This window comes from Rhodanobacter sp. L36, assembly GCF_009765755.1.
GTDB lineage: Bacteria > Pseudomonadota > Gammaproteobacteria > Xanthomonadales > Rhodanobacteraceae > Rhodanobacter.
The window spans coordinates 1-50220 of the sequence record NZ_LMUV01000006.1; the positions used below are offsets into that span (position 1 = coordinate 1).

At 61.9% G+C, this 50220-nt stretch carries 50 protein-coding genes, 1 pseudogene and 1 riboswitch; of the genes and pseudogenes, 15 read left to right on the forward strand and 36 right to left on the reverse strand.

Features of this window, described 5'->3' with window-relative positions:
- The 21 genes from GSQ73_RS08300 to glyA form a co-directional block, all read right to left on the reverse strand.
- Positions 1–1010 (reverse strand): ABC transporter permease (locus GSQ73_RS08300; protein WP_158882953.1); only part of this gene is annotated, 1010 nt, incomplete at its 3' end.
- A 13-nt stretch (positions 1011–1023) separates the two neighbouring features.
- Positions 1024–2337 (reverse strand): ABC transporter permease, encoded by a 1314-nt coding sequence (locus tag GSQ73_RS08305; RefSeq protein ID WP_158882955.1) that lies wholly within the window; start codon positions 2335–2337, stop codon positions 1024–1026.
- Positions 2338–2378: 41 nt separating this feature from the next.
- Entirely contained in the window at positions 2379–3731 is a 1353-nt protein-coding gene (locus tag GSQ73_RS08310; protein WP_158882957.1) for a TolC family outer membrane protein, read from the reverse strand.
- A gap of 45 nt (positions 3732–3776) precedes the next feature.
- On the reverse strand, positions 3777–4499 hold the full coding sequence (locus GSQ73_RS08315; protein ID WP_158882959.1) for an ABC transporter ATP-binding protein: 723 nt from the start codon (positions 4497–4499) through the stop codon (positions 3777–3779).
- Between the two features lie 48 nt (positions 4500–4547).
- A complete protein-coding gene (locus GSQ73_RS08320) occupies positions 4548–5819 on the reverse strand; it encodes an efflux RND transporter periplasmic adaptor subunit (RefSeq protein WP_158882961.1) in 1272 nt (423 codons plus the stop codon).
- Positions 5820–5993: 174 nt separating this feature from the next.
- Positions 5994–6566, reverse strand: a complete 573-nt coding sequence (locus GSQ73_RS08325; protein WP_158882963.1) for a hypothetical protein — start codon at positions 6564–6566, stop codon at positions 5994–5996.
- A gap of 99 nt (positions 6567–6665) precedes the next feature.
- Positions 6666–6887 (reverse strand): hemin uptake protein HemP, encoded by a 222-nt coding sequence (locus tag GSQ73_RS08330; RefSeq protein WP_158882965.1) that lies wholly within the window; start codon positions 6885–6887, stop codon positions 6666–6668.
- A 92-nt stretch (positions 6888–6979) separates the two neighbouring features.
- Positions 6980–7954 carry an aldo/keto reductase gene (locus tag GSQ73_RS08335; RefSeq protein WP_158882967.1) on the reverse strand — a complete coding sequence of 325 codons (975 nt, stop codon included), beginning with the start codon at positions 7952–7954 and terminating at the stop codon, positions 6980–6982.
- A 73-nt stretch (positions 7955–8027) separates the two neighbouring features.
- On the reverse strand, positions 8028–8918 hold the full coding sequence (locus GSQ73_RS08340) for an alpha/beta hydrolase (protein ID WP_216844748.1): 891 nt from the start codon (positions 8916–8918) through the stop codon (positions 8028–8030).
- Between the two features lie 23 nt (positions 8919–8941).
- On the reverse strand, positions 8942–9466 hold the full coding sequence (locus tag GSQ73_RS08345) for a phosphatidylglycerophosphatase A (protein ID WP_158883384.1): 525 nt from the start codon (positions 9464–9466) through the stop codon (positions 8942–8944).
- A gap of 11 nt (positions 9467–9477) precedes the next feature.
- Positions 9478–10446, reverse strand: coding sequence for a thiamine-phosphate kinase (gene thiL / locus GSQ73_RS08350; RefSeq protein ID WP_158882969.1), 969 nt, complete (start codon positions 10444–10446; stop codon positions 9478–9480).
- Between the two features lie 78 nt (positions 10447–10524).
- Positions 10525–10977 carry a transcription antitermination factor NusB gene (gene nusB / locus GSQ73_RS08355; RefSeq protein WP_158882971.1) on the reverse strand — a complete coding sequence of 151 codons (453 nt, stop codon included), beginning with the start codon at positions 10975–10977 and terminating at the stop codon, positions 10525–10527.
- On the reverse strand, positions 10977–11438 hold the full coding sequence (ribE, locus tag GSQ73_RS08360; protein WP_158882973.1) for a 6,7-dimethyl-8-ribityllumazine synthase: 462 nt from the start codon (positions 11436–11438) through the stop codon (positions 10977–10979). The genes nusB and ribE overlap by 1 nt, the downstream gene beginning before the upstream one ends.
- A gap of 44 nt (positions 11439–11482) precedes the next feature.
- A complete protein-coding gene (ldcA, locus tag GSQ73_RS08365) occupies positions 11483–12445 on the reverse strand; it encodes a muramoyltetrapeptide carboxypeptidase (protein ID WP_158882975.1) in 963 nt (320 codons plus the stop codon).
- A 158-nt stretch (positions 12446–12603) separates the two neighbouring features.
- Entirely contained in the window at positions 12604–13695 is a 1092-nt protein-coding gene (gene ribBA, locus GSQ73_RS08370) for a bifunctional 3,4-dihydroxy-2-butanone-4-phosphate synthase/GTP cyclohydrolase II (RefSeq protein WP_158882977.1), read from the reverse strand.
- A 65-nt stretch (positions 13696–13760) separates the two neighbouring features.
- Positions 13761–14402: a riboflavin synthase gene (locus tag GSQ73_RS08375; protein WP_158882978.1), complete on the reverse strand. Its 642-nt coding sequence runs from the start codon at positions 14400–14402 to the stop codon at positions 13761–13763.
- Between the two features lie 126 nt (positions 14403–14528).
- Positions 14529–14718: riboswitch (FMN riboswitch) on the reverse strand.
- Between the two features lie 99 nt (positions 14719–14817).
- On the reverse strand, positions 14818–15825 hold the full coding sequence (locus GSQ73_RS08380; protein WP_254063341.1) for a Gfo/Idh/MocA family oxidoreductase: 1008 nt from the start codon (positions 15823–15825) through the stop codon (positions 14818–14820).
- 36 nt (positions 15826–15861) lie between these two features.
- The gene (gene ribD, locus GSQ73_RS08385) at positions 15862–16926 is read right to left on the reverse strand and encodes a bifunctional diaminohydroxyphosphoribosylaminopyrimidine deaminase/5-amino-6-(5-phosphoribosylamino)uracil reductase RibD (RefSeq protein ID WP_158883385.1); all 1065 of its coding nucleotides are present in this window, start codon (positions 16924–16926) and stop codon (positions 15862–15864) included.
- A 29-nt stretch (positions 16927–16955) separates the two neighbouring features.
- Positions 16956–17291, reverse strand: coding sequence for a hypothetical protein (locus GSQ73_RS08390; RefSeq protein ID WP_158882982.1), 336 nt, complete (start codon positions 17289–17291; stop codon positions 16956–16958).
- 13 nt (positions 17292–17304) lie between these two features.
- The gene (gene nrdR / locus GSQ73_RS08395; RefSeq protein ID WP_158882984.1) at positions 17305–17826 is read right to left on the reverse strand and encodes a transcriptional regulator NrdR; all 522 of its coding nucleotides are present in this window, start codon (positions 17824–17826) and stop codon (positions 17305–17307) included.
- A gap of 105 nt (positions 17827–17931) precedes the next feature.
- Complete coding sequence (glyA, locus tag GSQ73_RS08400) at positions 17932–19185, reverse strand: serine hydroxymethyltransferase (protein ID WP_158882986.1); 1254 nt, start codon at positions 19183–19185, stop codon at positions 17932–17934.
- Between the two features lie 139 nt (positions 19186–19324).
- Here glyA and GSQ73_RS08405 point away from each other — a divergent pair, with 139 nt between their 5' ends.
- Positions 19325–20401 carry a hypothetical protein gene (locus tag GSQ73_RS08405; RefSeq protein ID WP_158882988.1) on the forward strand — a complete coding sequence of 359 codons (1077 nt, stop codon included), beginning with the start codon at positions 19325–19327 and terminating at the stop codon, positions 20399–20401.
- Between the two features lie 6 nt (positions 20402–20407).
- Positions 20408–21016 (forward strand): TetR/AcrR family transcriptional regulator, encoded by a 609-nt coding sequence (locus GSQ73_RS08410; RefSeq protein ID WP_158882990.1) that lies wholly within the window; start codon positions 20408–20410, stop codon positions 21014–21016.
- Here the strand turns inward: GSQ73_RS08410 and GSQ73_RS08415 are convergent.
- Complete coding sequence (locus GSQ73_RS08415; protein WP_158882991.1) at positions 21013–21876, reverse strand: DUF817 domain-containing protein; 864 nt, start codon at positions 21874–21876, stop codon at positions 21013–21015. The genes GSQ73_RS08410 and GSQ73_RS08415 overlap by 4 nt on opposite strands.
- A gap of 173 nt (positions 21877–22049) precedes the next feature.
- On the opposite strand from GSQ73_RS08415, the gene GSQ73_RS08420 reads away from it, so the two are divergent.
- The 5 genes from GSQ73_RS08420 (at position 22050) to pyrF (ending at position 27368) form a co-directional block, all read left to right on the forward strand.
- Positions 22050–23054 carry an aldo/keto reductase gene (locus GSQ73_RS08420; RefSeq protein WP_158882993.1) on the forward strand — a complete coding sequence of 335 codons (1005 nt, stop codon included), beginning with the start codon at positions 22050–22052 and terminating at the stop codon, positions 23052–23054.
- Positions 23055–23088: 34 nt separating this feature from the next.
- A complete protein-coding gene (locus GSQ73_RS08425; protein ID WP_158882995.1) occupies positions 23089–23997 on the forward strand; it encodes an NmrA family NAD(P)-binding protein in 909 nt (302 codons plus the stop codon).
- Complete coding sequence (locus tag GSQ73_RS08430; RefSeq protein WP_158882997.1) at positions 23994–24596, forward strand: TetR family transcriptional regulator; 603 nt, start codon at positions 23994–23996, stop codon at positions 24594–24596. Before GSQ73_RS08425 ends, GSQ73_RS08430 begins: the two co-directional genes overlap by 4 nt.
- Positions 24597–24718: 122 nt before the next feature.
- Positions 24719–26380 carry an energy-dependent translational throttle protein EttA gene (gene ettA / locus GSQ73_RS08435; RefSeq protein ID WP_158882999.1) on the forward strand — a complete coding sequence of 554 codons (1662 nt, stop codon included), beginning with the start codon at positions 24719–24721 and terminating at the stop codon, positions 26378–26380.
- 154 nt (positions 26381–26534) lie between these two features.
- Positions 26535–27368 carry an orotidine-5'-phosphate decarboxylase gene (gene pyrF, locus GSQ73_RS08440; RefSeq protein ID WP_158883001.1) on the forward strand — a complete coding sequence of 278 codons (834 nt, stop codon included), beginning with the start codon at positions 26535–26537 and terminating at the stop codon, positions 27366–27368.
- Between the two features lie 28 nt (positions 27369–27396).
- Here the strand turns inward: pyrF and GSQ73_RS08445 are convergent, their stop codons facing one another.
- The 3 genes from GSQ73_RS08445 to GSQ73_RS08455 form a co-directional block, all read right to left on the reverse strand.
- Positions 27397–27636, reverse strand: a complete 240-nt coding sequence (locus GSQ73_RS08445; RefSeq protein WP_158883003.1) for a hypothetical protein — start codon at positions 27634–27636, stop codon at positions 27397–27399.
- Between the two features lie 118 nt (positions 27637–27754).
- A complete protein-coding gene (locus tag GSQ73_RS08450) occupies positions 27755–28909 on the reverse strand; it encodes an acyltransferase (RefSeq protein WP_158883005.1) in 1155 nt (384 codons plus the stop codon).
- Entirely contained in the window at positions 28906–29769 is an 864-nt protein-coding gene (locus tag GSQ73_RS08455) for a LysR family transcriptional regulator (protein ID WP_254063342.1), read from the reverse strand. Before GSQ73_RS08455 ends, GSQ73_RS08450 begins: the two co-directional genes overlap by 4 nt.
- A 131-nt stretch (positions 29770–29900) precedes the next feature.
- On the opposite strand from GSQ73_RS08455, the gene GSQ73_RS08460 reads away from it, so the two are divergent.
- Entirely contained in the window at positions 29901–30878 is a 978-nt protein-coding gene (locus tag GSQ73_RS08460; protein ID WP_158883387.1) for an SMP-30/gluconolactonase/LRE family protein, read from the forward strand.
- A gap of 7 nt (positions 30879–30885) precedes the next feature.
- Here GSQ73_RS08460 and GSQ73_RS08465 read toward each other — a convergent pair whose 3' ends face one another.
- The 3 genes from GSQ73_RS08465 to GSQ73_RS08475 all read right to left on the reverse strand — a co-directional run bounded on the left by GSQ73_RS08465 (position 30886) and on the right by GSQ73_RS08475 (position 32629).
- Positions 30886–31164, reverse strand: coding sequence for a DUF427 domain-containing protein (locus GSQ73_RS08465; protein ID WP_158883009.1), 279 nt, complete (start codon positions 31162–31164; stop codon positions 30886–30888).
- Positions 31164–31700 (reverse strand): peptide deformylase, encoded by a 537-nt coding sequence (def, locus tag GSQ73_RS08470; RefSeq protein ID WP_158883011.1) that lies wholly within the window; start codon positions 31698–31700, stop codon positions 31164–31166. Before def ends, GSQ73_RS08465 begins: the two co-directional genes overlap by 1 nt.
- Positions 31701–31840: 140 nt before the next feature.
- The gene (locus GSQ73_RS08475) at positions 31841–32629 is read right to left on the reverse strand and encodes a DUF4197 domain-containing protein (RefSeq protein ID WP_158883013.1); all 789 of its coding nucleotides are present in this window, start codon (positions 32627–32629) and stop codon (positions 31841–31843) included.
- 117 nt (positions 32630–32746) lie between these two features.
- On the opposite strand from GSQ73_RS08475, the gene GSQ73_RS08480 reads away from it, so the two are divergent.
- From GSQ73_RS08480 to GSQ73_RS08490, 3 genes are all read left to right on the forward strand, one after another.
- On the forward strand, positions 32747–34828 hold the full coding sequence (locus GSQ73_RS08480) for a carbon starvation CstA family protein (protein ID WP_158883015.1): 2082 nt from the start codon (positions 32747–32749) through the stop codon (positions 34826–34828).
- Positions 34825–35040 carry a YbdD/YjiX family protein gene (locus tag GSQ73_RS08485; protein WP_216844749.1) on the forward strand — a complete coding sequence of 72 codons (216 nt, stop codon included), beginning with the start codon at positions 34825–34827 and terminating at the stop codon, positions 35038–35040. Before GSQ73_RS08480 ends, GSQ73_RS08485 begins: the two co-directional genes overlap by 4 nt.
- A gap of 92 nt (positions 35041–35132) precedes the next feature.
- The gene (locus tag GSQ73_RS08490) at positions 35133–35633 is read left to right on the forward strand and encodes a DUF2127 domain-containing protein (protein WP_158883017.1); all 501 of its coding nucleotides are present in this window, start codon (positions 35133–35135) and stop codon (positions 35631–35633) included.
- Positions 35634–35708: 75 nt separating this feature from the next.
- Here GSQ73_RS08490 and GSQ73_RS08495 read toward each other — a convergent pair whose 3' ends face one another.
- The gene (locus tag GSQ73_RS08495) at positions 35709–35975 is read right to left on the reverse strand and encodes a hypothetical protein (protein WP_254063344.1); all 267 of its coding nucleotides are present in this window, start codon (positions 35973–35975) and stop codon (positions 35709–35711) included.
- A 72-nt stretch (positions 35976–36047) separates the two neighbouring features.
- Here GSQ73_RS08495 and GSQ73_RS08500 point away from each other — a divergent pair, with 72 nt between their 5' ends.
- The gene (locus tag GSQ73_RS08500) at positions 36048–36674 is read left to right on the forward strand and encodes an IS30 family transposase (protein ID WP_254063360.1); all 627 of its coding nucleotides are present in this window, start codon (positions 36048–36050) and stop codon (positions 36672–36674) included.
- A gap of 49 nt (positions 36675–36723) precedes the next feature.
- On the opposite strand, the gene GSQ73_RS08505 is transcribed toward GSQ73_RS08500, so the two are convergent.
- The 7 genes from GSQ73_RS08505 to iadA form a co-directional block, all read right to left on the reverse strand.
- Positions 36724–36909 carry a hypothetical protein gene (locus GSQ73_RS08505; protein WP_158883019.1) on the reverse strand — a complete coding sequence of 62 codons (186 nt, stop codon included), beginning with the start codon at positions 36907–36909 and terminating at the stop codon, positions 36724–36726.
- A gap of 543 nt (positions 36910–37452) precedes the next feature.
- Positions 37453–39621, reverse strand: coding sequence for a peptidase domain-containing ABC transporter (locus GSQ73_RS08510; protein WP_158883021.1), 2169 nt, complete (start codon positions 39619–39621; stop codon positions 37453–37455).
- The gene (locus GSQ73_RS08515) at positions 39614–40897 is read right to left on the reverse strand and encodes an HlyD family efflux transporter periplasmic adaptor subunit (RefSeq protein WP_174236080.1); all 1284 of its coding nucleotides are present in this window, start codon (positions 40895–40897) and stop codon (positions 39614–39616) included. Before GSQ73_RS08515 ends, GSQ73_RS08510 begins: the two co-directional genes overlap by 8 nt.
- Before the next feature lie 455 nt (positions 40898–41352).
- Positions 41353–43131 (reverse strand): Mur ligase family protein, encoded by a 1779-nt coding sequence (locus GSQ73_RS08520; RefSeq protein WP_158883023.1) that lies wholly within the window; start codon positions 43129–43131, stop codon positions 41353–41355.
- A 5-nt stretch (positions 43132–43136) separates the two neighbouring features.
- Positions 43137–45935: a cyanophycin synthetase gene (gene cphA / locus GSQ73_RS08525; protein WP_158883025.1), complete on the reverse strand. Its 2799-nt coding sequence runs from the start codon at positions 45933–45935 to the stop codon at positions 43137–43139.
- Between the two features lie 42 nt (positions 45936–45977).
- Positions 45978–46826, reverse strand: a complete 849-nt coding sequence (locus GSQ73_RS08530) for a cyanophycinase (protein WP_158883027.1) — start codon at positions 46824–46826, stop codon at positions 45978–45980.
- 97 nt (positions 46827–46923) lie between these two features.
- The gene (gene iadA / locus GSQ73_RS08535) at positions 46924–48096 is read right to left on the reverse strand and encodes a beta-aspartyl-peptidase (protein WP_158883029.1); all 1173 of its coding nucleotides are present in this window, start codon (positions 48094–48096) and stop codon (positions 46924–46926) included.
- A 472-nt stretch (positions 48097–48568) separates the two neighbouring features.
- Here iadA and GSQ73_RS08540 point away from each other — a divergent pair, with 472 nt between their 5' ends.
- The 3 genes and pseudogenes from GSQ73_RS08540 to GSQ73_RS08550 form a co-directional block, all read left to right on the forward strand.
- Positions 48569–49420 carry an ankyrin repeat domain-containing protein gene (locus GSQ73_RS08540; protein WP_158883393.1) on the forward strand — a complete coding sequence of 284 codons (852 nt, stop codon included), beginning with the start codon at positions 48569–48571 and terminating at the stop codon, positions 49418–49420.
- Between the two features lie 24 nt (positions 49421–49444).
- The gene (locus GSQ73_RS08545; protein WP_158883031.1) at positions 49445–49585 is read left to right on the forward strand and encodes a hypothetical protein; all 141 of its coding nucleotides are present in this window, start codon (positions 49445–49447) and stop codon (positions 49583–49585) included.
- A 54-nt stretch (positions 49586–49639) separates the two neighbouring features.
- Positions 49640–50220, forward strand: a pseudogene (locus tag GSQ73_RS08550) (ankyrin repeat domain-containing protein); the annotation flags it as partial.

Consider the following 50220-nt stretch of genomic DNA (forward strand, 5'->3'; position numbering starts at 1 on the left):
GTGAGGAAATAACTCAGGATGTCGCCGCGCGTGGCGCCAAGCGCGCGACGCACGCCGATCTGCTTGCGACGCTGGCCGACCCAGAAACTGGTGAGCCCGACGATGCCCGCGGCGGTGATCGCCAGCAGCACGACGCTGATGATGCCCATCAGGATCGCCATGCCGAGATCGCCTTTGTAGTAACGCGCGCGCACCTCGTCGAACGTCAGGATGCCATCCTTCGGATTGATGATGCGCATGCGGCTTTGTTGGTACAACGCCTTGGGCGCTTCCTGCATCGCGGCAGCAAGCTGACCGGGCCTGGCACGCACCAGGTAGAACGTGCTGTCGTCGAGCAGTCGCGCCGGAATGAGCACCGCGTTGTATGCATAGTCCTTGGCCCAGGCGCGCATGTGCGCCTGCAACGTGTCGGTGATGCCGATGACAGTCGACGGCGTCTTGTTGGATGACACATAGATCGTCTTGCCGAGCGCGGAACCATCCGGAAACAGCCGCGTCGCCAGATCCTTGCTGATGATGACCTGCGCCGAATACAACGCGTCGCGCGGTTTCTGGCTGCCGATTTCACTGGCGGTGAAGTTGCGGCCCGCGATCATTTTTGCGCCGAGCGCCGATAGCGTGTGGTCGTCGGAAAAGAAGATCGCCGCGTCGGTGGTCATCTTCACTTGGTCCGGCGTCAGCTTGACGTAGTTGTCCCAGCCGGTGCCATGCAACGGAAAGCTGTTGGCGGGCGCGACATCCTGCACGCTGCCAAGCTGGCGCAACGCAATCAGGTCGGCCTTCATCTGCACGTCGGTGCGCTGCGGATCGGACTTGTCGGCCCAGTCGTTCTGGATGACGAAGAGATTCGATTCGTCCACGCCACTGGGCCGCGCGATGCGTGCCGTGCGCTGCTGGATGATGAAGAGCGCGTTGCACACGATGGCCAGCGTGAGCGCGATCTGCAGCGCGATCAGTACAGTGCCGGCCTTGTGATGGCGCATGGCGGCGAGGATCGGCTGGATCTGCATGGTCGTCGCCTCCTCAGTTCGACTTCAGTTGCCAGGCCGGCTGCACCTGCGAGGCGCGCCAGGTCGGATAGAAAGCAGCGAGCACAGTGGCGATCACCGCGACGATCAACGTCAGCGCGACCAGCGAAACATCCAGATGCGCGAGTCGTGCGATTTCCGGATCGAACAGCAGGCCGACACCGAGCATGCCGGCAGCGGTGAGCACGAGCCCGAGCACACCGCCGGCCAGACCCACGGTGCCGGCTTCGATCAGGAACTGCCCGTAGATGTCGCGGCGCGGCGCGCCGAGTGCGCGACGCACGCCGATCTCCGGTGCGCGCCGCATGAACTTGGCCAGCAACAGACCGATCGTGTTGACCAGACAGATCACGAAAAAGCCCAGCGCCACCATCAACGAGATGCGGCTCTCCGGCGGCACCACTTGCTTGTAGTCGAGCCAGTTGGTGACATCGCGCAGACGCACGTTGGGAGCCCAGTGGAAACGCCCGGCATGTTGCTGCTCGGAGGCGTAGGCGGTGAGGAATTCGCGGTAGTGATCGGCGTCTGCCCTGGTCGGCAATTCCACCCATACCGGCACCCAGACGCATTCACCATGCAGCCAGCCATCGCGCCCGACTCCGTAGTCGGCGATGCCGCCGCAATTGTTGCGACCGGCAGTATCCAGTTGCGCGTCAACGGCGCGATTGAACGGCACGTAGAGCTGCACGGGATCGCCAAATTCATTGCCGCTGAAGGCATCGTAGAAACGTGGCTTCGGATCCCAGTGTTCGGTGACGCCGACGACGCGATAGATGTGCCTGTCCAGCGTGACTTCGCGACCGACGCTGTTGGCACCGCCGAACAACTGCTGGTTGAGCTCGTGACTGAGCACCACGACCGCGGCGCGGCCACGGTCGTCGCTGTCGCGCCACGCACCGCCGTACTGGAACGGCACGTCGAACATGGCGAAGAAATCCGCGTTGGTCGCATAGCCGTCCGAAGTGAACGGAAGGCTGTTGTTGCCTTCGGGCAACACGGACGGCGCGATCTCGTACAGCAGGGTTTGATGCAGCGCCTTGTGCGCGTTGATCAGAGCCGTTGCATCGACATAGTTGAGCGCCTCGGGCGGCTCGCCCTTGTCGTTGAATTGCGGACCGCGGTTGTCGATGAGCGACGTGTAGAGCTGCGAGGACTTTTCCGGAATCGGATTGCCCGACACCGCGCGAAACACCGACCACGTGATCATCGACGCAGCCACACCGAAACCGATCGCCATGACCATCAGCGCGGTAAGAACGGGATTGCGCCGTAGGCTGCGCAAACCGAGCTTGAAGTAGTAGGAAAACATCGAAACGCGCTCCTTGAATCAGCGACGTGGAAAGGGAGGAATTACTGCAGCAACCCGTTGACGTCCTCCAGATCGTGGACGTTGATGGTGCCGGCGGATTGCTTGAGCAGCAGCTTGTTGAGCACGAACTGGTAGCGCTGCTGCGCGTAGGTGCTACGCGACTCGGCCAGGATTTCGATCGCCTGCACCACTGCATACAGCGGTTGCGTGCCGATCTCGTAACCGGCCTTGAATGAAGTCAGCGACTTCTCGGCCGCGCCGACCGAATCCTGTGCCGCTTTCAAGGCCTCGACGCCATCCACGACCTGATTGAAATAGTTGTAGACGTCGCGAATTGCCTGACGACGCTGGCCCTCGAGCGTGTCGCTGTCCGCATCGCGCTGATAAATCGCCTGACGTACTTGTGACTGCGTATATCCGCCGCTGAACACCGGAATGGTGAGCGTGAGACCCACGGTAGTGGTGCCTCTCTGGTACGCGCCCGTGCCGGCCACGTGGTCCTGCCAGTTGCCGTCTTTGCTGTAGGTCACACCCGCGGAAAGGTTCGGCAGATGACCTGCGCGTGCCGCCGTTATCTTGTGCTCGTCGGCTTTCACCGTGTAGCGCGCAGACAGAACCGTCGGGTTGGTGCCTTCGGCCAGATCGGCCCACGCTTTCGGATCATTCGGCATGGGCAGCGACAACGGCATGTCGTCGCGCAGCCGCTTCAACGTGCCGCAGGGTTTGCCGGTGATCTGTTCAAGCGCGCGACGGGCGTCCTTGAGCTGGTCCTGGGAGGCGATTCTCTGCGTCTTGATGAATTGATAGAACGCCTGCGCCTGATTCATGTCGGCAGACATCGCCAGTCCATTCTTGAAACGCGCGCTGGTCTGGTCGAACTCCTGCTTGTAACCGTCTTCGTAAGCCTTGTTGATATCCAGCTGATCTTCGGCATTCAGCACGTTGAAGTACGCCTGAGTCACGCGCACATAGAGATTCTGCAAGGCCGCCTGATAGGTCTCCTGTTGCGCGTCGTCGATCGAATGCGCTGCCCGCAGATCCGCGATGCTCGACAGATTGAAAATCGATTGCGACAGCTGGCCACTGAGATTGCGATCACGCGATGCATTGCCGCCACTGGTCGGCAGAATGTTGCCGTTCGAATCGATGGTGGTACCACCATTGGCGGGGCCGCCGTGAGCCTGCACGAGGCTCAAAGTTCCGTTGACCTGAGGCAGCAGGGCCGAGCGTGCCTGCGGCACGCCTTCGGCCACTGCCAACCGCGTGGCATCGGAATTGGCCAGCACCGGATCATTGGCGATCGCCTGACGGAACGAATCCATCAGGTCTTCGCCGTGGCTTGGCAACGGCGCCAGACCCATACAAAGCAACAGTGGCAGCAACTTCAATCGCATGGACGGTTCTCGCAATCGTCAGGGGTTTCAGTACGGTGCAACGCATCAGCTCGATTGGGCTTCGTTGCGTCCCTGGGTACCGGCGTGAAAGCGCGGGTCTTCCGAGAGATCCACCACCTGTCCATCGATGATGTGCACGTTGCGCTGCGCGCGTGCGGCCAGTTCGGGATCATGGGTGACCATCACGATGGTGGCGCCTTCGCGATGGATGTCCTCGAGCAGTTCGAGCACGCTGCGCGCCATCTGCGTATCCAGGTTGCCGGTCGGTTCATCCGCCAGCAGCAGGCGAGGCGAACCGGCGAGTGCACGGGCGATGGCGACGCGCTGCTGCTGACCACCGGACAGCTCGGCCGGATAGTGCTTGGCGCGCGATGCCAGGCCGACACGCTCGAGCGAATCCATGATGCGCTGCTTGCGTTCGACGGCTTTCATGCCGCGATAGCGCAGCGGCACTTCGATGTTGTCGAACACGTTGAGATCGGGGATCAGGTTGAACGCCTGGAAGATGAAGCCGATCTTCTCGTTGCGTATTTTCGAACGCGCGTTGTCGTTGAGGTTGCTGACCTCGATGCCGTCGAGGTGGTACTCGCCGCCACTGAAAGTTTCGAGCAGGCCGGCGATGGTCAGAAAAGTTGTCTTGCCCGAACCGGACGGACCGGTGACGGCGACAAACTCGCCTTCTTTCACGTCGATGTTGAAATCGCGCAGTGCATAAGTTTCCACCACTTCAGTGCGGTAGACCTTGGCCAGGTGGGTCATCTTCAGCATGGTTGTTCCTCGGTGGTGGTCGTGATTTGGTGTGTGTGCGTGTGTAAATCAGTTGCTGATTGCGACGGTGGTCGCGTTCTTGAAGCTGTCGGTGCCGGAAATCACGATGCGGTCGCCCTCTTTCAGGCCGCCCAGGATCTCCACCTTGTCGATGCTGCTGGTGCCGACGCGGATCGGTGTCTTGGTGGCGATGCCGTCGTGCACGACATAGGCATAGCTGCCGCCGGATTCGTCCACGAACGAGCCGCGTTGCACGGTGAGCACGTTGTCGCGTTTGTCGAGCAACACGCGAACCGAGAGGCGCTGGTTCTGGCGCAACTGCTTCGGCGTTTCGCCCGCGAAGCGCAAGCGGGCGGAGACTTCGCCATTGACGACCTCGGGCGAGATCGCGCTGACGATGCCCTTCCACGTATTGCCGTTGCCGCTGATCTCGCCGGTCATGCCGATGCCGAGCTCGCGCGCAAAACTTTCCGGCACCTGCATTTCCACCTGCAGCGCGGAGAGATCGATCACGCTGAGCAGCTTGGCGTCCTTGGCCACGGTGGCGCGTTCGGCAATGAACAGCTGGCCGACCTGGCCGTCCACCGGCGACTTCACGTTGAGGTCGTCGACCTGGCGCTGCAGGTCCTGCACCACCAGCATCTGGTTGTCGTGCGCGAGCTTCTTGGCCTGTATGTTGAATTTGGAACTGTCGTTGTTCATGCCCATGTCGGACTTGGCATGCGCAAAGGTGATGCGGGCTTTTTCCAGTGCGTCCTTCGCCTGATCCACTTCCACGCCGGTGGCTGCACCGGCGGCGGCGGCTTTCTGTTCGCGCGACAGATTCGTCTCCGCGCTCTTCTGGTCGATCTGCGCGTTGTCGTAGGCTTTTTGCAGATTGCTGGACTTGGTGCGCGAGTCCACGCCTGCCTGCAGGAAATCCACCTGCATGCCGTCGGCCTTGGATTGTTCCTGCGCAAGCTTGTTGCGCAGTTCCGGGCTGTCGACGACGGCGAGTACCTGGTTTTTCTTCACCGTGTCGCCCGCGTGGACCTGCAGCGTGACCGCGCCGCCATAGGTGGCATACATGGTCGGGCTGACGGCGGCGACAACGTTGCCTTCGGCAGCGATGTCGTTGACGAACGGCCCGCGTTCGACATTGGCAAAAGCCAGTCGCGAACTGCTGACGGACGACGAGGCCGAGAACAACCGGCCAATGCCGGGTGCCAGCCAGACCACGAGGCCCAGCACGACGACGCCACCACCGATGAGGATCATCCGGCGTTTGCGGTTGGGTTTGACTTCGACCAGGCGGTCTTGTGCGGAAGTGTCGCGAATCATCTTGGCGTTCCTGACCGCGTGCAGTGCGGTTGCGCAGAGATGATTGCAATCCGTGTGCCACGTCAGGCGCCGGACAAATCCACTTTCATGTCAACAACTTGCACCGGACCTCGAGTGCATGCGCGCTGTCCGCGGACACTTCACGGACAACCGGACGAACATCATCGAGCGCGCTCAATGGTTGATTTCGGACGGCCACGGAAACGCTTCGGTGCGGGCGATCCGCGCGACCAGCTGCGCACTGAGCGGCGAGTCCGGTGTCGCAGAGGTGGCGCTGAACACTTCAAGCCCGGCCATGCGGCGATGCCTGAAACACACCAGCTGCGCGCTCGCCGGTCGCGGCCGGCGCCAGCGACGTGCAGGTATCGATGCAGGTTCGCCGCTGGCGAGCAGCGCATCCCAGGCGAGGTAATCCGTATCGGGGAGCAGATACAAGCGCGCGCAAACGTGGCCATCGCGATCAATGCCGTCGATCCATTCGCGCGGCCCATCCACGGTGATCACGCTGGCCGCGACCAGCCAGCGAATCTGCAGCAACGGTGCCAGCTGCATCGCTTCAAGTAAAAGGCCGCGCGGCACGATCCACGAGGTCGATGCATGCGGATGCATCGGCACGTAGAGAAGATTGCCAAGCGCGGGCAGTGAACGAGCCAGCGTGGCGGGCGCCATCTGCACGCAGCAGCGCGTGTCGGACGTGGCCACATGCGGACTGAATTCGCGCAAGCGGTGAAGCAGTGGGCTGTACATCGACATCTCCGATGGAGCTGCCCAGCTGGCAACACCGGTTGCTCTGGCGACAGGCATGGCGATCAACGCGTTGGCGAACACGCCACGCGGGAACGTTCGTTATTTGGTCAGGATCAGCTTGTCGTTACGGGTGAGGCGCAAGTGGTATTCGCCGCCCTGATGCTGGATCACCAGTTCTCGCGCGCCATCCAGCAGCGCGTGACTGGCAACATGCCGCGGTTCGCGAGCGAGCGTGGAAACCAGCGTTGGCCGGTGAACTGCGCGCTCCGGCAACAGCGACGGCTGCGGAAGCGAAGGAAGAGACAGAACGGACGTCGACATGATGAGGCTCCGGTTTCGGTGGCGCCTCAAATAATAATGATTCTCATTTGACTGTCAATGACTTTCGCTTTCACGCCTATCCATTCGCGCGCTCAACCTGCCTCGACGATCGCCCGCATGCGCTGCGCGATACCGGCATCCAGCTTTGGAAGCACGTCCAGCGCGGTCAGGTTCTGCTCGAGCTGTTCGCGACGGCTTGCGCCCAGCATCACGGTGGACACGTGCGGATTGAGCAGGCACCAGGCGAGCGACAGTTGCGCGAGGCTCGCCCCGAGTTCGTCGGCGATCGGTTGCAACGCGCGAACCTTGCCGAGGCGTTCGTCACCCTTGCCTAGCACGCTGTCGCGCAGCCACTCGTAGCCCGGCTGGGTGATTCGCGAATCGGCCGGCACGCCGTTGTTGTACTTGCCGGTCAGCAAACCCGATGCCAGCGGCGACCAAATCGTGGTGCCCATGCCGAAGTCTTCGTACAGCGACGCGTATTCCACCTCCACTCGCTCGCGATGCAGCAGGTTGTATTCGGGTTGTTCCATCACCGGCGCGTAGAAATGATTTTCGCGCGCGACGCGATGCGCCTCGCGGATCGAATCCGCCGGCCACTCGCTGGTTCCCCAGTACAGCACCTTGCCCTGGCGAATCAGCGTGTCCATCGCCGCGACCGTTTCCTCGATCGGCGTCTCCGCGTCGGGCCGATGGCAGAAATACAGATCGAGATAATCAACGCGCAACCGCTGCATGGCCTGATGACACGCTTCCGTCACGTGTTTGCGCGACAGCCCGCGCTGCGTCGGCAACGGGTTCTCGGCGGAACCGAAGAACACCTTGCTCGACACGCAGAAACTGTCGCGAGGAAAACGCAGGTCAGCCAGCACGTCGCCCATCACCTGCTCGGCCACGCCCTTGTTGTACGTCTCGGCATTGTCGAAAAAATTCACGCCACGATCGTGCGCGAGCGCCAGCATGTCGCGCGCCTCCGAGCGCCCCACCTGCTTGCCGAACGTGACCCACGCGCCGAACGAAAACGCGGAAAGCTGCAGGCCGGATGTGCCGAGGCGACGATAGAGCATGGTGATGGTCCTTGAGCGAATAGATCGACAGCATGCCGACAGTGCGTGCATGTCGTCCAACTATTGCGCTGGTTCATTCCATGGCGCGTGAAGGCTGACGCAGCCACTTGTTGAAAAAATCGAGAACCCGCGCTTCGTATGCGCCACCGGCGAAGCGGTAGAGATCAAGATGCTGCGCGCCACTCACCACCCACAACTCCTTGGGCGACGCAGCCTGTTCGAACATGGCGAGTGATTCCGTGATGGGCGTGTGCTGGTCCGCTGCACCCACCACGAAAAGTTTTGGCGCATGAACTTGTCCGACCCGGTCGATCGGGCGCATCTGATCTCCATCGAAACCAAGATGCGGCTTGACGGTTCGCAGCAGTAACGGCGCCAGCCATCGACCGGGCGCGCCCGCGTGAAGTTGCATGCGATCGACAACGGCCTGCGACAACGTCGGATACACCTGTTCCAGAACCATCGCGTCCACTTGCAGCGATGGCTCGGCAAGCAAGGTCGCGGCGCCGCCCATCGACGTACCGATGATGCCGGTCTTCTCTCCCGGAGCCAGTGTTTTCAGTTCGGTCAGCGCCGCAGCCGCATCGCGCGATTCGAGATGGCCGAAGGTGATCGCGTCGCCGCTGCTCTCACCCGAAGCCTGGAAGTCGATCAGCAAAACCGAGTAACCCGCCGCGTGCAGAAATCTTGCGCGATCGAGCATGCTCAGACGATTGGCGCGTACACCGTGCAACAGCAGGATTGCACCTCGCCCTTTCCCGGCGGCGAACCAGCCATGGATGCGGGCACCGGATGCACTGTCGAAAACCACCACTCGCGCAGGAAAATCGGATGGCGGCGCACCAATGGTCGCGGGCGCTGGATGAATCAGCATGTCGCCCGCGGCCCATACGACTGCGAAGAGCAGAGTCACAGCCGTCAACAGCCCGATGATCGCATTGCGCGCAAACCGACGAGCCCTCATCCGAGTCACTCCGTGCCGCAAAATCAATGCAGTGCAAGAAGCCCGAGCGCCAGAACGATGGCCGCGAAAATTCCCGCCACCACGTCGTCGACCATCACGCCCGTGCCGTCTTTCATGTGACGATCGAGCCAGCTGATCGGCCAGGGTTTCCATACGTCGAACAGACGGAACAACGCGAAACCGGTACCGACCATCCACCAGGCGAAACCGCTGGCAGGCAGAAACGCGGGAATCAGCAATGGCAACAATGCGATCCATTGTCCGATGAATTCGTCCCACACCACGCTGCGGTGATCAGCCACGCCGATGGCGCGGCCGGCGACGTTGCATGCCCACACACCCACGACATAGCCGACGATCAGCACGGCCACATAGATCGGCAAAGACAGTTGGCGCAGCCACAACCATGGAATCAACGCGGCCATCGAACCGGATGTGCCTTGCGCCACCGGCGTGAGTCCGGAGCCGAATCCGCAGGCGAGCCAACCTGCAGGCGTTGCGAGCAAGGCGCGGCGCTGTTCGGCGCTCAGGCTTTTCTTGAGCTTCATGGTTTCGGCATTCACGCGAAGTGCTCCCATCCCTGTGGTTCATCAACGAGCCACTCGCCGTCCGCACCGCGCACGCGCACGCCGCTGCCCTCCACAATGCGGCCAATGCGCGTCACGCCGCAGCCGATGCGCGACAGATCGGACTGCACGTCGGACAACTTCTTGCCCGGGACGGTGAAACACAGTTCGTAGTCGTCACCGCCAGCGAGTGCAAAGCGCAGCGCACTCGCATCATCGTAGAGCGACATCAATGCGGAGGATCGTGGCAGCAACGCGGCATCGATTTCCGCGCCGACGCCGCTCGCGTTGCAGATATGTCCGAGGTCGGCGACGAGGCCATCGGAAATGTCGATGCATGCGCTCGCCTGCCCGCGCAACGCAGCGCCGGCAGCGAGTCGTGGCGTTGGCAGATTGAGGCGTTCGATCAGAAATTCGCGCAAGGCAGCGCGACTGTCGTCGACGGCCAGCGGACGCTGCAATGCATGCAATCCGGCCGCTGCATCACCGAGCGTGCCGGTGACCAGAATCGCATCGCCGACTTGCGCACGATCCCGTGTGAGTGCCTTGCCCGGCGGCACGAATCCGTGCACGGCCACGCTGATGCTCAACGGTCCGCGCGTCGTGTCGCCACCCACCAGGGCAAGCCGATGCGATTGCGCCAACCTTGCAAAACCCGCCGCGAATCCATCAACGAAATCGGCGTCGGCGTCCGGCAATGTCAACGCCAGCAGCGCCCATGCCGGACTCGCGCCCATTGCCGCCAGATCGGAGAGATTCACCGCCAGCGATTTCCATCCAATATCCGCGGCCGCGGTGCCATGCGGAAAATGCACGCCGTCGACCAGCGTATCGATGGCGGCGACGAGCTCCTGCCCGACGGGCACGGCCAAAATTGCGGCGTCGTCGCCGATGCCGAGGCGCACATCGTCGCGCGGTTGCGCGGTCAATTCACGGATGCGCTCGATCAGTCGGAATTCCATCGAACCGCCTTTGCCTAGATACGAGCGACGAAGGGAAATCGCAGGAAGAAGTCGCGCGAAGCAAACGCGCGAAAGTGCTCAGCCCCGATGATTCTTTTCGACAACACGCAGCTCGCCCGCCAGCTTGTCGAGCACGCCATTGACGTAGCTGTGGCCATGATCGGCGCCGAAGCGCTTGGTGACTTCGATCGCTTCGTTGATCACGACGCGATACGGCACGTCGGGACGGAATTTCAATTCGTACGCGGCCAGGCGCAACGCGGCGCGTTCGATCGGATCGACCTGCGCAACCTCGCGATCGATGTGCGGACGAAGCGCTTCATCCAGCGCGTCGACATTTTTTTCCACGCCATGCAGCAGATCCTCGAAGTATTCGAGGTCGGCGATTTCCATGTCCTGCTCGTGGCGGAACTGTTCGATCACCGCGTTCATGTGGCTGCCGCTCATCTGCCACGCGTACAGCGCCTGCAACGCGCGGCGACGCGCGCGCGAACGCGCGGCCATATCGAGACCCTGCGGATGCTGGGCCATTACAACTTCCCGTAGAGATTGACCATCTCGAGCACGGCGATCGCTGCATCGGCGCCCTTGTTCCCGGCCTTGGTACCGGAGCGTTCGATCGCCTGCTCGATGCTGTCGGTGGTCAGCACGCCGAAGCTTACCGGTACGCCGGAATCCAGCGCAGCTTTCGCCAGGCCTTTTGCGCATTCGCCAGCGACGAAATCGAAGTGAGGCGTCGAACCGCGAATCACGGCACCCAGCGCGATCACCGCCACATACTTGCCCGAGGCGGCGAGCTTGTGCGCGACCAGTGCGATTTCCCAGGCGCCGGGCACGCGCACCAGTTCGATCGCGTCGTCTTTCACGCCGTGGCGCACCAGCGCGTCGCGCGCACCGGCAACCAGCGGCTCGACGACGAAGCCGTTGAAACGTCCGGCGACGATGGCGAAGCGGCCTTTCGGCGTGGCGAAATCGCCTTCGATGATCTTCATTGCGTCATTCCTCGGTGGGCGCGAGCCCTTGCAGACCAGCCATTTTACGGGTTTGCAGATGGTCCTGCTCGCTCTTTGCCATCGGCAGGCGCGTGCAGGTGCGGATAGTTGCTGAAACTTAATTCGGCTTCGCCGGCTGCGACATGCAGGCGCGCAGGCGCACCGAACGGCAAGGTCAGCTGCACGTCGCCATGGCCGTGCGGCAGTCCGTCGATCACCGGTATGCCCGCGACCGAGTGAATCTGCGCGAATGCCGCTTCGAGGTCGTAGCCGTTGTCGCGATGCCCCGGTTTGCAGGCGCTGAAACTTCCAAGCACGAGCGCGCGTTGCCTGCGAAGCACGCCTGAAAGATGCAATTGGTAGAGCAGCCGTTCGATGCGAAACGGCGGTTCGCCGATGTCCTCGACAAACAGGATGCCGTCATCGATGACGGGGAAATACGGCGTGCCGATCAGGCTGCACAACACGGCAAGGTTGCCGCCCCACAGCGGACCTTGCACGTCGGTGTCGACGTCGCTCGCCGTTTGCCAATGGACCGAAGAAGCCGACGACGTCGCCGTGTTCCACAAACTCTTCCAGGTCAGATCACCAGGCGATTCCGCGCCAAGGTCCGCGAGCAACGGGCCACTGAAAGTGATCAGGCCGCTCTTCGCATGCAGCGCCATTTGCAACGCTGTGAAATCGCTGTGCCCGACGAGCAAGGTGGATGCGTCGGCCAGACGTTCGCGCAACGCGCCGTAATTGAGGTGCGGCAGCAGTCGCGTGGCGCCGTAGCCGCCACGCGTCACGAGCGCGATATCCGGCAGGTCGACCCTCGTCGCCAGCGCATTGATGTCCGATGCGCGTTCGCTGTCGCTACCGGCGAAACGCAGTTCGGTGCGATCGAGTACTTCGAGCCCTTCCACTTCGCAACCGGCATCACGAAGTCGCGCCACGCCACGCAACATCGCCGCGCGGTCGTGCGGATAACCGGAAGGAGCGATCAGTCGGACGCGAATGGCTGGCATGAGAGTGTTCGATGGAAGAAGGTCGGATTATGCGGCGAAGGTGCAGCAACTGCAGGGCAAATCAATGACCGGGAACCGCACATTACCCGGCAGGAGCGCACCCTGTGCGCGCTGCTCTCCATCAACTCAGGAAGAGCAATCGCGCACAGGCTGCGCTCCTACACGTATTCCACGACCTCAAGCCCGAACCCGGCCAGGCCGACGAGTTTGCGCGGCGTGCCGAGCAAGCGCAGGCGACGCACGCCAAGGTCGGCCAGCATCTGCGCGCCCAGGCCAAGCTGTCGCCATTCCTGTTGCTGCACTTCTTCCGGCGCCTGCGTGCTGGGTTGACGACCGAGTCGTGCGAGCAAGGCTTCTGGCGTGTCTTCGCCGGACAGCACCAGCAATACGCCGCGGTCCTCGTCGGCGATGCGGCGCAATGCCGAGGTCACGGTGAGGCCGAGATCATCGCGCTGCAGATGCAACACGTCGGACAAGGTGTTGCGCACATGCACACGCGACAGCACCGGCGCGCCATCGTCGACAGCACCACGCACCAGCGCGAAATGCAGTCCGCGACGGATGACGTCGCGATACGCGAACAGGCGGAACGTGCCGAACTCGGTCTGCACTTTCTCCTCGTGCACGCGCTGCACGGTCTTCTCGGTTTCCAGCCGGTAGCGGATCAGGTCGGCGATCGAGCCGATCTTCAGTCCGTGTTTCTGCGCGAAGATTTCCAGCTCGGGTCGGCGCGCCATCGAACCGTCTTCGTGCAGCACCTCGATCAGCACGGCGGAGGGTTCGAGGCCGGCGAGCGCAGCGAGATCGCAGCCGGCTTCGGTGTGGCCGGCACGCGTCAGTACGCCGCCGGGTTGTGCGGTGAGCGGAAAGATATGGCCCGGCTGCGACAGATCCTGCGGCTTCGCGTCCGCCCTCACCGCCACCTGGATCGTGCGCGCGCGATCGTGCGCGGAGATGCCGGTGGTGACGCCTTCAGCCGCTTCGATCGAGACGGTGAAGTTGGTGTGGTAAGCCGAAGTGTTGTCGCTGACCATCGGCTTCAGGCCGAGCTGCCGCGTGCGCTGCTCGGTCAGCGTGACGCAGACCAGCCCGCGCGCTTCGCGCACCATGAAGTTGATGTCTTCCGCGCGGACTTTTTCGGCGGCCATGATCAGATCACCTTCGTTCTCGCGATCCTCGTCATCGAGGATCACCACCATGCGGCCGGCACGGATGTCTTCGAGGATTTCGGGAATGGTGTTGAAGGGCATGGGCAAAGTCCGGAAGGAGAACAGAAGCGGGGAACGGAAAAATCGTTATTTCAAATCTGAAACGATCACGCGAATCCGTGCTGCTTGAGGAACGCCTCGTCCAGTCGTGGCGCTTCGCCGCTGGAAAGGAGGCGTTCGACGTAGCGTGCGATCACGTCGACTTCAATGTTCACCGCATCGCCGACGCGACGCGCGTTAAACGCGGTGTGCTCGACCGTGTGCGGAATCAGGTTGACGCCGAAGCGCTGCGCCTTCACTTCATTCACCGTGAGGCTGGTGCCATCGATGCACACCGAACCCTTCGCAGCGATGTAACGCGATAGTGTCGCGGGCACTTCAAACGTCCAGCGTTGCGAGCGACCGTCGGGCGTGATGGAGATCACCTTGCCGAGGCCGTCGACATGACCGGATACCAGATGGCCGCCGAGCCGGTCGGCCAGTCGCAAGGCCTTTTCGAGGTTCACCGCATCGCCGGGCTTCAACGCGCCCAGCGAAGTCAGCGACAGAGTTTCGTTGGAGACGTCCGCGCCGAAGCCGCGCGCATCGAGCGTCACCGCCGTGAGGCACACGCCGGAAACGGCGATGGAGTCACCGAGTTGCACATCGGAAAGATCGAGGTCGGCCGTGTCGATGACGAGGCGCACGTCGCCGCCGCGTGGTTCGAGACGCGCGACGCGACCCACGGTCTGGATGATGCCGGTAAACATCAGCGCACTCCCGGGGGGAGCGAGCGACGAAGAATGGATGACTTGGTCATGGCACGTTTCCCGCTGCAAAGCTGCGAAAAACGCCCTCAAGGCGTATGGCACGCGCACGCCATGAAAGCGTGCAAGCACCGTCTTCTTTTATCCGGACTTTGGACGCTGCCGTTGTAATGGCATCGTCTGAACCGTCGGCTCCGGCATCGCACCGGATCTGCTGACCCTTCGTCGTCTCGGCGAAGGCGCTCGCGGGCTCGTGTCGCTCGGATCGAGCGAGACACTTACCGCCGGTGGGGAATCTCACCCCGCCCTGAAGACGTCGTAGTGGTTCATGCCGGCGAGCCGACCGGCGGATTCTAGCATCGCGAGGCCGCATGCCTGTTGTGTGCCAGGAAGAATGCAGCGTTTCCCTCGCGCTGTTTCACGCGGTTCCATGCATGCCGCGCCGGTATTGCATCAGCACCTTATCCATCACGCGACTGGTGCGTGCGCCGCTCTCGGCAGTGGATGGGCATGCGCCGACTTGCCCGCACAACTCGGCGATGATGGTTTCGATCAACGGCTGCTGGATATGCGTCGGATTGTCGACTCGATATTCGCGCGTGCCGTTCGCCGTCTCCAGCCGGATCGGACCATCACCGAACGTGGCGAATGCGAGACGGCCTTCGCTGCCGATCACCTCGATCATGTCATGCCGCGCGAAGCTGCCGAAATTCCACAAGCCGGTGCCGAGCATGCCGCCATCAAATGCGAATGACATCGCCACGCTGTCTTCCGGCGCATACGCACCGAGCTGATTCGAAGCGCGACCGCCGACTTCGGCAATCGGACCAAACAGCCAATCCAGAATATCCAGCGTGTGGCAACCGATATCCATGAACACGCCGCCGCCAGAGATCGCCGCATGCACATGCCACGGCAGATTCTCCGGATCGTGGTAACGCGGTTCGTGCGGCTCGTACAACACCGTGTTCACGATGCGCGGCACGCCGATCACGCGCTCGTCGAACAACAGCGCCCGCACGGTGTGAAAGCGCGGCAGCATGCGTCGGTAGTACGCGACGAACACCGGCACATTGGCCGCGCGACCGGCGCGGATAATCGTGTCGCACTCGGTCGCATCCATCGCCATGGGCTTTTCCACATACACCGGCTTGCCGGCGGCGATGCTCATCAACGCGTATTTCAGATGCGAGGAAGGCGGCGTGGCGATGTAAACGGCGTCCACTTTCGGATCGGCGATCAACGCGGCGGCATCGTCGTACCACGCCGGCACGCCATGGCGGTGCGCATAGTCACGCGCCTTGTCGCCATCGCGGCGCATCACCGCGACCAGCGCGGAATGTCCGGCCTTCTGGAAGGCCGGGCCGCTTTTCACTTCGGTGACATTGCCGCAACCGATGATGCCCCAGCCGATGGTTTCGCCCACGTCATTCATCCTTCATCGGCAAGCATTGCGTGTTGATCAGAGTTTGGCGGGACGCAGACGCAGGCGGATATCGTCGCCGAGCATGCGGCGATCGACGGTGCGCAACTGCCAGCGATCGGCCATGTCGGTGAGTGCGGGAAGACGCAGCAATGGTTGCGCATCGTCGCCGAGGAATAACGGCGCGACGTACAACAACAGCTCGTCGACCAGTCCTGCGGAAAACAGCGCACCGCAGAGCGTGTGGCCAGCCTCGACGTGCACTTCGTTGCAGCCACGATCCGCCAGCAACGTCAGCACTGCGTGCAAGTCCAGCGCCTCGTCCTGCTCCGCCACCGACGCGCATTCGATGCGCTGATGGCGATTATCCGGCGTAACCGTCGGCGCATGCAGCAACAGCGTGGGCGCCGCATCATCGAACACGTGACGGCCGCCCGGTATTTGAAAACGTCGATCGAGTACCACGCGCAACGGCGCAGCTGATGACTCGCCTTCAGGCAAGCGCGCCGTGAGCCGAGGGTCATCCGCCAGCACCGTACCGCTGCCGGCGAGGATCGCCGAGCTGCGTGCGCGCCACCGTTGCACGTCCGCACGCGCAGGCTCGCCGGTGATCCATGTCGACTCACCGTTCCCCAGCGCGGTGCGGCCATCGAGGCTCATCGCCAGCTTCACGCGAACCCACGGTCGGCCACGTTCGATACGATGGAAAAAACCGATATTCAATTCGCGCGCCGCGTCCCGCATCAACCCGACATCGACAACCATCCTGGCCGCGCGAAGCAATTCGATGCCGCGTCCCGCCACCTGCGGAAACGGATCCTGCACGGCGATCACCACACGACGTATGCCCGCATCGATGAGCGCATTCGCGCACGGCGGCGTGCGACCGTGATGCGCACACGGCTCCAGCGTGACGTATGCGGTTGCGCCGCGCGCGCGATCGCCGGCTTCGCGCAGTGCGAACACTTCTGCATGCGGTTCGCCCGCGCGCTGATGCCAGCCTTCACCGAGGACTTGCGCATCACGTGCAATAACGCAACCCACGCGCGGATTCGGTTGTGTCGTGAAAAGGCCGCGCTCGGCCAGGCGCAACGCATGCGCCATGTGCGTGTGATCAATGGCGGAAAAAGTGTTCACGGCTTCGCATCGTCAATGAGTGGACCAATCGGCGCCCACGCATCGATCACCGATTGCAGTTCCTGTGCCGGAAACGAATCGGCGATTGCACGGGTGGCTGCCTCCTGCAACGCGGGATCGGCGTGCTCGCGACGGTATTGCTCGAAAAACTGGTCGCGCGCGTCGATGGACGGCCATCGCGCGATCGCCACCCAGCATCCGTCGCTATCCCTGAAGAGGCTCGAACCGCCGGAACCTGCGGCGAGGCCGAAGTCGGTAATGCGCTGCCAGTTCGCGATGAAATCCTGCTCGAGTCCGGAGTGCAGGCGCCAGCGGTAGATGGCTACGAACACGCGTCGAACTCCGTCAACTCTTCTTGCCGCGCTTCATGTCGCTTTCGCCGAGCAGTGAAAGCTGCAGGCTTTCCAATCCCGGCAGGTCGCGTTCGAGCCGCTCGATTTCCTCGCGAAAGGCCTGCACGTCCTCGAAGCTGCGATAGACCGAGGCGAAGCGAACGTAAGCCACCTGATCGAGATTCTTCAACTCGCGCATTACCAGTTCACCAACCTGCCGCGACGGCACTTCGCGCTCGCCGCTGCGACGCAGGTCGTTGACGATGGCGCGCACCGCAGCATCCACCGCCTCGCTGGTCACCGGACGTTTCTGCAGCGCGCGCTCGAAACTCACGCGCAACTTGCGTTCGTCGAAGGTCTCGCGCCGCTCGCCACTCTTCACCACCGTCGGCAGTTTCAGCTCCGCCGTTTCGAACGTGTTGAAGCGCTCGCCACACTGCTCGCACTCACGCCGACGACGCACGCTGCCGCCGTCATCAGTCAGGCGCGAATCGATGACGCGGGTGTCTTCGTGCTGGCAGAAGGGGCAATGCATTCTTATGCGAATCGGGAATGGAGAGTCGGGAATAGCGAGAAGCACGAGCCTGCACGGAACCGGCTGTTGCCGATTCCCGATTCCCTGTTCCCGATTCCTCGCATTTCAGCCATACACCGGAAATTTCTTGCACTGCGCCGTCACCGCGTCACGCACTTTCGCGATCACGGCCTCGTCCGATGGCGCATCCAACACGTCGCAAATGCCGTTCGTCAGCTCGATGCAATCCGTTTCCAGATAGCCGCGAGTCGTGACGGCCGGCGTGCCGATGCGCAGACCGGAGGTGACGAAGGGTTTGCGTGGATCATTCGGCACGGCGTTCTTGTTGACGGTGATGTGCGCGCGGCCGAGCGCTTCTTCCGCGTCCTTGCCGGTGACGTCCTTGCCAATCATGTCGACCAGCATCAGATGATTTTCGGTGCCTCCGGAAACGATCTTGTAGCCGCGCGACATGAACGTTTTCGCCATCGCCTTGGCGTTCTTCACTACCTGTGCCTGATAAGTCCTGAACTCCGGCTCCAGTGCTTCCTTGAACGCCACGGCCTTGGCCGCGATCACGTGCATCAGCGGGCCGCCCTGAATACCGGGGAACACGATCGACTGCAGCTTCTTCTCGATCTCTTCGCCGGCATCCTTTGCCACAATGATGCCGCCGCGCGGACCGCGCAGCGTCTTGTGCGTGGTCGAGGTGACGACGTGCGCATGCGGCAGCGGGCTCGGATAAACGCCCGCGGCAATCAGGCCCGCAACGTGAGCCATGTCGACGAAGAACAGCGCGCCGACCGAATCGGCGATCTGGCGCATGCGCGCCCAGTCGACCACCTGCGAGTACGCGCTGAAACCGCCGACCAGCATCTTCGGCTTGTGCTCGGTGGCGAGCCGCTGCACTTCGTCGTAGTCGATCAAGCCTTCCGCATCGACGCCGTACTGGACCGCGTTGAACAGCTTGCCGCTGATATTGACCTTGGCGCCGTGCGTGAGGTGGCCGCCGTGGGCGAGACTCATGCCGAGGATGGTGTCGCCCGGCTGCAGCAGCGCGAGGTACACCGCTTGGTTGGCCTGCGAACCCGAGTGCGGCTGCACGTTGGCGTAGGTGGCACCGAACAATTGCTTGAGCCGTTCGATCGCCAGCTTCTCGGCGATATCCACGTACTCGCAGCCGCCGTAATAGCGCTTGCCGGGATAACCCTCGGCGTACTTGTTGGTGAGCTTGGAACCCTGCGCTTCCATCACGCGCGGGCTGGCGTAGTTCTCCGAGGCGATCAGTTCGACGTGATCCTCCTGACGCTGGCCTTCATCGGCGATGGCCTTGGCCAGTTCTTCGTCGTAAGCGGCGATCGTGCAGTCCTTGGGGAACATTCGAACCTCTGGGGTAACAGGCGGGGATGAACGCCGAAGTGTAGCGGCCGCGGGCGATGGCGGCCATCGCCGGGGCTTGCACAGCGCTTTTCGTACGTTGTACCGTACGCCGTACGCAACCAACGTAATGAGGGTTTTCATGCACGCATCCGTATCGACCCGCGCCTTGCGCGCGTGGTGTCTGGCCATCCTGCTGGTTGTCGCATCAGCGTCGAGCGCGTTCGCGCAAAGCGCATCGGGCGTGGGCTTTCACGCCATCACGATTCACGACCCGGTGAATGGCGGCGAGATGCCCGGCTACGTCTTCTATCCGGCGAAGCACGCCACGGGAATGAGCTGGGTCGGCCCGTATCACGTGGCCGGCACCGCCGATGCACCGATGGCGCCGGGCGTGCGCCCGCTGGTGGTGCTTTCGCATGGCAACGGCGGCTCCGATCTCGGCCACCACGACCTTGCGACCTATCTGGCATCGCACGGTTTCATCGTCGCGACACTGGAACATCCGAAGGACAACTTCCACGACCAGAGCGGCGTCGGCCACGCACCCGTGCTGGGTGGCCGACCGATCCAGGTGAAGGCCACGATCAGCTATCTGCTCGACGATCCGAAATGGAAGGCATCGATCGATGTGAATCGCATCGGCGTCGCCGGTTTTTCCGCCGGCGGCTACACGAGCCTGATGGTGGTCGGCGCCAAGCCGAAGTTCCGTCGCTTTATCGATTACTGCCTGCGTTATACGGCGGATTTCATCTGCCTGGATGCAAAGAAGTTCAAGGCCAACGCAGCTGCTGAGGGCCTCACGCTGCAGCAGGTGATGGATCGCACGCAGAAGCAGGCGGCGCAGTGGGGCGACACCGCCGACCCGCGCGTCAAGTCCGCTTTTGTGATGGCACCGCTGAGCCTGATCATCGACGAGGCCGGCGCGGCGTCGATCGATCGCCCGGTGTTCATGTACTACGCGCAGAACGACCACGTACTGCGTCCGTCCGAAAACGCCGAACACCTGATCCCGCTGATGCACACGCTGGTCGCGGTGAAGATGGTGCCAAAGGCCGACCACTGGGTGTTCATTCCGCCCTGCTCGCCCGGCCAGGCGAAAGAGTTGCCGGTGATGTGCAGCGATCCGGCCGGCGTCGATCGCGCGGAAGTGCATGCGCAAATCCAAGTCGACGCGCTGGCGTTCTTCCGCAAGACGCTGCACGTGCCGGCGAACTGACGCGCCATGCCGAAGGCGCTGAGCGATAGCGACATCGAGGCTTTTCGCGCGCGCATCTGCGAAACCGCGGCGACGCTCTATATCGAGCAAGGCCCCGCTGCGGTGACCATGCGCCGCATCGCCGGTGAACTCGGCTGCGGCACCATGACGCCGTATCGGTTTTTCGCGAGCAAGGAAGAAATCATCACCGCCGTGCGCACGCGCGGCCTGCATCGTTTTTCCCTAGCGCTCGAACAGGCGCTGCAGACGCCAGGCGATGCGCGCCAGCGCAGCCGAAACGTGCGCGATGCGTACGTGGCTTTCGCGCGCAGCAACTCAGCCACGTATCGGCTGATGTTCGAATACCCGGAAACCAACCGCAACGATCCGGCGTATCGCGTAGCGCATGCACGCATGCTGAAAACTGTCGCCGAACACGTCGAAGTGCTGATTGCCGAAGGCGCGGTCGAAGCGGACGCACCGATCCTTGGCCATCAGATCTGGGCTGCGCTGCATGGCGCGGTGATGCTTGAAATTGCGGGCCTGTTGCCGCAAGGTTTCGACGCCGCGTCCCTGCACACACGCACCGCCGGCACGCTGTTCGATGCGGCTCGTCCTGCCAACAAAAAGACCTAACGCGCAGTTCTTGCAGGCGACGCATGGTGCACCGCCGACACCATCACGTAGCTGATCACCATCAGCAGCAACCACGCGCCGAGCTTGCCCAGCGGCACCATCTGCCAGCCGTGACGTTGCGCCGGATACAGCCACGCCTTGCTCAGCGTGCCCACGTTTTCCGCGAACCAGATGAACACCGCCACCAGCACGAAGCCCAGCAGCAACGGCATGCGCCGGTGCACGCGTCGCACGCGGAAGTGCACCCAGCACGGGCCGAACACCCAGACCAGCGCCGCGAACAACAGCCAGCGGACATCCGGCAGGTAATGATGCGTGAAGAAATTCGCGTAGATCGCGCAGGCCAACAGCGCCGTGACGACAAACGGCGGATGCCGCGTGAAACGAAAATCGAAAAGCCGCCACACCCGCGCGAGATAGCTGCCGATCGACGCGTACATGAAACCACTGAAAAGCGGCACGCCACCCAGTCGCAGCAACGACGGCTCGGGGTATTCCCATGAACCGACCGACGTCTTGAACAATTCCATCGCCGTGCCGACGACATGGAACAGCAGGATCACCTTCGCTTCCTCGAGGCTTTCCAGTCGCGTGAGCAACAACATCAGCTGCATCGCCAATGCAGCCAGCGTAAGGAAGTCATAGCGCGCCAGCGGCGCATGCGCCGGATACCAGCGCCACGTGGCCAGCAGGAGCGCCACCATCAACCCGCCGAACAAAGAGGCCGAGGCCTGCTTCACGCCGAAGCAGATGAACTCGTGGACGAACACCGCGAAACGCCCGTGCGGACGGATACGGCAGGCAATCCATCGATCAAGAATGCGCAGCCGGCGAGCGAGAATCGCGATGGCGGAAAGCATGCGCCGAAGTCCTTTCGAGAAGTCCACGCACCATCGCCTGACGGCATGGCGCAAAAACACCCAGGAAATGGCCGGCTGCGGCCCATTCGCGGGCAACTAATAAAATAATGACAATATTTGATATTTGTCATTCCAAATGTCATCCTTCGCTCCCACCTCGACGGAACACCTCGATGAACCACCGCACACTTGGCCGCAACGGCCTGAAGGTTTCCTCCATCGGTCTTGGCTGCATGGGCATGTCGGACATGTACGGCAGGGCCGATCGCGGCGAAAGCATCGCCACCGTGCACGCAGCGCTGGATGTCGGCGTCACCCTGCTCGACACCGGCGATTTCTACGGCATGGGCCACAACGAAATGCTGCTCGGCGAAGCGCTGGCGGATCGGCCGCGCGACAGCTATCAGCTCAGCGTGAAGTTCGGCGCGCAGCGCGGACCGGACGGCCAGTGGCTCGGCTACGACGCGCGTCCCTCCGCCGTAAAGACCGCGCTTGCCTACAGCCTCAAGCGCCTGCGCACCGACTACATCGACATCTATCGCCCAGCACGGCTCGATCCCAACATACCGATCGAGGACACCGTCGGCGCGATCGCCGACATGGTGAAGGCCGGCTACGTGCGCCACCTCGGACTTTCCGAAATGGGCGCCGGCACCGTCCGTCGCGCGCATGCGGTGTTGCCGGTGATCGATCTGCAGATCGAATATGCGGTAATCACGCGCGGCATCGAAGACGCCATCCTGCCGGCGTGCCGCGAACTGGGCATCGGCATCACCGCTTACGGCGTGCTGTCGCGCGGCCTCATCAGCGGACACTGGTCGAAGGGTCGCGAGCCTTCAACGCGCGATTTCCGCATGCACAGTCCGCGCTTCCAGGGCGAAAACCTCGATCACAACCTGCAACTGGTCGAGTTGTTGCGCGAACTCGCAAAGGCTCGCGGCTGCAGCGTGGCGCAACTGGCGATCGCCTGGGTGTTGTCGCGCGGCGATGACATCGTGCCGCTGGTCGGCGCACGCACACGCGACCGCCTGACCGAAGCGCTCGGCGCATCGAATGTCGCGCTGAGCGACGACGACATCGCCGCGATCGAACGCGCCGTGCCAGCGGACGCCGCAGCGGGTGATCGCTACGCCAAGGCGCAGATGGCGATGCTCGACAGCGAACGCAGCACGCACTGATTCCACTCCACTTCACGACAGAGAGGTCCATCGCATGTACGCCATCATGGGAATCACCGGTCAGGTCGGCGGCGCCGTCGCCCGTCACCTTCAAAACACCGGCCATCGGGTTCGCGCCATCGTGCGCGATGTAGCGAAAGCGCCGAACTGGCTCGCGCGTGGCTCGGAAGTCGCCGTCGCCGACTGGTCCGACGAGCGCGCGTTGGCGAACGTCCTCAGCGGTGTCGACGGCGTGTTCGCGATGCTGCCGGCCAACTTTGCGCCGAGTCCCGATTTCGCCGAACCACGCGCATTGATCGCGACCTTGGTCGCAGCCTTGCGACAGGCAAGGCCGCCGAAGGTGGTCGCGCTGTCGTCGGTCGGCGCGCAGCAGAACCGCGATCTCGGACTGATCACGCAACTGCATCTGCTGGAAAGCGCGATCGATGCGATGCCGATGCCGCACGCCCACGTGCGCGCCGCGTGGTTCATGGAAAATCTGCGTTGGGACATTGCACGTGCAAGGGACGAGGGACGATTCGCGAGTTATCTGCAACCCCTCGATCGGGCGATCCCGATGATCGCCACCGACGATATCGGCCGCGTCGTCGCTCAGACGCTGACGCAGTCGTGGCAAGGTCATCGCGTGATCGAGCTGGAAGGACCGCAACGCTACAGTCCGCTCGACATGGCGCAGGCTCTGGCGGCAGTGCTCGAATACGACGTCGAGGCGTTCACGGTGCCGCGCAACGAGTGGGCAACGCGCTTCGAAGATGAAGGCACGCCGGCCGATCGTACCGGTCCGCGCATCGCCATGCTTGACGGCTTCAACAGCGGCTGGATCGACTTCGAAGGCGGCGGCACCGAAAACGTAATCGAGCACGTGCTGGGCGACATTCCGCTGGGCTACGTAGCCGACGAACTCGTCAGCGCCTGCCCGGTCGTGCTTGAATCCGCGGCATGAACGAATCCGCGCTGACGCCCGAACGCATTCTTGCCGCCGCCGAAGACGTGCTGCGTCGCTTCGGCCCCGGCAAGGCCACGGTGGTGGACGTGGCGCAGGCGCTCGGGGTCAGCCACGGCAGCGTGTATCGGCATTTCGCCAGCAAAGCCGCGCTGCGCGACGCGGTACTGCGCGTGTGGCTGGAACGCACGATGGCGCCGTTGCAGATCATCGCCAACGGAAAAGCCGCGCCGCCGACGCGACTGCGCCAGTGGCTGGGCGCATTGCGCGAAGCGAAGCGCGACAAGGCGCTGGGCGATCCGGAACTCTTCGCCACCTACGGTGCGCTGGCCGCCGATGCGCGCGAGGTGATCAACGAACATGTCGAGCATTTGCGCGGGCAGATTTCTTCGATCATTGCCGCCGGTGTAGCCAGCGGCGACTTCCGCAAGGTGGATGCGCGTGCAACCGCGTTGACCATATTCGACGCCACCACGCGCTTTCACTATCCCGGCCTCGCGCATTTGTGGGGCAACCCCGGTGAAGACGCGGCGTTCAAGCAGCTGATCGACCTGCTCATCCGTGGACTGGCGGCCGACGGCAAACCCGCCGCACGTTGAAAAGCAGCGCCTTCCGCCTGAGGCGGCGCTGCGGTCAGGACGCAGCCGCTATAATGGAAGTTTGGCGAGTCGCCGCATCGGCGGCAGCACCCTCGCCGCGCACCAGCCTTTCGGAGTCCTGCATGCAATACATCTACACCATGAACGGCGTGAGCAAGATCGTTCCGCCGAAGCGCCAGATCATCAAGGACATCTCGCTCAGTTTTTTCCCCGGCGCCAAGATCGGCCTGCTGGGCGTGAACGGCGCGGGCAAATCCACGGTGCTGAAGATCATGGCCGGCGTGGACACCGATTTTCAGGGCGAGGCACGCGCCAATCCGGGCACCAAGATCGGCTACCTGGCACAGGAGCCGCAGCTCGATCCGGAGAAAACGGTACGCGAAGCGGTCGAGGAAGGCGTGGCAGAAATCCTCGACGCACAGAAACGCCTTGAAGAGGTCTACGCCGCGTACGCCGAGGAAGGTGCGGATTTCGACAAGCTGGCCATCGAGCAGCAGAAGCTGGAAAACCTGCTCGCCGCCAACGACGCGCACGCGCTGGAGCGCCAGCTCGAAGTCGCCGCCGACGCGCTGCGCCTGCCACCGTGGGACGCCAAGATCGGGCCGCTGTCCGGTGGTGAAAAACGTCGCGTCGCGCTGTGCCGATTGCTGCTGTCCAAGCCGGACATGCTGCTGCTCGACGAGCCGACCAACCATCTGGACGCGGAATCGGTCGACTGGCTCGAGCAGTTCCTGCACGACTATCCCGGCACCGTGGTCGCGGTCACGCATGATCGCTATTTCCTCGACAACGCAGCCGAGTGGATTCTCGAACTCGATCGCGGCCGTGGCATTCCGTGGAAGGGCAACTACACCGAATGGCTTGAGCAGAAAGGCGAGCGCCTCGCCCGCGAAGAAGCTTCCGAAAAAGGTCGCCAGAAAGCGCTCGCGCGCGAACTTGAGTGGGTGCGTTCGGCAGCGAAAGGTCGCCAGTCCAAGGGCAAGGCGCGCATCAACCGCTTTGAGGAACTCAACTCGGTCGAGTACCAGAAGCGCAACGAAACCAACGAACTCTATATTCCGCCGGGCGAGCGTCTGGGCCAGGAAGTCATCGAGTTCGTCAACGTCAGCAAGTCGTTCGGCGACAAGCTGCTGATCGACGATGTGTCGTTCAAGGTGCCGCCGGGCGCCATCGTCGGCGTCATCGGCCCGAACGGCGCGGGCAAATCGACCCTGTTCAAATTGATCACCGGCGTCGAGAAACCCGACCAGGGCGAAGTGAAACTCGGTCACACCGTGCAGCTCGCCTACGTCGATCAGTCGCGCGACAACCTCGATGCGAAGAAGAACGTGTGGCAGGAAGTCTCCGGCGGCGCCGACATCATCACCATCGGCCGCTACGAATTGCAGTCGCGCGCATACATCGGCCGCTTCAACTTCAAGGGTACCGACCAGCAGAAGCTGGTGGGTTCGCTTTCCGGCGGTGAGCGTGGTCGTTTGCACCTGGCAAAAACATTGATGCAGGGCGGCAACGTGCTGCTGCTCGATGAGCCGTCCAATGATCTGGACGTTGAAACGCTGCGCGCGCTGGAAGACGCGATGCTCGAGTTCCCCGGCTGCGCGATGGTGATCTCGCATGACCGCTGGTTCCTCGACCGCATCGCCACGCACATCATCGCGTTCGAAGGCGACTCGCACGTCGAGTTCTTCCCCGGCAACTACAATGAATACGAAGCCGACAAGAAGCGCCGCCTCGGCGAGGAAGGCGCCAGGCCGCATCGCGTGAAGTACAAGAAGCTGGCGTAATTCGGCACAAGGCACGAAAACGTCATTTCCACGAATTGCCGTCATTCCGGCGCAGGCCGGAATCCAGTCGAAGCAATGCGCGAAGCAACTTCATTCCTAGTCCATGATCACTGGATTCCGGCTTGCGTCGGAATGACGAAGCAGGAGAAGCCACATGCACTTCATGCAATCCCTGCAATCCGCCTGGAAACGCAACGATTCACTCGTCTGCGTCGGCCTCGATCCGGAACCCGCGAAGTTTCCCGCACATCTTCGCGATGCGCCTGATGCGGTATTCGAGTTTTGCCGCGCCATCGTCGATGTCACAGCCGATCTCGTCTGCGCTTTCAAGCCGCAGATCGCGCACTTCGCCGCGTTGCGCGCGGAGGAATCGCTGGAGCGGTTGATCGCGCACATCCATGCACATCATCCTGGTGTGCCGGTGATCCTCGACGCCAAGCGCGGCGACATCGGCAGCACCGCGCAGCATTACGCGAGCGAGGCGTTCGATCGTTATCAGGCCGACGCGGTCACGTTGAATCCGTATCTTGGGCGCGATTCGGCGCAACCGTTTCTCGATCGCGCGGACAAGGGCGTGATCCTGCTTTGCCACACGTCGAATCCTGGCGCGTCCGATCTGCAGGATCTGCTCGTGCACCAAAAAAATGGCGAAAGCCTGCCGCTGTATCAGCACGTGGCGAAGATCATCGCGCGCGACTGGAATATCCACGGCAATTGCGCCCTCGTCACCGGCGCCACGTGGCCGCAGCAACTGGGTGAAGTGCGCGCGCTGGTGGGCAACATACCGCTGCTGGTACCGGGCATCGGCGCACAAGGCGGCGACGTCGAAGCCGTGGTTCGTCATGGTCGTACGACGGACGGAACCGGATTGCTGATCAGTTCGTCGCGCGCGATTCTCTACGCGGGCAACGACGAACATTTCGCAGCCACCGCCGGTGTCGCTGCGCGTGAACTGCGCGACACCATCAACACCTTTCGACAAGGCTGAGCGCGCTGCGCCAGTCGTGCAGCTTCGTTTAACTCGAAGCAGGAACGGGCTTGGCGGCCTGCAACATCTTCGCCTTCAGATCCAGCGCATCGGCGGCGTCCAACAACGCGCGCGCAAAGCTGCGCACTTCGGCAGGACGCAGCGCGTACCAGTTTCCCTTCTTGGTCGCCTCGGGGATATTCCGGCCGGATCGCGTGACGCAATGTGGGCGGAAAATCACCATGCCGGTCAGTGATTCCGAACTGATGTCCGCGGAAACGATCTGCATGTGTGTTTCGTTTTCTGTCTTCACCGAACTCTCCCGGGCAGAAGCTCCACCCATGACGCAGCTTACGCCACTGGGAGTTCCGTGCCCGTGCATGCGTGCAGAACAAGTCGACATTCGCTCAATTTGTTGAGACGAGCTCGCCATGATTGAGCGGCAGCTTCATCAGTCGCGCACGTAAGGCGCGATCGGCCGGTATCGAGATGAAGCGCGCCACCAGCCAGCCCAGCAACCAGCAAAGCAGCACGATCGGCGCATACCACGCATAGCCCAGCCCGATGTTGCCACCGGCGGCCTTGAACAGGCGCACCAATGCGAACACCACGAACATGTGCGTGAGATAGATCTCGTAACTCAGCCGTCCGAATGATTGCAGCCAATTGGTGCCCGGAAGCCTGCTCGATGCATGCGCGGCTTTGCGCCAGTGCATCGCAAGAATCAGGCACGCCGCCGATATCACCAGTATCAGCAGATAAGCGTCGTGCACGAGAGTCCACACTTCACGACCCATCAACATGACCGAAGCGATGCCGACGGCTCCCGCGATGCATAGTGCGATGTTCATCCATTGCCGCGACTGCCGGACGTGCCATGCGATCAACGCGCCGAGCACACCCACCGCGATCGCCGACATGCCGGGCAGATACGCTTTCTCCTGCCAGATTTCGTTGTCGACCAATGCCGCGTGCGTGAATGGCAGCGAGAGCGCCAACAGCACAAGCACGATCGCGAACACCCACGCGCGTCGCGTCAACAGGCAGACGATCGGAAATGCGAGATAAAAAACTTCCTCGATCGACAACGACCACAGCACGTCCCAGCTTCCGGGGAGATAGCCGGTATGACCTTCGTACCAGTTCAGATGCAGGCCCAATGCCGCGACGATAGCGCGCGGCAGCGACTGCCCTTCGCGATGGATCACGTAGTCGTCGAACCCTCCCAGATGCAACGCGCTCAACACCGCCACCAGCAATAACAGGCACGGCGCGATGCGTGCGAGACGGCGAACGTAAAACGCGCGCACGTCGATCTTCTGCAACGAACCCCATCGTTCGAGTGCGTTGTATGCGATCAGGAAACCGGAGATCACGAAGAACACGAACACCGCTTCGTAGCCGTTGTAGTTCAGTGCATCGAGCACACGATGTGGCAGCCACGTGCCGAGCCACGTGTGCTCCAACGGTATCCGCAAACCCGTGTGATGGAGGATCACCAGCAGGATCGACAATCCACGCAGCACATCGATGCCGTGGTTTCGCGTGGCGTGCGTGCTCATCCCAGTCGCTCCACCACGAAGTCGACGAAGCTGCGCAATTTCGCAGTGGGACGCGTTTCGCGACGACGCAAAATATGCAGCGCGCGCGCAGGCAGTTCCCATCCGGGCAACAGACGCACCAGCTGGCCAGATGCGATGGCTGGCTCCAGCAACACATCGACCTGCACCACCACGCCGACGCCGCCGAGCGCTGCGGAAAGCAGTGCTTGTCCGTTGTTGCAGACGAGCGACCCGCGCACCGGCACCGACACTTTCTGCCCGCTCCTGCTGAAGCGCCACACGTGATCGGTTCCCCATGGCGCAAAACCCAGACAGTTGTGTCGCCGCAGGTCGTCGGGCTTTCGAGGTTTCGCGTGAGCGGACAGATAGGCAGGACTGGCGACAGCCAGCATTCGCGGAGGCCGCAACGGCCGCGCGATCAACTGCTGATCGCTGATCGTGCCGGAGCGCACCGCGACATCGAAACCTTCCTCCTGCATGTCCACCACGCGGTCGTTGAGGCTGAGCTCCACCTTCACCTGAGGATGGACGGCCATATACGCGCTGATCACCGGCATCAACCGATGCGCGCCCCACGTGACCGAGGCGGTGACGCGCAGCGTCCCCTGTGGCGTCGCGCGCAATGCTTCAGCCACTTGATCGGCCGCCTGCACGCTGCCGAGCACATCGCGGCACCGTTCCAGATACGCCGCGCCGATCTCGGTGAGATGCTGGCGTCGGGTGGTGCGTTCCAGCAACCTTGCGCCGAGTTGCGTTTCCAGCGAACGCACATGATTCGCCACCATCGTGGTCGACAAACCGAAGTCATCCGCAGCCGCGGTGAAGCTGCCTTTCTCCACCACGCGAACGAAAACGGCCATGCTGGTGAGTCGATCCATTGGCAAGCCCTGCTTTGAAGTGAACGAAGCGCATCGGCGTTTATAAACCATCCATCGATTTGCACAATCCCTCGCACGATTCCGACGAGGACACTGCCGTGAAATTTCGCTGCATGCTTCAACCTGTCGCTTTTTTTCTGGCGCTCGCATCAACCCGCAGCTTCGCGGCGACCACCGCACCCACCACGGTGCCCTTGCCGCCGGATTGGTATCCCGAAAGCGTGGCGGTAGGGCCGGATGGTTCGTTCTATGTCGGCAGCTGGCGACAGGGCGCTGTCGCACGAATCCGCAGCGGATCGACCATGCCGCAGATTGTGGTGAAGCCTGGCGCGAATGGTCTGGCGAACGGCCAGGGCGTCGTGGTCGATGCGAAACGACACCTATTGTGGGTTTGCTCGGGCACGCTTGGATTCACCACCGTGCCGATGACGCCGAGCGCGTTGAAGAGCTACGACCTTGCCACTGGCATGCCTCGCGCAAGTTACGTGATGCCGGACAAGGGTTACTGCAACGACATGGCGCTGGACAGTCACGGCACGCTCTACGTCACCGACTCGCTCCATCCGCGTGTACTTCGGCTTCGTATCGACGACAGTACATTGCAGACGTGGAAAGAAGATCCCGCGTTCGCGCAGGGCAAGGAAGGTTTCGACCTCAACGGTATTGCGCTGGATGACGACGACAACGTCTACGTCAGCGAACTGACCGCAGCGGCGTATCTGTGGCGCATATCGGTGCAGCGCGATGGCATGGCAGGCTCAGCGCAACGCATCTCCATGCCGCGCGCGTTGAAAAATGCCGACGCCATTCGCTACGCCGGCTCGGGCAGGTTGGTGATATTCGAGAGCAACGCCTTTGGCGGGGATGGTCCGTACGGCGGACAGATCTCGCTCGCGATACTTGCCGGAGATCGCGCGACTTCGTTGACGACACTGGTGCACGGTCTCAATGATCCGTCATCGGGCGCGATTGCCAATGGCCGCATTTACTTCATCGAATCGAAGTACGGCATCCTGATGAGCCGCAAAGATCACCCCGCGGCCATCCCGAAAAGCGTACCGTTCGACGTGCAGTCGATACCGCTGCCGTAGCAAAGCGCTACTTGATCTCGACGCCACGCCAGAACGCCACGCGATCTCTGATCTGCATGGCGGCTTCCTTCGGTTGCGGGTAGTACCACGCAGCATTCGCGTTTACGTCACCGCCCACAACCACGTCGAAATAACTGGCCTTGCCTTTCCACGGGCAAACGGTGTGATGGTCACTTGAACGGAAATGTTCGCGACGCAACGATGCGACCGGAAAATAGTGGTTGCCCTCGACGATGACGGTGTCGTCGCTTTCTGCCAGCACTGCGTCATGCCATATCGCGCGCATCAGTCGTCTCCGATGTCCTGGCCTGGGAACAGCACGTCGGTGTAACCGAACTTGCTGAAGTCGGTGATGCGCGTTGGATACAGACGGCCGATCAGGTGATCGCATTCGTGTTGAACGACGCGCGCGTGGAAACCTTCGGCCGTGCGCTCGATGCGCTCGCCTTTCGGGTCGATACCTTCATAGCGGATCAGCGAATAGCGACTCACCGCACCACGCAGGCCCGGCACCGACAGGCAACCTTCCCAGCCTTCTTCCATGTCCTGCGAGAGCGGCGTGATCACCGGGTTGAGCAGAATGGTCTGCGGCACTTCGGGTGCATCGGGATACCGATCGGAATGCTCGAAGCCGAAGATCACCAGTTGCAGGTCGACGCCGATCTGCGGCGCGGCCAGGCCGACGCCATCGGCCGCGTGCATCGTCTCGAACATGTCGGCGATGAGTGCGTCGAGCTCGGCGCTACCGATCATGCTGTCCGGTACCAGCGGCGCAATGCGCAGCAGACGCTCGTCGCCCATTTTGAGAATTTCGTGGATCATGTAAGGCCTCGATGTGACATCGCCATTTACTGGTGATTTGAGGTCAATTCCGGTCAATGCAAGTTGGAAGGTTCGGCATTTCCAGCCTCAGGGCAAAAAACTGAAGCCTCATATTTGATTTGTTGAACCCGCGAGCGGGTTCAACGACCAAACACCTTTTTCAGCAAATCAGTGGATCGCGCAGCCGGATTGTCGCGGATGGATTTCTCCTGATCGCCGATCTCGGTGAACAGGCCGTCCATGGTCTTGTTGGTCACGTAGTCATCAAGATCAATCGAAGTACCGCCACCTTTCTTCGACTTGCCACCGAGCGATCCGAGCATGCCGCCCAGCGATCCACCACCGTTGCCTGCAGTGAATGATTTGTACTTCTGCGTAACGCCGACGCTGTCGGTGGCTTTTACGACGATCGGATGGATGCGCGCCGTGAGCGCGTCACCCGCCACGCGGCGAAAGAAATCGGTGGCTGCGTGATCGCCGCCGGTGAGGATGCCGCGCGCATCGTTCAAGCTCATCTTTCGAATCGCGTCGCCGAAAATCTGCGCGACCTGCGGCACCGCCTGCTCCGCCGCACGATTCATGCTCAGCTCGAATGCGTCGACCTTGGCACCCTGGCCGAGTTTCTTCGCGAGTTTGGCTGCCTGTTCAAGTTTGCCCGGCAGCGGAATGCGCACGCGCGAGTTGTTCCAGAAGCCGCCATTGCGACCGAGACTGTTGATCGCGTTGGTCGTGCCTTTCGCCAACGCCTCTTTCAGACCGGCGGCAATATCGCCGTTCGGCAGGTTGGCACCAGCCTGCGATGTATTCGTGTGCGTCGCCTGCTTGGCCTTGTCGAGAAGGCCTTTGAGCTGGCCGGAACCCGCGGCGCTCGCGGACATCGCGGTGACCAGGGTGAATGCGAGCAGGGCTTGGCGAACCGGCATGCGCATGACGAATTCCTTGTGGGCGACGGGAATTCGAGTGTACCGCTGCGCTGCTCATGCAACAGCGATTGACCGCCGCGCTGGCTGCCGCGATTCTTGGGATTCCGATGAGGGATTTTGCTCATGCACGCTGCCATTCCGAAACCCGGCCCCGCCGGGCGGATTCTCTGGGCCGTCATCGCCGTCACTGCGGCGTTCTGCCTTGGCGTGGTGGCGTTGCGTCGTGGCGAACCGATCAATGCGATCTGGCTGGTTGCGGCATCCATCGCGGTATTCGCCATCGGCTATCGCTTCTACGCGCGCTTCATCGACCACGCGGTGTTGTCGATGGACCGCACGCGCGCCACGCCCGCGGTGTTGCGCAACGATGGGCTCGATTACGTGCCGACGGATCGATGGGTCGTGTTCGGTCATCATTTTGCAGCGATTGCCGGTGCCGGTCCGCTGGTGGGCCCGGTGCTTGCGGCGCAGATGGGTTATCTGCCCGGCACGCTGTGGATTCTGTTCGGCGTGGTGTTTGCCGGCGCCGTGCAGGACTTCATGATCCTGGGGCTTTCGCTGCGTCGCGATGGCCGGTCGCTTGGTCACATGCTGCGCGAGGAACTTGGGCCCGTGGCCGGCGTGGTCGCGATGTTCGGGGTGCTGATACTGATGATGATCGTGCTGGCAGTGCTCGCTCTCGTTGTGGTGAAAGCGCTGACGCACAGTCCTTGGGGCACGTTCACCGTGGCGTGCACGATTCCGATCGCGCTGCTGATGGGCGTCTATCTGCGCTGGCTGAGGCCGGGACGTATTTTCGAAGTGTCGATCATCGGACTGGTGTTGTTGCTGGCGTCGATCGCCTTCGGCGCGGACGTCGCATCGTCGCCATCGCTCGCGCCGCTGTTCGACTTCGACGCGAAGACGCTGGCGTGGTTGCTGATCGGTTACGGTTTTTGCGCCTCGGTATTGCCGGTGTGGTTGTTGCTGGCGCCGCGCGATTATCTGTCGACCTTCCTCAAGATCGGCACCATCGCGCTCCTGGCGCTGGCGATCTTTCTTTCCGCACCCACCTTGCAGATGCCTGCGGTGACGACATTCATCGACGGCAGCGGTCCGGTGTTCCAGGGACATCTGTTCCCGTTTCTTTTCATCACCATCGCCTGCGGCGCGGTGTCGGGCTGGCATTCGATCATCGCTTCCGGTACTACGCCCAAGCTCTTGGCAAATGAAGGCGATGCGCGGCTGGTCGGCTATGGCGGCATGCTGGTGGAAGCGTTCGTGGCGATCATGGCGCTGATCGCCGCGACGTCATTGCACCCAGGCGTCTACTTCGCGATGAACGCGCCGACTGCGCTGATCGGCAACACCGTGCAACACGCTGCCATCGTCATCAGCCAATGGGGTTTCGTGGTGACACCCGACGAGCTGCTGCAGACGGCGAAGAACATCGGCGAAACCAGCATCCTCAGCCGTGCCGGTGGCGCACCGACGCTGGCGGTCGGCATGGCGCAGCTGCTGCACAACGTGCTGCCCGGCGGCGGCATGATGGCGTTCTGGTACCACTACGCGATCCTGTTCGAAGCGTTGTTCATCCTCACCACGGTGGATGCCGGCACGCGCGTGGGGCGCTTCATGATCCAGGAAATTGCCGGCCTGATTCACAAGCCTTTGCAGGCGACCGAATCGTGGACCGGCAACCTGCTGGCCACCGCGATCTGCGTCGGACTCTGGGGATATTTCCTGTATCAGGGCGCGATTGATCCGCTCGGCGGCATCAACACGTTGTGGCCGCTGTTCGGCATCGCCAACCAGATGCTGGCGGCGATCGCGTTGATGCTCGCCACGGTCGTCGTGGTGAAGCGCAAGCGCGAACGTTACGTATGGGTTCCCGGCATTCCCGCGATCTGGCTGATCGCGTGCACGCTCGCCGCCGGCTGGGAGAAACTCGTCGGCCCGATCAGCTTCACCGCAGCTGCCGCGAAATATGCCGATGCCGCGAAGAAGGATGCTTTGCTCGCGCCAGCGACATCGATGGAAGAGATGCAACGTATCGTCGGCAACAACCATGTCGACATGGCGTTGACCGCGCTGTTCATGCTGCTGATCGTGACGATGCTCGGCTTCTCTCTGCGTGCATTGATGCAGGCCTGGCGAACACCGGGGGCCACCACGCGCGAAGAACCGTATGTCGCGCTGGCCGGCATCGCGGCTGGTGCGCCATGAAAGTGTCACTGTCCGACGCCGTGCGTGCTCTGCGATCCGGCTGGCGCCGCGCCGTGCAGACCGCACGCCTCAGTTGCGGCATTCCCGATTACGCGGCGTACGTGCAGCACCTGCGCGAATATCACCCCGACCGTGTCGTGCCGAGCTACGAGGCATTCTTTCGCGAACGCCAGGCCGCACGCTACAAGGGCGGAGGCGGCCGTTGCTGCTGATCAACTCGCCAGCGCGCGTGCACATGACATTCCTCACTCGCCATTCCGGTGACGCCCCGGCACACTGTGCGCTGCTTCGCCATTGATCCGTCATGTCCGATAACCCGCCCATCGCCAAGTCTGACTCCGGCGCACGCTCGCAACGCCACTCCGGCCTGCGCGTCATCGCCATCTACGAGGTGATCAAGACGCTATGCCTGCTGGTGGTCGCGGCGGCAGCGTTTCATCTGAACCACGCGGAGAATTTCGAGCGGCTGGTGCACTGGTTGAAGGATCTGTCGCTCGATGGCAGCAGCAACCTGCGCTGGACGCTGGTGACCACGCTGCAGGATTTCGGGCCGAGCAAGTTCGTGGCGATCGGGCTGGTGACGCTCGGTTACGCAGTGCTGTTCGCGATCGAGGGCATCGGCCTGTGGATGGGCAAGCACTGGGCGGAATGGTTCACGGTGATCGCTACCGGTTCGCTGATACCGCTGGAAATCTACGAACTGCTGCACCGCTTCGGATGGATCAAGCTGGCCGTGTTGGTGGGCAATGTGGTGATCATTGTGTACCTGGTGCGCGTGGCGCTGCAGCCGCGATCATCTTCCTAAAGTAAGCGGAGCCCAGCTTCGCCGACTCCGCTGCAAACCGGGCTGCGACTTTGCCACCGCCGCAACCGTGGTCGTTCATCCTTTAGGCGCCGGCCCTTTCACCGCAGTGATAAATGCGTCGGGCCTGACATGTTTCGCATACGCCTGCTGCACTTCCGGCGCGGTGAGTTTGAGATAATGCCGGCCGGCGATAGTCATCGCATCCAGCAGCTTGCCTTCGATCGAGAGCTTCAGGAGCTGGCTGCCGATAGCATCGAAGCTGGACTCGCCCAACGGAATCTGCCGCAACAGAATGCCCTTGGCGCGCTTGAGGTCGTCGGCGGAAGTCGGCTCGTTCTGCATCTGCTTCAGATCCTGAGTCCCGAGCAGATAGCCGCCGAAGTGCAGATCAGCTACGAATGCATCTGTTAACACATCGCTGCCGATCGTCAGCGGGGTGGCACGCTATGGCAGCACCTACGCTGTCGCAAGCAGCGGCGTTGCCGTCATCGCTGCGGCACACCACGGCAGCGCCAGCGCTTTCGTAGACGACTCATTGCTGAGCGACTGGCCGTCGTGGAAAGCCGCCAACGTGTGGGGGATTGGGAGGGCGATACGATCATGGGCAAAGGACTCGTGCGCGTCGTGACGCTGGTGGATCGCAAATCGGGCTTGTTGCGCATGCGCCGCGTGTCCAACGGCGAGGCTGCCATGGTCATGCGCGCCATCATCCACGCCTTGCACCCCCTGCAGGCTCGCGTGCATACGCTGACGTGGGACAACGGCTGCGAGTTCGCCGACCATGCCGTGATCGGCATCGCTCTGCGTGCCAGAAGCTATGTCGCCGACCTTTACTCATCTTGGCAGCGCGGAACCAATGAAAATACCAACGGCCTGATCCGGCGATACCTGCCCAAGCGATGCGATCTGGGCGCTTACTCCGATGCCCAGATCCAGAGCATTGAAGACAAGCTCAACCAACGGCCTCGAAAGCGATTAGGCTTCCGCACAGCACAACACGTTTTCGATATTTCCTTCAACCGTGGTGCACTTCGTAGTTGAATCCGCCAGCTTATGAAGTCGCTGCTTGAAGAAGACCCAAGCGCAATAATCACTCCCTCTCTTTGCGAAAAAATATCCATCCAACAATAAGGGCAGTTAGCGCGAACACAAATGAGAAGCCAAGAACATCAAGTTCGTACTTGCCGCCCAGCAGAAGTCCGCCACCTGAAATAAGTATCACAATAAAAAAAATCTTGATCCCGAACCTAGATAGACGATCTTTTTTGGTATCCATGAATAAGAAGCCCCGAGATTCATTAAGAGCGGCACGAATCACAACGTGATTCGTGCCTTGCAATCATATTCAGTATAACACTTAGGGTGCCGGCAGCTTGCACTGCAAATTCGAGCCCTCGGCTAAATCTTTTCCAATTCCATAACCAAACATAACCCACGCAGCTATGGCGCCCGCGACCAACTCCTCCGGGCCAGCACCTGTAACCATTTTTATTTCGTTCTGAGTTAGCTCAAACATAAGATCTCCTTTGCTTGGTTAATAATTAATACAAAACTACATGTATTTTATAAAAACAGAATTTTCAGCAGTGTGAATTAACTGCGTATCCTAGAGCGATCGGCGCCAAAAGCAATCCAATAATACCCAAGCCCACTGGGTTACTTGCCACAATGACGCTTCCACTAGCTATCCCGCCAGCCAAATCGCCCCCCGCGACTACAATGACTTTTGCCTCGTCTAGCTCTAACATAGTGCCACTCCTTGGTTGATTTGCTGGACTATTTAGAACCGGTCCGGCTACGGCTTAAATAATTTACGATCTTACCTGACACCCAAGTGCTTTTGAACAGAAAATGGGGCGCCAGTATATTCTCTAAATATAGAGATAATATAATTAGCGCTCTTAATCGTTTCAGGCCTATGAGCAACAATAATACGTGTGATTTTCAAACACCCAACGGCATGATTGATCTGTATCTCTCTTTCGATATCTAAACTACTTGTCGCCTCATCAAGAATAAGTAGTCTTGGTCGTCGATATAGCGCCCTCGCCAGAATGACCCGCTGCTTCTGCCCACCGGACAAGCTGAAACCCATATCACCTACCAGGCTTTGATACCCCATCGGCATCGCCGCAATGTCGTCGTGGATCGCTGCCAAACGTGCTGCCGCTTCGACATCGATCGGCTTCGTATCCGTATTGAAAAAACTGATGTTGTCGGCCACCGAGCCAGCGAACAGTTGATCGTCCTGCATCACCGCGCCGATCAGCTGACGGTAGGCGCCCAACCCAAACTTGCGGATATCGATCCCACCAAAAAGGACTTCGCCTTCCTGTGGCTGCAGCAAGCCGAGGATCACCTTGGCCAGCGTGCTCTTGCCGCAGCCCGAGGGCCCGACGATGGCCACCGACTCACCCTCCTCGATGCGCAGGTTGCAGTCCTTCAGAATCCACGGCTCACCCTCGGCATAGCGGAAGCAGACGTTTCGTAGCTCAATGCTGGCCTCGGGCACTGGACCATCCCAACTCGATTCAACTTCGGACTCCGGCGCGGTAAGTGCGATATCCGCCACCCGCTCCGCGTGCAATTTCAGCATGCGAAAGTCCACCCACTTGTCGATCAGCCCCGCCGCGCGGCTGGTGAACTGGTCGGCGTAGGCGATGAAGGCGATCAGCATGCCGGCAGAGAACTCGTTTTTCAGCGCGAGCGTGGCAGCGATCCAGATCATGGCGACCCGACCGATGCCGAACATCAGCTGGTTGGTCAGCATGAACGCAATGCCCAGGCGCTGAATGCTGATATCGCGATTGGTACTTGCCACTGTGGCATTGGCGTAGCGCGCCAGCCGCTCGCCCTGCTTGTTGGCGAGCTTGATCGGCATGGCGCCACGAATGGACTCCAGCAGTTCGCTTTGCTGCCGCGCGCCGTAGATGATTTGCTCTTCGTTCGCCCGGCGCAGTGGATTGAAGAACACCCAGCGGGTTATGCCATAGGCGAGGAACAAGCCAGCCACGAGCACCGTAAGCCAGATGTTGTAGAACGCCATCACCACCAGCGTGACCAGCGACATCAGCCCATCCAGCAGAGAGCCGATGAACTGCGTGGTCAAGGTACGCTGAATGGTCTGGATCGAACCGAAGCGCGACACCACGTCGCCCACGTGACGTTTCTCGAACCAGTCCAGCGGCAGCTTCATCAGGTGGGCGAACAGATTGCTGGCCCATTGCACGTTGAGCGTAGCGCCCAGCCAGGTGACTGCCCAGGAACGCGCGGCGGTGACGATCGCCGAGAAGATGGCGATGCCGAGAAAACCCAAGCCGAGCAAGGTCAGCAGATCGTGATCCGCCGACACCATGGCCTGATCGAGCACCCATTGCAGATAGAACGGCGCGGCCAGCGCAAACACTTCCAGTGCCAGCGCCAGCAGAAGAATCTGCGCCAGTGCGGGCATCACACCACGAATGCGGCCGGTAAGCGCGCGCATCGAAACGGCCTGGCGTGCCTGTACGGGTTCGAAGTTGGCTGCGGGAGCAAGCTCAAGTGCCACACCAGTGAAATGCTCGGAAACCTCCTTGAAGCCCAGCTTGCGAATGCCACGCGCCGGATCGTGGATGACAATGCCACGCGCACCGACACTCTTTAGCACCACGAAGTGATTGAGATCCCAATGCAGCAAGCACGGGGTCTTCAACTGCACGAGATGTTCCATGTCGAGCTTGAGCGGTCGACCGACAAAACCCAGCTTGCCGGCCATGTCCATCACGCGGGCCAGCGTGGCGCCCTTGAGCGAGGTGGAAAAGCGACGGCGCAAGCCGGCCAGATCAACATCGTGACCGTGGTAGCTGGCGATCATTGCCAGCGAGGCCAACCCGCATTCTGCCGCCTCGGTTTGCAGCATCATCGGCAGCCGGCGCGACCAGCCGAATTGCAGCGCGGCGCGGAAGCCGGGTGTCGGTGCCGTTGATGCGTTGGTCGAACCGTCAGCCATGCGCGGCGTCTCCACGAAGGTGATGGGCCAGCCCGTACAGCGGCTCGAACACCCATTCGATCAATCGGCGGCGCTCCATGAGCACGTCCGCATCCAGCGCCATGCCGGGGCGCAGGCCTTCCGCTTTGCCGTAAGCCAGAATGGCTTGGCTATCAAGGGTCACCTGCACGCGATACAGCGGTCCCTGATTCTGATCAGGGCTGCTACCCGTGAGTACGGTGACTTCCGCAGACGTGAGCGCGCTGCGCGAGACTTCCGCCACACGGCCGAAATGCTGGCCAAACTTCTGATACGGAAAGGCCTGATAGCGCAACACCACCCGACTGCCGGGCTCGATGAAACCGACGGCGCGACTCGGTACCAGCAACTGCGCTTGCAGTACCGACCCGGCGGGCAGCAACGAAAGCAACGATTGGCCGGCCGTCACCATCTGCCCGGGCTTGAGAAGCAAACTGGATATCACCCCATCGCGTGGCGCGCGCAGTACCACGGCGCGTTGCATTTCATTCTGTGCCTGGGACTGGCTAATGTCGGCGAGTTTGCGTTCGGTGTCGTTGCCTTGAGTCGAAGCATCCAGTGGCAACTGCGCCAATTGCTGCGTGGCTGCATCTGTCTGCTGATGCAAATCGAGTTGCTGCCGCATCAGCGTTTTGTACTGGGCCTGCGCGTCAAGCCACGCTGTTTGCTGCTGTTGTATCTGGAACGCGGACACATAGCCTTTGGCAGCGAGCGGCTGGATGCGCCGCAGCAGATCCTTAGCGCTGGCGACCTGGGTCTGTTGGATGGCAATCTGTTGGTCGATCTGCGCGGTCTGCGCCTGCAGCGATGTGACCTTTTCGCGCAATGCCGCACCTTGCTGTGCGGAAATCTGTTGCTGTGTCTGTAGATCAGCCAGCAGACGTAAACGTTGGTCGTCAAGCTGACGACTGACTAGCGCATGAGTATCGCCCAGACTCGCACTATTTTGCTCGCTGGATATCTCGACCAACGGATCGCCGCGGCGTACTGTTTGGCCGTCCCGGACCTGCAATTGAGTCACGGTACCCGCGTTGGAAGCCGTGACAGTCAGCAAGCCGGCGCTGGGCACCAACTGGCCGGCAACACTCTCGCGACGCGTGTATTCGCCAAAAATAAGAAATAGAAGAATGGCGGTGGATAACGCCAACGCCAGCGCGGTCGACAGCCAGCGCGACAGCGGCGCGACGACAACGATGGAACCCAGCCAGTCACCGCGCCGCGCGTCCACGACTTCCTGTCGAAATAACGGCTTGCTCACTGGCGCTTTCCGTACGCTGCGTGCCCCTGTTGGTGGAGCAATCCATGCTCCCACTTTTTATTAATAGGCGATCAATGCATCACTGCACAACGTGTAATTTATTGCGACCCGTCGTTCGCAAGACATTGCAGTCAATCAAATCCCGCAACAGATGGATTTGTCTTTTTTGAAATCAGCATTTGTCATCCTGGGCCCACAATCCAACGCTGAATTCGCTCACACCGAAGTGCCGGAGCCGAAGGAAATTGCGCTCGAATGTCGCACCATTCTGATGGAAATCAGAAGGAAGGCCTCTGGAGCGTTGCGCAATGCTCAGACGGAAGGGCCGCAGTCAAGTCGAATCTGCCAGCGGCGAGCTACGCAACAATGTACATATCAGGGATATGGACGGCTAAATAAACAATCTAGCAATCGACTGCAGCCTGTGTGCCGACGCCATTTGGAGTGGCGATGAATTAATGGGGCAGATTTGTGATCGCGAACGGCGTTCCAGGCCGCCATCCGCCTTGTTCAAGATCGTCGAGCAGCTCGCTGACCAGCGCACGCGCGGCGGTGCCGTGCGTGGGCAACACCAGTACATCGCCTGCGCGCGCCCAGGCCAGCATGTTGCGAACGGCAGCTGTTTCGTCGAGGCATTCGGTGATTGCGTCGGCGCGTACGCCGCGCAGCAGCAACTCATGGCGCAGAATGCGCGCGACTTCGCCGGGCTCGCGGCCGCGCATGAAACCGTCAATATCTTTCAACACCACCAGCGCCGGGGAAAAGCTCGCGGCGCTTGCGGCGAGTTCGCGGATCTGTGCGTCCTCGCGATTGCCAGCCTGACCGAGCAGCAGGCCAAGGCGTCCATCGATCGATGTCGTGGCGACCTGCAGCAGCCCGCGCACACCTTCAGGGTTGTGCGCGTAGTCAACAAACACCTGCAGCGAACCGAGTTGCCAGTGCTGCAGCCGGCCCGGGTTATCCGCACGCGCACCACCGAAATGCGCGATGACGTCGGCGATGGTTGCCGGGGCGATGTGCAGCGCCGAAGCAGCCAGCGATGCCGCGGCAATGTTGGCGATGTTGTAGCCGGCGCTGCCACCGAACGAGAGCGGCATGTCGTTGACGACGCCGAGATCGTGCACTTGATCGCCGCGCGAAAGTTTCAGGAGGCCGTCGCGAATGCCGCACGTCGCACCACCGGATTGTCGATGCGCATGCAACAACGGATTTGCATCGTCGAGCGCAAACCAGCCGATCGGACAATCAAGCTTGCTGGCGTGATGCACGAGCATGGCATCGTCCGCGTTCAACACGAGCAATCCGTCTGCACCGATGGCACGTGCGACGAGCAGCTTGACCTGCGCCAGGCCATCGAGATCGTGGACGCCGTATTCGCCGAAGTGATCGTCGCTGACGTTGGTGACCACGGCGACGTTCGCACGTTGCACGGCAAGCCCACGACGCAGCAAACCGCCGCGTGCGGTTTCGAGAATCGCTGCTTCGACTTCGGGCACGCGCAGTACCGCGCGTGCGCCGGCGGGGCCGGAGAAATCGCCGCCATCAATGGCGCGGCCGTCGATGAACACGCCGTCGGTGCAGCTGTGCCCAGCGTGCCAGCCGTGTGCGCGCGCCATCGCGGCGAGCAGTCGCACGGTGGTGGTCTTGCCATTGGAACCGGTGACCAGCGCAAGCGGAATGTCGTGCAGCGTCGACCACGGCACTTCGCCATCGGCAGGCAACGCACTCATCGGCCAGGTGCGACCGCCGGCGCCGGCGCCGAGTGTCAACGCATCGTCGTCGGGTAGCGCATCGAGATTGTTTTCTTCTGCGTGTTGCAACAGCGACATGAGATCGGGTCGCTGTTCCGCGCGAGCGAATGCGCGAAGCGTGTGCATGGCGGACGCCTCGTCCCACGCAGCCGGATGCCCTGGCGCGTGCAATTCGACATCGCTTGCGCGAACGTCGAGACACGCAGCCAGCCACGCCCACTCGTTCACTTCGGTTGCGCTGTATAGCTGATCAAGCGGCGCGGTGTATGCGAGTGAAGCGCCGCTCGCATGACGATGCGCGACGATGCAAGGCGTGGGCCAGTGGAGTGCGCGACATGCCGATTCGACACGCGCGCGCCACGCGTCGATAACTTCGTCATCGGGCAGCGCGCCGAGCGTTTCCAGCACGGCGCCCGCTGCGTCGAAATACAGATTGATGCCGGTCAGGCGGCGCGAGTCGTCGAACGGCAGGGGTATTTGCATCGTGCTCAGTCGTCGCTTTCGCGCGAGAAACGCACGCCGCGCTCGTCACGCACCACGTCGCCGAGATCCGCAAAACTCGCTTCGTCGAACGCCGGCTCGACCACCGGTGCCGCCGGCGCGGATGACGCACCCGATTCCATGCGCGGCTCGGGCGAGCCTTCCGGGCGGAACTTGATGATCTGCTTCCACGAACGCACCAATGCATCGGCGAACACCAGCAGCAGGTCGCCGCTGCGGCCCATGCGCAACGCGGCGTCGACGGCCTTGTGTTCTTCCGGGATGATCGAGATCGCATCGTCGGGCACGCCGGCCGCCTGCAGCGCGCGCGCGAGGATGCCCGGCACTTCGTCGCCGTCGCGGCCACGCAGCGAATCGTCACGACGGCAAATGTAGTGATCGAAGCGACCGGCGACGGCATCGGCGATCGCCACGAGATCCTCATCGCGTCGGTCGCCGGGACCGCAGATCACCACGATGCGCCGACCGGTGACATCGAGCCGTTGTGCGAGATCCGCCATCACCGACACTGCATGCGCGTTGTGGCCGTAATCGAACAGCACCTTGAACGGATGCTCGCTGTACACGTTCATGCGTCCCGGCGCCTGGAAGAACGTGGTGTCGAACGTGCGCAGGCCCTGACGAATCGCATCGAGCTTGATGCCCAGCGAAAACGCCATCGACGCGGCGACCATCGCGTTCTGCACGTTGTGCAGCGCGCGACCTTCCAGCGTGGCAGGAATCAGGTGCGTCCACAGCAGAGGAATATGGCTACCCTTGTCGTACAGCGTGATCATCGAACCGTTGACGCCAGCCTCGAGCGCGCACGCACGGCCACCGGCGCGCACGTGTTCGCGCACCAGCGCATGCGACGGATTCATCGTCACGTAGCAGATGACTTTCGCATCGGTGTAGCCGGACATCTTCAGCACGTTCGGATCGTCGGCGTTGAGCACGGCGCAATCCTTCGCGACCTCGACGACGATGCGCTTGACCTCGGCGAGTTGCTCCAGCGTGTCGATGCCTTTCAGGCCGAGATGATCGGACTGCACGTTGAGCACCGCACCCACGTTGACCGAAGGCACGCCCATGCCGGCGCGCAGCAGGCCGCCGCGCGCGGTTTCCAGCACGGCGATGTCGATGTGCGGATCGGACAGCACCATGCGCGCGGATACCGGCCCGGTCATGTCGCCTTCGACCGTGCGCTGGCCGTCGATGTAGACGCCGTCGGTGGTGGTGAGGCCCGGCGTGAAGCCGGCCATCTTGGTGATGTGCGCGAGCATGCGCGCAGTGGTGGTTTTGCCGTTGGTGCCGGTGATCGCGGCGATCGGCACCTGTGAGGGCGCGCCCGCGGGAAACAGCATGTCGATCACCGGGCCGGCTGCATCGCGCGGCGTGCCTTCGCTGGGACTCACGTGCATGCGGAAGCCCGGCGCGGCATTCACTTCGCAGATGCCGCCGCCGATGGTCTTGTAACTCTCTGCAATGTTGGTCGAGAGGAAATCCACACCGCCGACGTCGAGGCCGATGGCGCGGATGGCGCGCACCGCCATGTCGCGGTTGTCGGGATGAATGATGTCGGTGACGTCGGTCGCGGTGCCGCCGGTGGAAAGGTTGGCGGTGGAACGCAGGAACACCGTCTCGCCGTCCGACGGAATCGATGCGGCGGTGTAGCCGACACGCTCCATCATCATCTCGGCCTGCGCATCGAGCACGAGCCGGGTGAGGACTTTCTCGTGACCGATGCCGCGTCGCGGATCCTGGTTCACCACGTCCACGAGCTGCGCGATGGTCTTCTCGCCATCGCCGACCACGTGGCCCGGCGTGCGACGCGTCGCCGCGACGAGTTCATTGTTGACCACCAGCAGACGGTGATCGTCACCGCTGAGGAAGTTCTCCACGATCACCGAACGCGAATGCTCGCGTGCGGCCTTGAAGCCTTCGATGATTTCCTCGTCGGTCGACAGGTGGATCGAGATACCGCGACCGTGATTGCCGTTGAACGGCTTGGTCACCACCGGCACGCCGAGCCGGCGCGCGGCGCGCAGTGCGCCTTCTTCACTCAGCACCAGTTCCTGCTTCGGCACCGGCAGGCCGAGCGAGGCGAGAATCTTGTTGGTCTCTTCCTTGTCGCTGGCGAGCTCCACGGCGATGTGCGGCGTGCGGCCGGTGATGGTGGCCTGGATGCGCTGCTGATATTTGCCGTGCCCGAGCTGCACCAGCGATTGGTCGTTGAGGCGCAGCCACGGAATGTTGCGCTCTTCCGCCGCGCGCACCAGCGAGGCGGTGGACGGACCGAGTGCGCGGCGCTGCGCGTAGCGGATGAATTCATCGCGCGCGCTGGTCCATTCCCAACCTTCCGGCAGGTTGCCGCGCACGCGCAATGTTTCCGGCAACAACGAGGTGAGCAGGCGCAACGCGAGTTCGCCGGCAGCAATGCCTTCCTCTTTCTGCACGTACTCGTAGACCACCGAATACACGCCCGGCTTGTCGACGCTGCGCGTCTTGCCAAAGGTCACGTCTTCGCCGGCAACGTTCTGCAGCTCGATCGCCACGTGTTCCAGCACGTGACCAAGCCAGGTGCCCTCGCCTTCGCGCATGCGACGGATGAAACCGCCGGGCTCGCGATACGAGCAACCGTGTTCGGCCAGCCCCGGCAACGCCGCGACCAACCCATCGACAAAAGCCGCGCCGAGCTTGCCGGTCGGCCACTGCTCCAGTTCACCCAGATCGAGCTCGAGGCGGATCACCGGGAAATGCGCGTACAGCGACGGGCCGACGAAAACGGAGCGTTCCAGAATGCGCATGGCGGTTCCTCGAGCGTGAAGCTCGCTTGGGTGAAGTTTTTTTCAGGCGGTTTGCTTGGGCGCAGCCAGCGTACCGGCCGAAGCGTGGCGCGTCTGCATATTGAACGTGGCGCCGGCGATCAGCACGTGAATGGTCACGCCGAGCATGCAGACCGGATCGTGTTCTCCAGCCTGTGCCATCGACGAAAACTGCAGATTGCCTGCGTCGAGCACGGTGACCGAGCCGCTGCCTTCGACTTCCACCGTGTTGTCCGGGCGGATGAAGGCGGCGGTGTCTTCGTCCAGACCGATGCCGACCGCGTACGGGTTGTACGCCAGTGCGGCCATCAAGCGTCCCAGACGGTCACGCTGGCTGAAATGTTGATCGATGATGAAGCGATTGGTCAGCCCGAGCCCCGGCGCAAGTCGCACGCTGCCGGCGGTGGGCGACAGGCCTTCCTTGCCGAACGCGATCATGTGTTCGCTGAGAATGCTCGCGCCCGCACTGGTGCCACCGACATGCACGCCGCGCGCATTCAGCGCACGAATGCTCTGCGCCACCGGCGTGCCGCCAAGCATCGTCGACAGGCGCAACTGATTTCCGCCGGTGAAGAAAATGCCGGTGGCTTTTTCCAGACGCGCCAGCCGGTTTTTTTCCTCGGTGTCGCGACGCATGTCGAAATCGAGAACGCCGACTTCGCCTGCGCCGAGCGACGTGAACAGTGTTTCGTAACGCGAGCCCGTATCGGCGAGCTGGCTCGCCGTGGGAATCACCACGATGTTCGCATCCGCACCGCCACACAATCGAACGAATCGTTCGAGGATGCGTGGATCATTCTCTTTTTCCTCGGCCCCACCGATCGGCACGATCCATCCGCGTTGTTCTCCATCCACCACCCTGCTGGGACTCATCCTTTCCTCATCTTTATCGTCGATATTCGTTGTCATGGATTCTCTGCGCCCGCCGGATCGGTTGTGGTTATCCCTACCAGCCTGACGCATCGAACGTTCAGGTCGCGTGCTCGAACGCACCGAAGTGTTGAATCTTGCCGTCGCGCACATGCACGCGACCGAGAACAACCACATCGTGGGCGCGACCGTCGGCATCCAGCGCCACCAGGTCGGCATCGGCACCGACAGCGATCCGACCCTTGGCCGGAAGCCGCAGCACGCGCGCCGCATTGCTGGTGAACGCCGGCAGCGCGCGTTCCAGCGGCACACCGCGTTTCAGCACGTCATTCAAGGTTTCCAGCAGCGCGCCGGATTCGCCCACGCCCATCGAGCACACGTGGCCATCGGCGTCGAAGCATGGCAGGCAGCCGCCGGCGTCGGAACTGATCGTGATGCGCTCGGCAGGCGCACCGCTTTCGATGTAGCGAAGCAGTGCGTCGGCGGCGCTCCACGCGTCCTCGCCTTCTTCCACCGGAAAAGCAGTGAGGTCGATGGTGCAGCCGCGCTTCGCCAGTTCCAGCGCTTCGTCGAACAGCGCCTTGCGCCGGTTCACGTGGGTGGGATGAAACACGCGCGGCGGCAGCTCGCTTTCGTCCAGTGCACGACGCACGAGATCGAGCCCGCGCACGCCATCGCCCAGGTGCAGATGCAGGATGCCGGCCTTGCCGGTCATCAGTCCAGCCACGTGCGCGTCGGACGCGAGCCGCAACAGTTCATCGAAGGTCGGCTGGCTGGAACGGTGATCGCTGATCGCCACCTCGCCGATGCCGATCAATGCCTCGATGAAAACCAGGTCGCTGCGCACGCTGCCAGTGAGCGTCGCAGGTGGCACGTGATAGCCGCCAGTGAAAGCGAACGCGCTCAAGCCCTCCTCGCGCAAGGCGTACGTCGTTGCCAGCACATCGCGCGGTCCGCGTGCCACGTCGTCCGTGCCGAGCAGACCGACCACGGTGGTGATGCCGGCGCGAGTGAAACGCGATACGCCCAGCGGCGGCACACGCGTGCGGAAGCCCGCTTCGCCACCGCCACCGGTGACGTGCACATGCGCGTCGATCAGACCCGGAATCAGGCGCCTTCCCTGCAGGTCGATCGTTTCCACCGCCAAGGTGGCGGGCAAGGCGTCGAGGTCGCTGCCGATCCACAGAATGCGTCCGCCGCCGAGCAACAGATGTTGCCGACCCATCGGCTCGGGTGCGTAGACCAGTGCATTGCGCAGCAGCAGGAGATTCATCGACGAAGCGTGACGATGGCGCGGAGCGGCGTCAAGCAAGATCAGTTATGGCACAGAGGTGAGTAAGCCACGACTCCTCGATTGCTTGCTTGACCTCGGCAGCTTACGGCTGTCAAATCAAATACAGCTGCGCGTTGTAGCGACTACAAGGAACAACGGAATGTTTCGTTTCGCAAGCACTGCGCCAGCCTTGGCTGGACCCTATTGCTTGTTGTGTCGCTACATAGCTCGGCTCAGAGGATCGGCGAAATCGCTGCCAAAGATGCCGCAGCAACGGCGCATGCCGCCTCGGTGCCCGACGCGACATCGGCGCCCCTCGGCAGAGTTGCCGACATCTACACCTCCCCGCTGGACATGCCGCTGGCGAAGGCGATTGCCAACCCCGAAGTCTGCGTTGCCGCCACATATGTTTAGCTGTATATCCCGTTTTGCATTGCCGGTGCTGTGGCTGCTCGTGGCAAGCGGTTGCGACATGCCGCCGTCGCCATCGACCGGCACACCCGCGCAACAGTCGAAATACGCGCTGGATCGCATATACAAAGACCCCAAGGCGCAAGCCTTGGCGCTGGCAGCCGAGCAAGGCAACGCCGCGGAAGTACAGCGCCTGATGAAGCAGGAGCACGTGAACCCGGACGTAATCTTCGCCGATGATGAAAGCGGCATGCCGTTGGTGGCGTGGCCGGTTTTCACGCTCAATGCCACCGGCCTGAAGGCTCTGCTGGACAACGGTGCCAACCCGAATGCTCGCAAGCCGGGGACGCATAGAAGGCATTACAAAGATGGAAGCCAGGGAGATATTCATTTTAACTACGACAATGCAATGGTATGGGCCGCCAAACAGGATGATCCGATCTACCTGAAGTTGTTGCTGGATCACGGCGGCGATCCCAACACCCGCAACTGCAATGACGAGACGCTGCTATTCCAAGCCTATATCTGGCATAGACAATGGCAGAACGTGCAGGTCTTGGTGGAGCGCGGTGCCGACGTGAATGCGGTTACAGGGGTTGGCACCATCCTTTTCGATTTCTCTTCTTCGGGAGGGTTTGAACAATCCTATTGGCTGTTGCAGCATGGCGCCGATCCGACCATTGATGCGTATATCCCCCCTCCTCAGCCCGCGCCACCTCGCCATCGGATCATCGAAGATATTTTCTGGTATCCAACCGATCCAAAGAATTCGTCGCATATCAGTTGGCAGCGCAAATGCCAGCAATGGTTGCTGCAACGCGGCTTCAAACGACCACCTTTACCCGATGACTACCGTGATATGCGAAAAACTTTTGGCTTGCCCTACGAAGAAAAAGATATTCCGCTGCTGTAAACCCATCGGTCAAGGAGTGACGTCATGTCGAACGATCCGCAACAAGAGCAGGCGTTTCTGCAGCAACTTCGTGCCAGTGGAAGTTCTGCCATAGAGGGGTGTGGCGGCGCCATCCAGGCGATGGTCGACAACACGGATCGGCAGCACAAGGTGCATGCAGGTTGATCGAGACGATGGAATGGTTGCCACACATAGCCTTTGATGGCTGAAGGATTACGGATGCGTCGCTGGATATCCCGTTTTGCATGGCTGATGCTGTGGTTGTTTGTGGCAAGCGGTTGCGACATGCCGCCGTCGCCATCGACCGGCACACCCGCGCAACAGTCGAAATACGCGCTGGATCGCGTATACAAGGACCCCAAGGCGCGGGCCTTGGCGCTGGCAGCCGAGCAAGGCAACGCCGGGGAAGTACAGCGCCTGATGAAGCAAGAGCACGTAAACCCGGACGTGATCTTCGCCGATGATGAAAGCGGCATGCCGTTGGTGGCGTGGCCGGTTTTCACGCTCAATGCCACCGGCCTGAAGGCGCTGCTGGACAACGGTGCCAACCCGAATGCTCGCAAGCCGGGAACGCATAGCGAACACTATTCGGATGGGAGCGGCGGGACTCTTTTCGACTACGACAATGCGATGGTCTGGGCCGCGAAACAGGAAGACCCGATCTACTTGAAGCTCCTGCTGGATCACGGCGGCGATCCCAATACCCGCAACTGCAATGACGAGACGCTGCTATTCCAAGCCTATATCTGGCATAGACAATGGCAGAACGTGCAGGTCTTGGTGGAGCGCGGTGCCGACGT

What these genes read in the sequence shown, in the direction of transcription:
- GSQ73_RS08305 (WP_158882955.1), bottom strand. Translation starts at nt 2,337, where the DNA reads ATGTTTTCCTACTACTTCAAGCTCGGTTTGCGCAGCCTACGGCGCAAT.
- GSQ73_RS08310 (WP_158882957.1), bottom strand. Translation starts at nt 3,731, where the DNA reads ATGCGATTGAAGTTGCTGCCACTGTTGCTTTGTATGGGTCTGGCGCCG.
- GSQ73_RS08315 (WP_158882959.1), bottom strand. Translation starts at nt 4,499, where the DNA reads ATGCTGAAGATGACCCACCTGGCCAAGGTCTACCGCACTGAAGTGGTG.
- GSQ73_RS08320 (WP_158882961.1), bottom strand. Translation starts at nt 5,819, where the DNA reads ATGATTCGCGACACTTCCGCACAAGACCGCCTGGTCGAAGTCAAACCC.
- GSQ73_RS08325 (WP_158882963.1), bottom strand. Translation starts at nt 6,566, where the DNA reads ATGTACAGCCCACTGCTTCACCGCTTGCGCGAATTCAGTCCGCATGTG.
- GSQ73_RS08330 (WP_158882965.1), bottom strand. Translation starts at nt 6,887, where the DNA reads ATGTCGACGTCCGTTCTGTCTCTTCCTTCGCTTCCGCAGCCGTCGCTG.
- GSQ73_RS08335 (WP_158882967.1), bottom strand. Translation starts at nt 7,954, where the DNA reads ATGCTCTATCGTCGCCTCGGCACATCCGGCCTGCAGCTTTCCGCGTTT.
- GSQ73_RS08340 (WP_216844748.1), bottom strand. Translation starts at nt 8,918, where the DNA reads ATGAGGGCTCGTCGGTTTGCGCGCAATGCGATCATCGGGCTGTTGACG.
- GSQ73_RS08345 (WP_158883384.1), bottom strand. Translation starts at nt 9,466, where the DNA reads ATGAAGCTCAAGAAAAGCCTGAGCGCCGAACAGCGCCGCGCCTTGCTC.
- thiL (WP_158882969.1), bottom strand. Translation starts at nt 10,446, where the DNA reads ATGGAATTCCGACTGATCGAGCGCATCCGTGAATTGACCGCGCAACCG.
- nusB (WP_158882971.1), bottom strand. Translation starts at nt 10,977, where the DNA reads ATGGCCCAGCATCCGCAGGGTCTCGATATGGCCGCGCGTTCGCGCGCG.
- ribE (WP_158882973.1), bottom strand. Translation starts at nt 11,438, where the DNA reads ATGAAGATCATCGAAGGCGATTTCGCCACGCCGAAAGGCCGCTTCGCC.
- ldcA (WP_158882975.1), bottom strand. Translation starts at nt 12,445, where the DNA reads ATGCCAGCCATTCGCGTCCGACTGATCGCTCCTTCCGGTTATCCGCAC.
- ribBA (WP_158882977.1), bottom strand. Translation starts at nt 13,695, where the DNA reads ATGCCCTTCAACACCATTCCCGAAATCCTCGAAGACATCCGTGCCGGC.
- GSQ73_RS08375 (WP_158882978.1), bottom strand. Translation starts at nt 14,402, where the DNA reads ATGTTTACCGGCATCATCCAGACCGTGGGTCGCGTCGCGCGTCTCGAA.
- ribD (WP_158883385.1), bottom strand. Translation starts at nt 16,926, where the DNA reads ATGGCGCATGCGTTGCGCCTGGCCGAGCGCGGCCTTTTCACGACACAA.
- nrdR (WP_158882984.1), bottom strand. Translation starts at nt 17,826, where the DNA reads ATGCATTGCCCCTTCTGCCAGCACGAAGACACCCGCGTCATCGATTCG.
- glyA (WP_158882986.1), bottom strand. Translation starts at nt 19,185, where the DNA reads ATGTTCCCCAAGGACTGCACGATCGCCGCTTACGACGAAGAACTGGCC.
- GSQ73_RS08405 (WP_158882988.1), top strand. Translation starts at nt 19,325, where the DNA reads ATGCACGCATCCGTATCGACCCGCGCCTTGCGCGCGTGGTGTCTGGCC.
- GSQ73_RS08410 (WP_158882990.1), top strand. Translation starts at nt 20,408, where the DNA reads ATGCCGAAGGCGCTGAGCGATAGCGACATCGAGGCTTTTCGCGCGCGC.
- GSQ73_RS08415 (WP_158882991.1), bottom strand. Translation starts at nt 21,876, where the DNA reads ATGCTTTCCGCCATCGCGATTCTCGCTCGCCGGCTGCGCATTCTTGAT.
- GSQ73_RS08420 (WP_158882993.1), top strand. Translation starts at nt 22,050, where the DNA reads ATGAACCACCGCACACTTGGCCGCAACGGCCTGAAGGTTTCCTCCATC.
- GSQ73_RS08425 (WP_158882995.1), top strand. Translation starts at nt 23,089, where the DNA reads ATGTACGCCATCATGGGAATCACCGGTCAGGTCGGCGGCGCCGTCGCC.
- GSQ73_RS08430 (WP_158882997.1), top strand. Translation starts at nt 23,994, where the DNA reads ATGAACGAATCCGCGCTGACGCCCGAACGCATTCTTGCCGCCGCCGAA.
- ettA (WP_158882999.1), top strand. Translation starts at nt 24,719, where the DNA reads ATGCAATACATCTACACCATGAACGGCGTGAGCAAGATCGTTCCGCCG.
- pyrF (WP_158883001.1), top strand. Translation starts at nt 26,535, where the DNA reads ATGCACTTCATGCAATCCCTGCAATCCGCCTGGAAACGCAACGATTCA.
- GSQ73_RS08445 (WP_158883003.1), bottom strand. Translation starts at nt 27,636, where the DNA reads ATGCAGATCGTTTCCGCGGACATCAGTTCGGAATCACTGACCGGCATG.
- GSQ73_RS08450 (WP_158883005.1), bottom strand. Translation starts at nt 28,909, where the DNA reads ATGAGCACGCACGCCACGCGAAACCACGGCATCGATGTGCTGCGTGGA.
- GSQ73_RS08455 (WP_254063342.1), bottom strand. Translation starts at nt 29,769, where the DNA reads ATGGCCGTTTTCGTTCGCGTGGTGGAGAAAGGCAGCTTCACCGCGGCT.
- GSQ73_RS08460 (WP_158883387.1), top strand. Translation starts at nt 29,901, where the DNA reads ATGCTTCAACCTGTCGCTTTTTTTCTGGCGCTCGCATCAACCCGCAGC.
- GSQ73_RS08465 (WP_158883009.1), bottom strand. Translation starts at nt 31,164, where the DNA reads ATGCGCGCGATATGGCATGACGCAGTGCTGGCAGAAAGCGACGACACC.
- def (WP_158883011.1), bottom strand. Translation starts at nt 31,700, where the DNA reads ATGATCCACGAAATTCTCAAAATGGGCGACGAGCGTCTGCTGCGCATT.
- GSQ73_RS08475 (WP_158883013.1), bottom strand. Translation starts at nt 32,629, where the DNA reads ATGCGCATGCCGGTTCGCCAAGCCCTGCTCGCATTCACCCTGGTCACC.
- GSQ73_RS08480 (WP_158883015.1), top strand. Translation starts at nt 32,747, where the DNA reads ATGCACGCTGCCATTCCGAAACCCGGCCCCGCCGGGCGGATTCTCTGG.
- GSQ73_RS08485 (WP_216844749.1), top strand. Translation starts at nt 34,825, where the DNA reads ATGAAAGTGTCACTGTCCGACGCCGTGCGTGCTCTGCGATCCGGCTGG.
- GSQ73_RS08490 (WP_158883017.1), top strand. Translation starts at nt 35,133, where the DNA reads ATGTCCGATAACCCGCCCATCGCCAAGTCTGACTCCGGCGCACGCTCG.
- GSQ73_RS08495 (WP_254063344.1), bottom strand. Translation starts at nt 35,975, where the DNA reads ATGCAGAACGAGCCGACTTCCGCCGACGACCTCAAGCGCGCCAAGGGC.
- GSQ73_RS08505 (WP_158883019.1), bottom strand. Translation starts at nt 36,909, where the DNA reads ATGGATACCAAAAAAGATCGTCTATCTAGGTTCGGGATCAAGATTTTT.
- GSQ73_RS08510 (WP_158883021.1), bottom strand. Translation starts at nt 39,621, where the DNA reads ATGGCTGACGGTTCGACCAACGCATCAACGGCACCGACACCCGGCTTC.
- GSQ73_RS08520 (WP_158883023.1), bottom strand. Translation starts at nt 43,131, where the DNA reads ATGCAAATACCCCTGCCGTTCGACGACTCGCGCCGCCTGACCGGCATC.
- cphA (WP_158883025.1), bottom strand. Translation starts at nt 45,935, where the DNA reads ATGCGCATTCTGGAACGCTCCGTTTTCGTCGGCCCGTCGCTGTACGCG.
- GSQ73_RS08530 (WP_158883027.1), bottom strand. Translation starts at nt 46,826, where the DNA reads ATGAGTCCCAGCAGGGTGGTGGATGGAGAACAACGCGGATGGATCGTG.
- iadA (WP_158883029.1), bottom strand. Translation starts at nt 48,096, where the DNA reads ATGAATCTCCTGCTGCTGCGCAATGCACTGGTCTACGCACCCGAGCCG.
- GSQ73_RS08540 (WP_158883393.1), top strand. Translation starts at nt 48,569, where the DNA reads ATGCCGCCGTCGCCATCGACCGGCACACCCGCGCAACAGTCGAAATAC.
- GSQ73_RS08545 (WP_158883031.1), top strand. Translation starts at nt 49,445, where the DNA reads ATGTCGAACGATCCGCAACAAGAGCAGGCGTTTCTGCAGCAACTTCGT.